Annotated in this window: 54 protein-coding genes, 2 tRNA genes and 2 pseudogenes (1 of these 58 cut by a window edge); 27 read left to right on the top strand and 31 right to left on the bottom strand. The window is 68.0% G+C overall.

What is annotated here, in order from left to right; genetic code table 11:
* The 3 genes in view from KMZ30_RS07030 to KMZ30_RS07020 are tightly spaced (at most 37 nt apart) and all read left to right on the top strand, a layout consistent with a single transcriptional unit that may run on beyond the window.
* A protein-coding gene (locus KMZ30_RS07030; protein WP_030526996.1) for a carbohydrate ABC transporter permease crosses the window boundary here: on the top strand, positions 1 to 70 show its 3' end. Its footprint begins 863 nt before the window's first position; 70 of the gene's 933 nt are visible here — the last part of the coding sequence; the start codon falls outside the window, past its left edge; the stop codon is at positions 68 to 70.
* The gene (locus KMZ30_RS07025; RefSeq protein WP_215511968.1) at positions 67 to 882 is read left to right on the top strand and encodes a carbohydrate ABC transporter permease; all 816 of its coding nucleotides are present in this window, start codon (positions 67 to 69) and stop codon (positions 880 to 882) included. Before KMZ30_RS07030 ends, KMZ30_RS07025 begins: the two co-directional genes overlap by 4 nt.
* A gap of 37 nt (positions 883 to 919) precedes the next feature.
* The gene (locus KMZ30_RS07020; RefSeq protein WP_215511969.1) at positions 920 to 1,663 is read left to right on the top strand and encodes an SDR family oxidoreductase; all 744 of its coding nucleotides are present in this window, start codon (positions 920 to 922) and stop codon (positions 1,661 to 1,663) included.
* 267 nt (positions 1,664 to 1,930) lie between these two features.
* Here KMZ30_RS07020 and KMZ30_RS07015 read toward each other — a convergent pair.
* From KMZ30_RS07015 to KMZ30_RS07005, 3 genes are all read right to left on the bottom strand, one after another.
* Positions 1,931 to 2,020, bottom strand: a tRNA-Ser gene (locus KMZ30_RS07015).
* Between the two features lie 71 nt (positions 2,021 to 2,091).
* Positions 2,092 to 2,583, bottom strand: coding sequence for a GtrA family protein (locus tag KMZ30_RS07010; protein ID WP_308279615.1), 492 nt, complete (start codon positions 2,581 to 2,583; stop codon positions 2,092 to 2,094).
* Positions 2,580 to 4,712 (bottom strand): ArnT family glycosyltransferase, encoded by a 2,133-nt coding sequence (locus tag KMZ30_RS07005; RefSeq protein WP_215511970.1) that lies wholly within the window; start codon positions 4,710 to 4,712, stop codon positions 2,580 to 2,582. Before KMZ30_RS07005 ends, KMZ30_RS07010 begins: the two co-directional genes overlap by 4 nt.
* Positions 4,713 to 4,793: 81 nt before the next feature.
* On the opposite strand from KMZ30_RS07005, the gene KMZ30_RS07000 reads away from it, so the two are divergent.
* The gene (locus tag KMZ30_RS07000) at positions 4,794 to 5,282 is read left to right on the top strand and encodes a GNAT family N-acetyltransferase (RefSeq protein WP_308279616.1); all 489 of its coding nucleotides are present in this window, start codon (positions 4,794 to 4,796) and stop codon (positions 5,280 to 5,282) included.
* A 108-nt stretch (positions 5,283 to 5,390) separates the two neighbouring features.
* Here the strand turns inward: KMZ30_RS07000 and KMZ30_RS06995 are convergent, their stop codons facing one another.
* Both KMZ30_RS06995 and KMZ30_RS06990 read right to left on the bottom strand, forming a co-directional pair.
* Complete coding sequence (locus KMZ30_RS06995; protein WP_215511972.1) at positions 5,391 to 6,893, bottom strand: sensor histidine kinase; 1,503 nt, start codon at positions 6,891 to 6,893, stop codon at positions 5,391 to 5,393.
* A gap of 4 nt (positions 6,894 to 6,897) precedes the next feature.
* Positions 6,898 to 7,638: a response regulator transcription factor gene (locus tag KMZ30_RS06990; RefSeq protein ID WP_308279617.1), complete on the bottom strand. Its 741-nt coding sequence runs from the start codon at positions 7,636 to 7,638 to the stop codon at positions 6,898 to 6,900.
* A 166-nt stretch (positions 7,639 to 7,804) separates the two neighbouring features.
* Here KMZ30_RS06990 and KMZ30_RS06985 point away from each other — a divergent pair, with 166 nt between their 5' ends.
* Positions 7,805 to 8,485: a hypothetical protein gene (locus KMZ30_RS06985; protein WP_215511973.1), complete on the top strand. Its 681-nt coding sequence runs from the start codon at positions 7,805 to 7,807 to the stop codon at positions 8,483 to 8,485.
* 58 nt (positions 8,486 to 8,543) lie between these two features.
* Here the strand turns inward: KMZ30_RS06985 and KMZ30_RS06980 are convergent, their stop codons facing one another.
* Both KMZ30_RS06980 and KMZ30_RS06975 read right to left on the bottom strand, forming a co-directional pair.
* A complete protein-coding gene (locus tag KMZ30_RS06980) occupies positions 8,544 to 10,370 on the bottom strand; it encodes a phosphoenolpyruvate carboxykinase (GTP) (protein WP_215511974.1) in 1,827 nt (608 codons plus the stop codon).
* Between the two features lie 191 nt (positions 10,371 to 10,561).
* Complete coding sequence (locus KMZ30_RS06975; protein ID WP_215511975.1) at positions 10,562 to 11,131, bottom strand: dihydrofolate reductase family protein; 570 nt, start codon at positions 11,129 to 11,131, stop codon at positions 10,562 to 10,564.
* Positions 11,132 to 11,297: 166 nt separating this feature from the next.
* Here KMZ30_RS06975 and KMZ30_RS06970 point away from each other — a divergent pair.
* From KMZ30_RS06970 to KMZ30_RS06945, 6 genes are all read left to right on the top strand, one after another.
* A tRNA-Arg gene (locus KMZ30_RS06970) sits at positions 11,298 to 11,370 on the top strand.
* Positions 11,371 to 11,608: 238 nt separating this feature from the next.
* Positions 11,609 to 11,833, top strand: coding sequence for a helix-turn-helix domain-containing protein (locus KMZ30_RS06965; protein ID WP_215519932.1), 225 nt, complete (start codon positions 11,609 to 11,611; stop codon positions 11,831 to 11,833).
* A 34-nt stretch (positions 11,834 to 11,867) separates the two neighbouring features.
* Positions 11,868 to 13,064, top strand: coding sequence for a tyrosine-type recombinase/integrase (locus tag KMZ30_RS06960; RefSeq protein ID WP_215519931.1), 1,197 nt, complete (start codon positions 11,868 to 11,870; stop codon positions 13,062 to 13,064).
* Positions 13,065 to 13,772: 708 nt separating this feature from the next.
* On the top strand, positions 13,773 to 14,912 hold the full coding sequence (locus tag KMZ30_RS06955) for a hypothetical protein (protein WP_215519930.1): 1,140 nt from the start codon (positions 13,773 to 13,775) through the stop codon (positions 14,910 to 14,912).
* A complete protein-coding gene (locus KMZ30_RS06950) occupies positions 14,909 to 15,436 on the top strand; it encodes a hypothetical protein (protein ID WP_215519929.1) in 528 nt (175 codons plus the stop codon). The genes KMZ30_RS06955 and KMZ30_RS06950 overlap by 4 nt, the downstream gene beginning before the upstream one ends.
* Entirely contained in the window at positions 15,433 to 17,301 is a 1,869-nt protein-coding gene (locus KMZ30_RS06945) for an AAA family ATPase (RefSeq protein ID WP_215519928.1), read from the top strand. Before KMZ30_RS06950 ends, KMZ30_RS06945 begins: the two co-directional genes overlap by 4 nt.
* Before the next feature lie 100 nt (positions 17,302 to 17,401).
* On the opposite strand, the gene KMZ30_RS06940 is transcribed toward KMZ30_RS06945, so the two are convergent.
* The 6 genes from KMZ30_RS06940 to KMZ30_RS06915 form a co-directional block, all read right to left on the bottom strand.
* On the bottom strand, positions 17,402 to 17,851 hold the full coding sequence (locus KMZ30_RS06940; RefSeq protein WP_215519927.1) for a hypothetical protein: 450 nt from the start codon (positions 17,849 to 17,851) through the stop codon (positions 17,402 to 17,404).
* Between the two features lie 215 nt (positions 17,852 to 18,066).
* A complete protein-coding gene (locus tag KMZ30_RS06935) occupies positions 18,067 to 19,722 on the bottom strand; it encodes an RNA-directed DNA polymerase (RefSeq protein ID WP_215519926.1) in 1,656 nt (551 codons plus the stop codon).
* Positions 19,723 to 20,032: 310 nt separating this feature from the next.
* Entirely contained in the window at positions 20,033 to 21,235 is a 1,203-nt protein-coding gene (locus KMZ30_RS06930) for an IS110 family RNA-guided transposase (RefSeq protein ID WP_226905174.1), read from the bottom strand.
* 391 nt (positions 21,236 to 21,626) lie between these two features.
* A complete protein-coding gene (locus tag KMZ30_RS06925) occupies positions 21,627 to 22,172 on the bottom strand; it encodes a hypothetical protein (RefSeq protein WP_215519925.1) in 546 nt (181 codons plus the stop codon).
* A gap of 569 nt (positions 22,173 to 22,741) precedes the next feature.
* Positions 22,742 to 23,338 carry an urease accessory protein UreH domain-containing protein gene (locus KMZ30_RS06920; RefSeq protein ID WP_443678499.1) on the bottom strand — a complete coding sequence of 199 codons (597 nt, stop codon included), beginning with the start codon at positions 23,336 to 23,338 and terminating at the stop codon, positions 22,742 to 22,744.
* A gap of 136 nt (positions 23,339 to 23,474) precedes the next feature.
* On the bottom strand, positions 23,475 to 23,930 hold the full coding sequence (locus KMZ30_RS06915; RefSeq protein ID WP_215519923.1) for a thioredoxin family protein: 456 nt from the start codon (positions 23,928 to 23,930) through the stop codon (positions 23,475 to 23,477).
* A gap of 385 nt (positions 23,931 to 24,315) precedes the next feature.
* Between KMZ30_RS06915 and KMZ30_RS06910 the strand changes: the two genes are divergently transcribed.
* Positions 24,316 to 24,957: a TPR end-of-group domain-containing protein gene (locus KMZ30_RS06910; RefSeq protein ID WP_215519922.1), complete on the top strand. Its 642-nt coding sequence runs from the start codon at positions 24,316 to 24,318 to the stop codon at positions 24,955 to 24,957.
* A gap of 201 nt (positions 24,958 to 25,158) precedes the next feature.
* Here the strand turns inward: KMZ30_RS06910 and KMZ30_RS06905 are convergent, their stop codons facing one another.
* From KMZ30_RS06905 to KMZ30_RS06880, 6 genes are all read right to left on the bottom strand, one after another.
* Complete coding sequence (locus KMZ30_RS06905; protein WP_215519921.1) at positions 25,159 to 26,163, bottom strand: MerR family transcriptional regulator; 1,005 nt, start codon at positions 26,161 to 26,163, stop codon at positions 25,159 to 25,161.
* Positions 26,164 to 26,167: 4 nt separating this feature from the next.
* The gene (locus KMZ30_RS06900; RefSeq protein WP_308284314.1) at positions 26,168 to 26,857 is read right to left on the bottom strand and encodes a HEAT repeat domain-containing protein; all 690 of its coding nucleotides are present in this window, start codon (positions 26,855 to 26,857) and stop codon (positions 26,168 to 26,170) included.
* A 206-nt stretch (positions 26,858 to 27,063) separates the two neighbouring features.
* Positions 27,064 to 27,513, bottom strand: a complete 450-nt coding sequence (locus KMZ30_RS06895) for a hypothetical protein (RefSeq protein ID WP_215519920.1) — start codon at positions 27,511 to 27,513, stop codon at positions 27,064 to 27,066.
* Positions 27,510 to 28,844 (bottom strand): ThiF family adenylyltransferase, encoded by a 1,335-nt coding sequence (locus KMZ30_RS06890; RefSeq protein ID WP_215519919.1) that lies wholly within the window; start codon positions 28,842 to 28,844, stop codon positions 27,510 to 27,512. Before KMZ30_RS06890 ends, KMZ30_RS06895 begins: the two co-directional genes overlap by 4 nt.
* Complete coding sequence (locus tag KMZ30_RS06885; protein WP_215519918.1) at positions 28,841 to 29,227, bottom strand: hypothetical protein; 387 nt, start codon at positions 29,225 to 29,227, stop codon at positions 28,841 to 28,843. The genes KMZ30_RS06890 and KMZ30_RS06885 overlap by 4 nt, the downstream gene beginning before the upstream one ends.
* Positions 29,224 to 29,490: a multiubiquitin domain-containing protein gene (locus tag KMZ30_RS06880; RefSeq protein WP_215519917.1), complete on the bottom strand. Its 267-nt coding sequence runs from the start codon at positions 29,488 to 29,490 to the stop codon at positions 29,224 to 29,226. The genes KMZ30_RS06885 and KMZ30_RS06880 overlap by 4 nt, the downstream gene beginning before the upstream one ends.
* Positions 29,491 to 29,643: 153 nt before the next feature.
* Between KMZ30_RS06880 and KMZ30_RS06875 the strand changes: the two genes are divergently transcribed.
* A complete protein-coding gene (locus tag KMZ30_RS06875; protein WP_215519916.1) occupies positions 29,644 to 30,768 on the top strand; it encodes a helix-turn-helix domain-containing protein in 1,125 nt (374 codons plus the stop codon).
* Positions 30,765 to 31,310, top strand: coding sequence for a PIN domain-containing protein (locus tag KMZ30_RS22745; RefSeq protein WP_504739292.1), 546 nt, complete (start codon positions 30,765 to 30,767; stop codon positions 31,308 to 31,310). Before KMZ30_RS06875 ends, KMZ30_RS22745 begins: the two co-directional genes overlap by 4 nt.
* A 166-nt stretch (positions 31,311 to 31,476) precedes the next feature.
* Here KMZ30_RS22745 and KMZ30_RS06865 read toward each other — a convergent pair whose 3' ends face one another.
* The 4 genes and pseudogenes from KMZ30_RS06865 to KMZ30_RS06855 form a co-directional block, all read right to left on the bottom strand.
* A complete protein-coding gene (locus KMZ30_RS06865; protein ID WP_215519914.1) occupies positions 31,477 to 31,713 on the bottom strand; it encodes a hypothetical protein in 237 nt (78 codons plus the stop codon).
* Positions 31,714 to 31,872: 159 nt separating this feature from the next.
* Entirely contained in the window at positions 31,873 to 32,397 is a 525-nt protein-coding gene (locus KMZ30_RS06860) for a GNAT family N-acetyltransferase (RefSeq protein WP_215519913.1), read from the bottom strand.
* Between the two features lie 86 nt (positions 32,398 to 32,483).
* Positions 32,484 to 32,657, bottom strand: a complete 174-nt coding sequence (locus KMZ30_RS22630; RefSeq protein WP_372449522.1) for a DUF7003 family protein — start codon at positions 32,655 to 32,657, stop codon at positions 32,484 to 32,486.
* Positions 32,658 to 32,737: 80 nt separating this feature from the next.
* Positions 32,738 to 33,136: pseudogene (locus KMZ30_RS06855) on the bottom strand (DUF7003 family protein); the annotation flags it as partial.
* 187 nt (positions 33,137 to 33,323) lie between these two features.
* On the opposite strand from KMZ30_RS06855, the gene KMZ30_RS06850 reads away from it, so the two are divergent.
* The 5 genes from KMZ30_RS06850 (at position 33,324) to KMZ30_RS06830 (ending at position 37,888) form a co-directional block, all read left to right on the top strand.
* Positions 33,324 to 33,698, top strand: a complete 375-nt coding sequence (locus tag KMZ30_RS06850; protein ID WP_215519911.1) for a PH domain-containing protein — start codon at positions 33,324 to 33,326, stop codon at positions 33,696 to 33,698.
* Positions 33,699 to 33,882: 184 nt separating this feature from the next.
* A complete protein-coding gene (locus KMZ30_RS06845; protein ID WP_215519910.1) occupies positions 33,883 to 35,013 on the top strand; it encodes a sensor histidine kinase in 1,131 nt (376 codons plus the stop codon).
* On the top strand, positions 35,010 to 35,654 hold the full coding sequence (locus KMZ30_RS06840; RefSeq protein ID WP_215519909.1) for a response regulator: 645 nt from the start codon (positions 35,010 to 35,012) through the stop codon (positions 35,652 to 35,654). The genes KMZ30_RS06845 and KMZ30_RS06840 overlap by 4 nt, the downstream gene beginning before the upstream one ends.
* 81 nt (positions 35,655 to 35,735) lie before the next feature.
* Complete coding sequence (locus tag KMZ30_RS06835) at positions 35,736 to 36,491, top strand: ABC transporter ATP-binding protein (protein WP_215519908.1); 756 nt, start codon at positions 35,736 to 35,738, stop codon at positions 36,489 to 36,491.
* A complete protein-coding gene (locus tag KMZ30_RS06830) occupies positions 36,488 to 37,888 on the top strand; it encodes an ABC transporter permease (protein ID WP_215519907.1) in 1,401 nt (466 codons plus the stop codon). Before KMZ30_RS06835 ends, KMZ30_RS06830 begins: the two co-directional genes overlap by 4 nt.
* Positions 37,889 to 37,956: 68 nt before the next feature.
* Here KMZ30_RS06830 and KMZ30_RS06825 read toward each other — a convergent pair whose 3' ends face one another.
* Together KMZ30_RS06825 and KMZ30_RS06820 are read right to left on the bottom strand one after the other, a co-directional pair.
* Positions 37,957 to 38,565: a methyltransferase family protein gene (locus tag KMZ30_RS06825; RefSeq protein ID WP_308284312.1), complete on the bottom strand. Its 609-nt coding sequence runs from the start codon at positions 38,563 to 38,565 to the stop codon at positions 37,957 to 37,959.
* Between the two features lie 186 nt (positions 38,566 to 38,751).
* Positions 38,752 to 39,780, bottom strand: coding sequence for an alpha/beta fold hydrolase (locus KMZ30_RS06820; protein WP_308284311.1), 1,029 nt, complete (start codon positions 39,778 to 39,780; stop codon positions 38,752 to 38,754).
* 82 nt (positions 39,781 to 39,862) lie between these two features.
* On the opposite strand from KMZ30_RS06820, the gene KMZ30_RS06815 reads away from it, so the two are divergent.
* Entirely contained in the window at positions 39,863 to 40,375 is a 513-nt protein-coding gene (locus KMZ30_RS06815; protein WP_226905172.1) for a hotdog fold thioesterase, read from the top strand.
* Positions 40,376 to 40,546: 171 nt separating this feature from the next.
* Positions 40,547 to 41,032 (top strand): GNAT family N-acetyltransferase, encoded by a 486-nt coding sequence (locus KMZ30_RS06810; protein ID WP_215519905.1) that lies wholly within the window; start codon positions 40,547 to 40,549, stop codon positions 41,030 to 41,032.
* A 535-nt stretch (positions 41,033 to 41,567) separates the two neighbouring features.
* Here the strand turns inward: KMZ30_RS06810 and KMZ30_RS22625 are convergent.
* Positions 41,568 to 41,915: pseudogene (locus KMZ30_RS22625) on the bottom strand (DUF4386 domain-containing protein); the annotation flags it as partial.
* Positions 41,916 to 42,063: 148 nt separating this feature from the next.
* Here KMZ30_RS22625 and KMZ30_RS06800 point away from each other — a divergent pair.
* Together KMZ30_RS06800 and KMZ30_RS22280 are read left to right on the top strand one after the other, a co-directional pair.
* Positions 42,064 to 43,428, top strand: coding sequence for an MFS transporter (locus KMZ30_RS06800; protein WP_215519903.1), 1,365 nt, complete (start codon positions 42,064 to 42,066; stop codon positions 43,426 to 43,428).
* Between the two features lie 155 nt (positions 43,429 to 43,583).
* Positions 43,584 to 44,147: a TetR/AcrR family transcriptional regulator gene (locus KMZ30_RS22280; RefSeq protein WP_215519902.1), complete on the top strand. Its 564-nt coding sequence runs from the start codon at positions 43,584 to 43,586 to the stop codon at positions 44,145 to 44,147.
* Positions 44,148 to 44,833: 686 nt separating this feature from the next.
* Here the strand turns inward: KMZ30_RS22280 and KMZ30_RS06790 are convergent.
* The gene (locus tag KMZ30_RS06790) at positions 44,834 to 45,448 is read right to left on the bottom strand and encodes a GNAT family N-acetyltransferase (protein ID WP_215519901.1); all 615 of its coding nucleotides are present in this window, start codon (positions 45,446 to 45,448) and stop codon (positions 44,834 to 44,836) included.
* Positions 45,449 to 46,004: 556 nt separating this feature from the next.
* Here KMZ30_RS06790 and KMZ30_RS06785 point away from each other — a divergent pair.
* Positions 46,005 to 47,177 (top strand): MFS transporter, encoded by a 1,173-nt coding sequence (locus tag KMZ30_RS06785; protein ID WP_215519900.1) that lies wholly within the window; start codon positions 46,005 to 46,007, stop codon positions 47,175 to 47,177.
* A gap of 255 nt (positions 47,178 to 47,432) precedes the next feature.
* Here KMZ30_RS06785 and pdxR read toward each other — a convergent pair whose 3' ends face one another.
* Positions 47,433 to 48,806 (bottom strand): MocR-like pyridoxine biosynthesis transcription factor PdxR, encoded by a 1,374-nt coding sequence (gene pdxR / locus KMZ30_RS06780; RefSeq protein ID WP_215519899.1) that lies wholly within the window; start codon positions 48,804 to 48,806, stop codon positions 47,433 to 47,435.
* Between the two features lie 91 nt (positions 48,807 to 48,897).
* Positions 48,898 to 49,743, bottom strand: a complete 846-nt coding sequence (locus KMZ30_RS06775; protein WP_215519898.1) for an NAD-dependent epimerase/dehydratase family protein — start codon at positions 49,741 to 49,743, stop codon at positions 48,898 to 48,900.
* A gap of 157 nt (positions 49,744 to 49,900) precedes the next feature.
* Here KMZ30_RS06775 and KMZ30_RS06770 point away from each other — a divergent pair, with 157 nt between their 5' ends.
* The 3 genes from KMZ30_RS06770 (at position 49,901) to KMZ30_RS06760 (ending at position 54,342) form a co-directional block, all read left to right on the top strand.
* A complete protein-coding gene (locus tag KMZ30_RS06770) occupies positions 49,901 to 51,043 on the top strand; it encodes an alpha/beta hydrolase (protein ID WP_215519897.1) in 1,143 nt (380 codons plus the stop codon).
* Positions 51,044 to 51,130: 87 nt separating this feature from the next.
* Entirely contained in the window at positions 51,131 to 51,607 is a 477-nt protein-coding gene (locus tag KMZ30_RS06765; protein ID WP_215519896.1) for a VOC family protein, read from the top strand.
* A gap of 1,784 nt (positions 51,608 to 53,391) precedes the next feature.
* Positions 53,392 to 54,342 carry an alpha/beta fold hydrolase gene (locus tag KMZ30_RS06760; RefSeq protein ID WP_215519895.1) on the top strand — a complete coding sequence of 317 codons (951 nt, stop codon included), beginning with the start codon at positions 53,392 to 53,394 and terminating at the stop codon, positions 54,340 to 54,342.
* 860 nt (positions 54,343 to 55,202) lie between these two features.
* Here the strand turns inward: KMZ30_RS06760 and KMZ30_RS06755 are convergent.
* A complete protein-coding gene (locus tag KMZ30_RS06755) occupies positions 55,203 to 55,796 on the bottom strand; it encodes a dihydrofolate reductase family protein (protein WP_215519894.1) in 594 nt (197 codons plus the stop codon).
* A 227-nt stretch (positions 55,797 to 56,023) separates the two neighbouring features.
* A partial coding sequence (locus tag KMZ30_RS06750) for an NAD-dependent epimerase/dehydratase family protein (RefSeq protein WP_215519893.1) occupies positions 56,024 to 56,803 on the bottom strand: 780 nt, incomplete at its 5' end.

Raw genomic sequence — 56,803 nt, 5'->3', positions numbered from 1 at the left:
CACGATCATCGTCGCGACCGTGGCGCTGCGCACCCTCTTCAAGGTCTTCATGGCAGGAGGCAGCCGATGAACCGCTCGCTCCGTGGCTCCCTGGTCACCGCGCTCACGTGGGTGCTCGTGCTCGCGTTCTTCTTCCCCGTCTTCTGGATGATCCTCAACGGCTTCAAGCCGGAGGCGGTCGCCTCGTCGGTCAACCCGAAGCTGTTCTTCTCGCCGTCGACCGAGGGCTACCAGCTCGCGATGGACCGCGGGATGAAGGGCTACCTGCTCAACTCGGTGACCGCGGCGGTGACGGCGACGATCATCGCGGTCGTCCTCGCCATCCCGGCGGCCTACGCCCTGTCGATCCGGCGGGTCAAGAACGTCGAGAACGCGCTGTCGTTCTTCATCTCGACGCGCTTCATGCCGCTGGCCGCGGTCGTGCTGCCGCTGTTCATGATCCTCAAGACGCTCGGGCTGCTTGACAACATCTACATGCTCGCCGTCGTCTACGGCGCGGTGAACCTGCCGGTGGCGGTGTGGATGATGCGCTCGTTCTTCCTCGAGGTGCCGTTCGAGATCATCGAGGCCTGCCGCGTCGACGGGGCCGGTCTCGGCCGCGAGATCTTCCGGGTCGCGCTGCCGCTCGTGCTGCCCGGCGTCGCGTCGGCCGCGCTCATCACGTTCATCTTCAGCTGGAACGAGTACTTCCTCGCGACGCTGCTCACCTCGTCGGCCGCCCGCACGACGCCGCCGTTCCTCGGCTCGTTCGTCGACGGCCGCGGGCAGTTCCTCGCGGTCCTCTCGGCGGCGGCGACCATCGCCGCGCTGCCGGTCATCGTCGCGGGCTGGGTCGCCCAGAAGCAGCTCGTCCGCGGCCTGTCGATGGGAGCCATCAAGTGACCCGTGCGTCGTCCCTCGCCCGTCGCGTGGTGGCCTGATGCCCGCGCCGAGCCGCGACCTCACCGGCACGGTCGTCGCCGTCACCGGAGCCGGCGGGGGCATCGGTGGCGCGACGGTCCGGCTGGCCGTCGAGGCCGGGGCCCGGGTCGTCGCCGGGGACCTGCGCCCCGAGGGGCTGGACCGGCTCGTCGAGGAGCTGGGGTCGGACCGCGTCGTCACCGTCGTCGGCGACGTCCGCCACGAGGAGACCGCCGACCGGCTGGTCGCCGCCGGGGTGGAGGCGTGGGGCCGGGTCGACTCCGTCGTCGCCAACGCCGCCGTCGGCTTCTACGGCGGGGTGCTCGACCAGAGCGCCGACGAGGTGGAGCTCATGGTCGACGTCACGCTCAAGGGCACCATCTGGACCACGCGGGCGGCGGTGCGGCAGTTCCGGGCCCAGGGCGACGGCGGCGACCTCGTCGTCCTCGCCTCGGTCGCGGGCCTGCTCATCGGCGGCGGCAAGGAAGCGGTGTACGCCGCGACGAAGGGCGCGCAGGTCAACCTCGGCTACGCCCTCGACCGCGAGCTGCGCGGCGAGGGCATCCGGACGACGGTCATCGCGCCGGCGGGGGTCAACACCCCGTTCGCGGCGGCCGACGGGCGCTTCGGCGACGGCGACCCGTCGCAGGGGCCGTTCATGGAGCCGGCCGACATCGGCGGCGCCGTCGTCCACGTGCTCCAGCAGCCGCGACGGATGCGCACCGAGCTGTGGACGATGTGGAGCCTCGCCGAGCAGCACTGAGGCATCCCCCCGAACGACCGCCGGCCGGCGACCCTGCCCGGCCGGCCGGCGGTGCCGTCACGGGGCCCCCGGGAGTGACTGGGCCTTCCCGGGGGCCTCGTCATGCCCCTGCCCGGCGCCGTCCCGCTGTCGGTACCCCGTCGAGTGAACACAACACGCCGTGCGCGCCGGGGTGCCGGCGGCGCGTCCTGTTCACTCGACGGGTGAGGCGTCGGGAGACATCGAAGTCCCCCGGGGGCGCAAGCTTCCCCGGGGGACTTCTTCGTGCGGAGGCGGAGGGATTTGAACCCTCGATGGGCGGTTAGCCCAAACCGCATTAGCAGTGCGGCGCCATAGACCGGACTAGGCGACGCCTCCAACGCTTGCACAGGGTATCCGGCACGGGTGCTGCGGGCAAAAGCGCCCCGCCCGGCCGGACGTGGCGGTGGTCAGCGGGCCGACCCGGCCGCCTCCGGCCCGGCTCCCGGGGAGCGACTGTCGCGCGGCGCGAAGACCCACCAACGCATCGCGGCGTACTTGACCGCCGTCGCGGCGACGGTCGTCACGGCGACCACGCCGGTCTCGACCCAGGTCGGCGCACCGGGCGCGACACGGGCCAGCAGCGCCAGCCCGCCGGAGGTCATCGCGAGCGTGAGGGCCAGCACGAGCAGCCCCTGCAGCTGGTGGCGCGCGACCCCCTCGCGGCCGCGGATGCCGAACGTCCAGCGCCGGTTGGCCCACGTGTTCGCGACGGCGGCGACGAGCAGGGCGACGGCGTTGGCCACCTGGGGCGTCGCGAGGAGGGTCCGCAGGACGACGAAGCCACCGAGGTGCAGGACGGTGCTCGCGATCCCGATGACGGCGAAGACGAGCAGCTCGCGGGGCACCGACCCCCGCGAGCGCACCGGGGTGGCGCTCGCGGGGGTCCGCACGACGGTCACTGCCCCGAGCCCGTCGTCGGCCGGGTCAGGTCGTAGAACGTCTGCCCGCCGATGGTCTGCGCGGTGAAGTGTTGCGAGACCCAGGTCGCGATCTCGCTCGAGGTGCTCGAGCCGCCCTGCTGCCCACCGAACCCACCGCCGGCGAGGAACCAGTGGATGCGCCCGTCCGCGACGTACTGCTGGAACTGCGCGAGGGTCGGGGAGGGGTCCGAGCCGTTGAACCCGCCGACGGCCATGACCGGCAGCTCGGTGGCCAGCTGCAGGCCGGCCGCGTTCTGCGACCCGACGGCCGCCGCGACCCACGTGTAGCTCGACGCGTCGGCGGTGAGGGCCTCGACGACCGCGCTGTCGGGGGTGGTGGCGTCGAGCAGGCCGCCCATGCCGCCGCCCCGGGACGTCCCGCCCTGCGCGGTGCCGCCCTGCGCGGTGCCGCCCTGTGCGGTGCCGCCCTGTGCGGTGCCGTTGCCGAAGGGCGCGGTGCCGCCGTTGGGGTTGGTGGTCGTGCCACCGGGTGCCTGGCCGGGCATCCCGCCCTGACCGCCCCCGGGGCCGCCCTGCGGCATGCCGCCCGGCATCCCGCCACCGCCGGGTCCGCCACGGCCGCCGGCCGGTCCGGCCGTGACGATCGACCCGCTGTGACCGGTCGCGAGCGTCGAGGCGGAGTACGCCGCGGGGCCGGCGAGCCCGGCGAGGACCGCGAGGGCGGCGACGGCGGCGAGGCCGCGGCGGTGGAGCCGTCCGGCGACGAGGAACAGCAGGGTCGCCGCGAGGCCCAGCGCGAGGACGGTGAAGCGCAGCCACCCGCCGTACGAGGTCGTGCGGGAGAGGAGGACGAAGCCCCAGACCGACGCGGCCGCGGTGCCGGCGGCGAGGGTCAGGGCGCCGAGGGCGTCGTGCCGTCGCTCCCACGCCTCGCCGGCACCCATCCCGACGAGCGCGGCGATCGCCGGCGCCAGGGCGACCGTGTAGTACTCGTGGAAGATGCCCTGCATGAGCGAGAACACGAGCGCCGACACGGCGAGCCACAGGCCCATCGCGAGGTAGGCGGCGCGCCGGCCGTCGGTGCGGGGCGCCCGGCCGCGCAGCGCGAGGCCAGCGACGAGGAGGACCAGCGCGGCCGGCAGGAGCCACGAGATCTGGCCGCCGACCGCGGAGCCGAACATCCGGAAGAGGCCGACGCCGTCGGAGAAGCCGCCGGCGCCCCCGCCGCCACCGCCGACCCGGCCGACCTCGGAGCCGTCGAGCCGGCCGAGGCCGTTGTAGCCGAAGGTCAGCTCGAGGAAGGAGTTGGTCTGGCTGCCACCGATGTACGGGCGCATCGAGGCCGGCGTGAGCTCGACGACCGCGACCCACCAGCCGGCGCTCACGAGGAACGCCGCCGCCGACAGCAGTCCACCGACGAGCCGCCGGCGGACCGGGGTGTCGGCGCAGACGAGCCAGACGATCGCCACGGCCGGCACGACGAGCAGCACCTGGAGGCTCTTGGTGAGGAAGCCGAGGCCGGTGAAGACGCCCGCAAGGGCGATCCAGCGGTAGGAGCCGGCCTCGACGGCCCGCAGCGTCGCCCAGATCGCGAGGGCCATGAGCAGGGTGAGGAGGGCGTCCGGGTTGTTGAACCGGAACATGAGGACGGCCACCGGGGTCAGGGCGAGCACGACGCCGGCCAGCAGGGCCGCGCCGTGGCCGAACCGCCGCCGCACGGTCGCGTGCGTGACCCAGACCGTGGCGACGCCCATGAGCACCTGCGGCAGGAGCATCGCGAAGGAGGAGAGGCCGAGCAGGCGCACCGAGAGGGCCATGACCCAGAGCGAGGCCGGGGGCTTGTCGACGGTGATCGAGTTCCCCGCGTCCGAGCTGCCGAAGAGGAAGGCCTTCCACGAGACGCTGCCGGCCTGGACCGCGGCGGAGTAGAAGCTGTTCGCCCAGCCGCTCGCCGTGAGGTTCCAGAGGTAGGCGGCGGCCGTGACGACGAGGAGGGCCACGAGCGCCGGCCGGGCCCACGCGGGGTCCTGGGCCGGCCCGCGGAGGGTGCGGGCCAGGCGGCCGGCCCTCGGCGTCGTCGTGGCGGGGTGCGTCGCGAGGTCGTGGGTCCCGGGGCCGGAGGCCGTGCGCAGGGTGGCGGTGTCCATGCGTCCACGGTCCGGTCCGGCGCTGTGTCGTTCCTGTGGTCGCCCTGTCGCCGGTGGATGACCCGGTGCGAGGATCGGGAGGTGACCGTCACCGTCCGCCCCGCCCGCCCCGACGAGCTCGCCGCGGTCGGCGAGCTGACCCTCGCCGCCTACGCCGCCGACAGCGGCATGACGCGCGAGCACCCGTACGCCGCATCGCTGCTCGATGCCGGGGCGCGCCTGCGCGACGCCGAGCTGCTCGTGGCCGATCAGGGCGGCGCCGTCGTCGGCACCGTCACCTACGTCCGCCCCGGCACGCCGTTCGCGGAGGTCGGGGGGAAGGGCGAGGCCGAGGTGCGGATGCTCGCCGTGTCGCCCTCGGCCCGGGGCGCCGGCGTCGGCCGCGTCCTCAGCGAGGCGTGCGTCGAGCGGGCGCGCGCCGAGGGCTGCCGGGCCGTCGTGCTGTCGAGCGCCTCGTGGATGCTCGCCGCCCACCGGCTCTACGGGCGGCTCGGCTTCCGGCGGTGGCCGGAGCGCGACTGGTCGCCGCGGCCCGACATCGACCTGCTCGCCTTCCGCCTCGACCTCTGACCGCCCCGCCGCTCCTCGACCCACTGATTGCCCATCCGCCACCTCCCGGACCGCGTGGAAGCGCTCCCGAGGTGGCGGATGGGCAAGAAGTCGGGTGGGGAGGGGGGGTCAGGAGGCGGGGAGGAGGACCGAGAAGGTCGTCGCGCCCGGCTCCGAGGTGACCTCGACCCGCCCGCCGTGGGCCTGCCCGACCGCCGCGACTATGGACAGCCCCAGCCCGGTCGACCCCTGGGCGCGGCTGCGCGAGTCGTCGCCACGGACGAAGCGCTCGAAGACGGTGGGCTGCAGGTCACGGGGGATGCCGGGACCGTTGTCGGACACCGAGATGCGCACCATGTCGGCCTCGGGCCTCAGTCGGGTGACCACCCGTGTCCCGGACGGGGTGTGGGTGCGGGCGTTGGCGAGGAGATTCGCGAGGATCTGGTGCAGCCGGGCGCCGTCGCCCGTGACCTCGACCGGCTCCTCGGGGAGGTCGAGCTCCCAGCTGTGGTCGGGCGAGGCGGCGTGCGCGTCGCTCACCGCGTTGACGGCGAGCAGCGACAGGTCGACGGGCTCCCGCTCGAGGGGGCGCCCGGAGTCGAGGCGGGCCAGCAGGAGGAGGTCCTCGACGAGCTCCTGCATCCGCAGGGCCTCGGACTCGACGCGGCCGAGGGCGTGGGTGACGGTCTCGGGCACCGGCTCCCGTTCGCGGCGGGTCAGCTCGGCGTAACCGCGGATGGACGCGAGCGGGGTGCGGAGCTCGTGCGAGGCGTCGGCGACGAACCGGCGCACCCGCATCTCGCTCTCCTGCCGCGACTGCAGCGCCTGCTCGACGTCGTCGAGCATCGTGTTGAGCGCGAGGCCGACCTGGCCGACCTCGGTGCGGGGGTCGGCGTCCCGCTCCGGGACGCGGACGGCCAGCGACACGTCGCCGGAGTCGAGCTGGAGGGTCGAGACCCGGCGGGCCGTCGCCGCGACCCGGTCCAGCGGGGCGAGGCTGCGGCGCACCACCACCGCGCCGCCCACGCCGACGAGGACGAGCCCGACGACGGTCCCGCCGACGACGAGGGCCAGCAGCTTGCCGAGCAGCTCGTCGACCGGGCGGGTCGAGACGCCGACGACGAAGATGCCCCCGTCGCCGAAGCTGCGCGAGGTGACGAGGTACTCGCCGAGGTCGTGGCCCAGCGAGACGCGCACCGGCTCGCCGCCCTCGACGGCGCTCGCGAGGCGGCGGATCTCGTCCGCGCTCAGCGTGCCGTCGGTGTTGGAGCGGGTGACCACCTGGTTGAGGGGGTAGCCGCGGGGGTCGGTGGCCACGGCACCGGAGGCGGTCAGCCCGAGGACGAGGGTGCGGTCGCTGCCGGGAGCCCCGGGCGGCTGGCCGTCGCCGAAGCCGCGCCCGTCGTTGTCGTCGTCGAACACGCCGCGCCGGTCGCCGGCGCGGAACAGGGCGCTCTGGAGGTCCTGGCTCAGCTGGCCGTCGAGATAGCGCCGGGTCTCGACGACGGTCAGCGCGCTCGTCGCGAGCATGACGAGGGTGAACAGGACGAGGACGCCCGCGAGCAGCTGCGTGCGCAGGGTCCAGCGCGAGGGCCGCGCGAGGGCCGCGGGCCGGCGCAGGGCAGGTGTCATCGGCTCACTCGGCCGGCTTGAGGACGTACCCGACGCCGCGCATCGTGTGGATCATCGGGGCGCGACCGACGTCGATCTTCTTGCGCAGGTAGGAGATGTAGAGCTCGACGACGTTGGCCTGGCCGCCGAAGTCGTAGTTCCACACCCGGTCGAGGATCTGCGCCTTGGAGAGGACGCGCTTGGGGTTGCGCATGAGGTAGCGCAGCAGCTCGAACTCGGTGGCGGTCAGCTGGACCTCGACCCCGCCGCGCGTCACCTCGTGGCTGTCCTCGTCGAGCGTGAGGTCGCCGACGACGAGGACCGAGTCGCTGTCGGCCGCGGCGATCGCGGTGCGCCGCATGAGGGCCCGCAGCCGCGCGACGACCTCCTCGAGGCTGAACGGCTTGGTCACGTAGTCGTCCCCGCCGGCGGTCAGGCCGGCGACGCGGTCCTCGACGGCGTCCTTCGCGGTGAGGAAGAGGACGGGGACGTTGGGGTCGTCGGCGCGCATCCGCCGCAGGACCTCCATCCCGTCGAAGTCGGGGAGCATCATGTCGAGGACCACGGCGTCGGGCCCGAACTCCTTCGCCGCCCGCACCGCCTGGATGCCGCTCGCGGCGCTGCGGACCTGCCAGCCCTCGTAGCGCAGGGCCATCGAGAGCAGCTCGGTGAGGTTCTGCTCGTCGTCGACGACGAGGACGCGCACCGGGCTGCCGTCGAGGCGGGTCAGGGCGGGCGCAGGGGCGGGCTGCTGGCGGGTCGGCATGCGCCCACTCTGCGGCGACCGGCTTGGCCCTCCCGATGCGTCACCTGTGCGCTTCCTGTGTGCCACTCCTCCAATCTGCCAGCCGGGTGCTGGATGCGCCACAGGTTCGTGACAGCAGGGGGTGTGAGGGTGCACGCAGCCATCCGCCCGACGAAGGAGACCCTCGATGAGCGAGCGCCGCGACGAGCACGACCCCGTGACGCCCGGTTCCCCTCCCGCACAGCCCACCCCGGCCGACGAGACCGCCGCGCTGCCGGTCACCGGCGACACGCACGAGATGGCCCCCGCGACGGGTGCCGGCGAGCCCGAGGCGCCGGCCTGGGCCGCGCCCGCCCCGGAGGCGGCACGACCCGTCCCGCCGAGCGGGGGACCGGGGACGACGTACGGCGTGCCCGCCGCGGCGGCTGCCGCTCCGTCGCCGGCGCCCGCTGCGGGCGACGGCTTCACGTGGCGTCGGCCGTGGTCCGGTTGGGGCACGCCGTCGCGGTGGTCCGGTCCGCGCACCGTCGCGGCGCTCGTCGTGGCCCTCGTGGTCGGCGCCCTCGGGGCGGCCGGGGCGACGGCGGCCATCACGCAGTCCGACGCCGGGCGCGGCGGGTTCGGGCAGGGGCGCTTCCCCGGCGGCGGCCCGGGCCAGCAGCAGGGCGGGCAGGGGTTCGGCGACCGGCACGGGTTCGGCGACCGCGACGGCGACCACGACAGTGGCCGTGGTTTCGGTGACCGGGACGGCGACGGCGACCGCGGCGGCCTGCCGGGCCTCCCCGGTCAGCAGCCCGGCGCGCCCGGCCAGCAGGGCGGGACCTCGACCGACCCGGGCGACGCGAACGGCACCTCGCCCTCCACCTGACGGCACGGCAGGGCCCCGCCGGTGCGCATGCCGGCGGGGCCCTGTCGTGTGCTGCGGCTCAGGCCTTCTCGAGGCGCTCCTCGAGGGCGGTGAGCTCGTCGGCGAGCGCGGTCGGCAACCGGTCGCCGATGGTGTCGAACCACTCGTGGACGAGGGGGACCTCGGCCCTCCAGTCCTCGGGGTCGACGCGCAGGGCCTTGGTCACCTTCGCGGCCGCGGCGGGGTCCATCCCCGTCGTGTCGATCGCCCCGGGGGCCGGCACGAGGCCGACCGGCGTCTGCACGGCGTCGGCGGTGCCGTCGAGGCGCTCGACGACCCACTTGAGGACGCGGGCGTTGTCGCCGTAGCCCGGCCAGAGGAACGAGCCGTCCTCGTCGTCGCGGCGGAACCAGTTGACCTGAAAGATCTTCGGCAGCTTCGCCGGGTCGGCCTTCGCGCCGATGTCGAGCCAGTGCTGCATGTAGTCGCCGGCGTGGTAGCCGATGAAGGGCAGCATCGCCATCGGGTCGCGCCGCACGACGCCGACGGCACCGGTGGCGGCGGCGGTCGTCTCGGACGAGAGGGTGGCGCCGACGAAGACGCCGTGGGCCCAGTCGCGGGACTCGTAGACGAGCGGGACGGTGGTCTTGCGGCGGCCGCCGAAGAGGATCGCGTCGATCGGCACGCCGTCCGGGTTGTCGTACTCGGCGGCCATCATCGGGGTCTGCTTCGCGGGAGTCGTGAAGCGGCTGTTCGGGTGGCTGCTCGGCACGCCGGACTCGGGCGTCCAGTCGTTGCCCTTCCAGTCGGTCAGGTGCGAGGGCGGCGCCTCGGTCAGGCCCTCCCACCAGACGTCGCCGTCGTCGGTGAGGGCGACGTTGGTGAAGATCGAGTTGCCCTTCTCGATGGTCCGGACGGCCTGCGGGTTGGTGTGCATGCCCGTCCCCGGCGCCACGCCGAAGAGACCGAACTCGGGGTTGACGGCGTAGAGCCGTCCGTCGGGGCCGAAGCGCATCCAGGCGATGTCGTCACCGACCATCTCGGCGGACCAGCCGGCGAGCGCCGGTTCGATCATCGCGAGGTTGGTCTTGCCGCACTGGCTGGGGAAGGCGCCGGCGACGTAGTGGACGCTGCCCGTGGGCGAGGTGAGCTTGAGGATGAGCATGTGCTCGGCCATCCAGCCCTCGTCGCGGGCCATCGCCGAGGCGATGCGCAGGGCGTAGCACTTCTTGCCGAGGAGGGCGTTGCCGCCGTACCCGCTGCCGTAGGACCAGATCTCGCGGGCCTCGGGGAAGTGGGCGATGTACTTCGTCGTGCTGCACGGCCACGGCACGTCCTGCTGCCCGGGCTCGAGCGGTGCGCCCACCGAGTGCAGGCCCTTGACGAAGGGCGCCCGCCGCTCCTCCATCGCGCGCAGCACGGGGGTGCCGATGCGCGCCATGATCCGCATGTTCGTCACGACGTACGCGGAGTCGGTGATCTCGACGCCGAACATCGGCACGGTCGCGTCGAGGTGGCCCATGACGAACGGGATGACGTACATCGTGCGGCCGCGCATCGACCCGCGGTACAGCTCGGTCATCGTCGCCCGGAGCTCGGCCGGGGCGACCCAGTTGTTCGTCGGGCCGGCGTCCTCCTCGCGCTCGGAGGCGATGAAGGTCCGGTCCTCGACGCGGGCGACGTCGGTCGGGTCCGACTGGCAGAGGAAGGAGTTGGGCTTCTTGCTCTCGTCGAGGCGGACGAACGTCCCGGCGTCGACGAGCTGGGTCGTGAGGCGGTCCCACTCCTCGCGCGAGCCGTCGCACCACACCACCTCGTCCGGCTGCGTGAGGGCGGCCACCTCGTCGACCCAGGACTGCAGGTCGGGATGGGTGGTCCGGGGGAGGGTGCTGGTCGTGGTCGTCATCGCGGGGTCCTTCCGCCGCTACCGGGTGGGGTCGGTCACCGGGCGACGGGCTCTCGACGCTGTCGGGAAGGAACCTCGGCGGCCCATCGCTCAGGGCCTCACCTCCACCGTAGGACCGTCGTCCGCGGGGGTCGAGAGGCCGCTGGGCACCGCGCTTGTGAAACTCTTCACAAGTTGGCGAGGGGCGGGTGTCAGTGTCGGACGTCGTAGACGGCAAGGGTCACGCCGTTGCCGTAGACGGCGTGCTCGACGAGGTCCAGGGTGCTCGGACCGGTGTCGGGGCCGACGGAGAAGAGCCGCTTGCCGGTGCCGAGGACGACCGGGAAGACGAGCAGGTGGTAGCGGTCGACGAGCCCGGCGGCGGCGAGACCCTGCGCCAGGAGGGCGCTGCCGGCGACGAGGATCGGGCCGCCGTCGCCCTCCTTGAGCCGGGCGACGTCGTCGAGACCGCGCAGAACGGTCGTCGGCTGCCAGCCGGGGTCGGTCTCGGCCAGCGTCGTCGAGACGACGTACTTCTGCATCCGGTTGAAGCGTGCGAACTCGTCGTCCATCGACGGCCACACCGGGGCGAACTCCTCGTAGGTGGAGCGACCCATGAGGAGGGCCTCGGACTCCTCCTGCTCACGGCCCTTGATCTCGTAGGCGGCCTCGTCGAACGGGACCTCCTTGAAGGTCCAGCCGGCGCGCGGGTGCGTACCGCCACCGGGGGAGTCCATGACCCCGTCGAGGCTGACGAAGGTGCTGACGACGAGCTGGCGCACGGGTTCTCCTGGCGTTCGGTGGATGGTGTCGACGGTACGACCGGCGGCCGGGTGGGAACTCATCGGTGCGGTCGGAAGGCGCCGGGTCGGCGGGCTCTGGGGGCCGATTTCTGATGCGCGCCGGAGGTCCGGTAGTCTGCTCTCTCGTTGCGCCTCGGCGTGACGGGCGCCCGTAGCTCAACGGATAGAGCATCTGACTACGGATCAGAAGGTTAGGGGTTCGAATCCCTTCGGGCGCGCAGAACGGATGGGTCCGTGACCTGCGGAAACACCAAACGAAGGCGCTCGCCGGCCACTGGCCACCGAGCGGCTGTGGCCCCAAAACTGGCCCCAAAACCCACACCGGCTGCGCTGTCGGGACGTGTCGTCGCCTGTCGGACAGGGACGGAGACCACGACGCTGGGAGTTCGTGAGCGCGTCTGTTCCGGGGGATGCGGCGGTGACTCTTGGGACGGCGCTGACCGCTTTCGGACTGACATGGAGACCATTAGCGCCACCGTCAGCCCCAACCCGTCCTCGACCGACACCCTGCTCCTCACCCTCGACGAGGTGGCTCGGCATCTGCGTTGCGCGCGGCGCAGCATCGAGCGCCATGTCGCGAGCCATCGCCTGCACGCGGTCCACCTCGGACGCTCGGTGCGTGTGGAGCGCAGGGAGCTCGAACGGTTCATCGCGCAGATGCGCGAGCCCGACGATGCCTAGGCCGCGGAAGCCCGCCGAGCAGAGCACCTCCACCGTGTACAAGGGCGCTGACGGTCACTGGCACGCTCGCGTCACGATGGACCGGAGGCCGGACGGGACCCGGGCCCGCAAGCACCTGCGACGACGCACGAAGGCCGAGCTGCGGGAGGCTGTTCGGGAGCTCGAGCGCTCGCGGGACACTGGGACGTTCGTGTGGACCGAGGATGACGTGACGCTGGCCACGTGGCTCGAGCACTGGCTGGAGACGATCCTGCCGATGACGGCTCGGTGGAAGACGCTGTCGACCTACCGCAGCCAGATGCGCGTGCACGTGGTCCCTGCGTTGGGTGGGCGCAAGCTCAGCGAGCTGCGGCCCGAGCATCTGGAGGAGCTTTACCGCGACATGGCCGCCCAAGGGCGGTCACCACACGTGATCCGCGCCGTTCACCGCGTACTGCGCTCCTCGCTGAACGAAGCCGTCCGCCGGCGACGTCTCGCGCACAACCCGGTCATCGTGGCCAGGCCTCCACGGGCGGCGCTTGTCGAGGTGGAACCCTTGTCCGTGGAGGAGACCCGTCGAGTTCTCACGGCTGCAGCTGGCACCAGGCATCCGGTGCGGTGGTCAGTCGCCTTGGCTCTCGGACTGCGGCAGGGAGAAGCCTTGGCGCTGACCTGGCCAGATGTCGACCTCGACAAGGGCGTGCTGCATGTTCGGCGTTCCGCTCAACGGCACACGTGGAGCCACGGCTGCGGGGGCATACATGGGCAGCCGGTATGCGGCCAACACCGCGGAGCGCACTGTCCGCGACGCAAGAGTGGCGGACTGCTCCTCGTCGAGACCAAGACGTCGGCCTCCCGACGCAGGATCGTGCTGCCCAAGCCGCTGGTGGAGGAGTTTCGCACCCAGCGCGTCGCAGTCAGGCAGGCCAGGCTGGCTGCAGGGCCGGACTGGGACGCCACACACGACTTGGTCTTCCCCAGTCCGACAGGAGGGCTCATCGACCCCGCGCGCGATAACCGGGACTGGAACAACCTGGTTGCCTCCGCAGGCGTGCGACACGTGAGACTGCACGATGCTCGCCACACAGCGGCGACCCTGCTGTTGCTGCAGGACGTCGACATTCGAACGGTGATGTCCATCATGGGCTGGACTGAGATGGCCACCGCGCAGCGGTACACCCACGCAGTGGACGAGCTGCGGCTGCGTGCCGCGCGTCGGATGGGTGACCTCCTCTGGGCTCACACGGACTAGCTCGTTGCGTGCGGCAACTCTCCTGATGTGGCTTCTAGCACGCTCACCCGCTTGCGGTCATCGTTGGACCGGCACATGAGGGGCAGCGCTACTAGCTCAACCTCGTGAACGCCGGAGGGCCCGCTGGGCCTGGTGGTACAAGCGCCCGAGGTACTGCGTCTCTTCGCCCACTATGGGGAAGGCCGCGCGTCGCCCGCTTAGTCCGGTTGGGCTCGACGCCCACCTATCCCCCGGCTCACCGCCCAATTGGCCCCGGACGCTGAGCCCCACTGTGGGCGAAGGATGGCGAAGGCCGGAACGGCTCCATCACCGACGTACCCAAGACCCGCTCGCACTGGATGGCGCCACTCCGCCGGACGTCGGCACCTACACCTCTGAACTTGACCGCAACGGACGTCGGAGGCGTTTCAAAAGTCGATCAGCCACCTGGGCAGCCTACTTCGGTTGAGCACCAATCCCCGCTGGGCCAGAAGGCGGGACCGTGCCCACCACCGCGACGTAACAGCAACTACGTCAGAGACCGAGCTGCGGCACACCTGCTCATCCGAGAGACACTTCACCACGCAAAGGCCGGTGAGTCGGCACTGTGGTCAATGCTGACGCGGGCGGTCGTTGCGCGCATTCGGGCCGCCAAGTCGGGTGAAAGGCCGCGTGATCGGTCTCTGCCGTGGTAGCAAGGTTCACGTCAGCGTGGGGGGCATGGGCGCGGTGAACGAGCACGAGGATGTGCTCGAGAGGTTGCGAGCCGTTGGACCGGGCGACCAGAGCGGTCGAGACACGTTCGGGCGCTACCGGTATCAAGTCCGTCTGGCCGTCCATTTCTGGCTTCAGACCCTGATCCCCGACGGCCCCAAGGTTGTGCTCCTTGAGCACCAAGAGGACTTAACCTTGGTCTACAACGGTCACGCTCGCATGTGCCAGGCAAAGTCCCGGGACCTGGGCCGCAGCGCTTGGTCGCTCAGCGTCGTTTCAAGACCTGGAGGCGGCCTGGATTCGCTTGGGAGAGCTTTCCAGCAAACCCAACAAGTTCCAGGGACATTTGAACTGCTCCTTGAGGGAAGGGCTGTCAGTAAGCAGCCGACTCAGGCCTTCTTCGCAAACCCTGCACAGTGCCCTGCAGAGACCAACGCTGCAGTAGCTAAATCTCTGGGCGTGCCGCCAGCAGACGTTGAACCGTTCCTCCAGCGCCTCAGAGTTCGATCGGGTCAGCCGAGTCGCACGTCCATCGATGACAAGAATCTGATGCTTCTGATGCATCTGATACCCAGTTGCACACTGCCCATCGCGCGGACCACATACGTGCGGCTACTTGCCATCGCGGAGGCAGAACAAGAGGGGACGTCTAGCACGACATCTGAGCAACTCCTCGAACTCGTGAACTTCGACCAAGCGCCGCACCAAATGGGGCTAGCGAGCGCACGTCTTCTCTCCGAACTACCCGGGGAAGTGGTCTTGCCCCAGGCATGGGGCGAGTTGATGGCTCGACCGTCAATGTCGGATCTTGAACGGAAGTTGCGGCTGGCAGGCGCCAGCTACAACACGATCCAAAAGGCTATAGAGCTCAGGGCGGTGGGCGACTTGCGCCTTCGGACCGTGAGAGCCGGGCCGCAATCTGACATGGAGTACGCGGACACCGTCGTGGACGCTGCCCTCTGGCTGGCCGAGGCAATTGCAACGCCCTATAAGAGCGACGCGATGGTTGGCGACAAGGTCTTTGCTGAGCTCCTCAAAGCTCACGGATCTCTTGGGTCCGCGGATCCAGATGATCGCTTCGGCGATGTCACTGAGTTGGTGGGGGTTGTCTGCCAGGTTTCGGACGAGTGCCGCTTCCCTTGGAGGATGCCATGAAGCGCACGGCCTACGTCAGCACGCCCGAGACGCAGACCCGCCTATTGCTCCTGATCGACACGTTCAGCCGGAAGCGCAACGGCGATCCCCGCCTCTTGGAAGGTCGGACCAAATTGGCCAAACTCGACTTCCTATTGCGCTATCCCAAGCACCTCAACCGCGCCTTAGACGCGCTCGGCGTGAAGGGCGGCGGTGCCCCGTCCGACTCCAGCCGCATCGCCGACAAGATGCTGCGCTACAGATACGGCCCGTGGGATCCCCAGTACTACTCCGCCCTTGGCGGTCTGCTTGGGCGAGGTCTGATCATCGCTCTCCCAACCCCCCGCGGCTACGGCTACCGGACGACGAACGAGGGAGAGAGACTCTGTGAGTGGCTCCTGGAGGACGACTCGTTCGAGGATCTAGCCCGAACGCTTCCAGTGCTGCGGCGTCATTTCGACTGGACGGGGAACAAGCTGAAAACGTTCATCTACGAGATCGTGCCCGAACTCAATGAACTTGAATGGACCAAGGAACTCTCGTGACACTGCTTCGCCTGGACTCCATCAATCTCGTGGGCGCCGACCGCAGAATCGACTTCTCATCTGGTCTCAACGTCGTAAGCGGTGACATCGCAAGCGGAAAGACGACGTTAGTCCGAGTGCTCCGCGCGGTGCTCGGAAGCAAACCACGACATCTGCCACCGGAAACGGCGAGAATTACCCAAATTCAAGCTTTGCTTAGGATTGGTACTGCCGATTACAGCATGAGCCGCCCATTCGTCACGACAGACACGGCTCCGGTCGACATTACAGGATCCGGTGAAGCTCTGAGGCTACCGGCTTCGCGGGCAACGATTCGATCGAGCGATACCTTCGGGACTTGGCTGTTGCGGAAGCTGGACATTCCCGCTGTCGAAGTTCCGACAGCCAGGACAAAAGCCACGTCGACCATGACGCCGGTGACTATCAATGATTGGCTCAACTATTGCTTCGTCCCGGGCGACGAGATCGACGTGATGGTATTCGGTCACAAAGACCCTTTTCGCGACATGAAGCGCCGTTACGTCTTCGAGATCAACTATGGACTTTACAATTTCGAGGCCGCCGAAGTAGAAGCAGGATTGCGTCAAATTGAACGTCGCCTCGAGTCCTTGGGACGACAGAGCCTCGCCGCCGCAGCGTTCCTTGCCCACACCCCCTTCGCTGATCTTGCAGAGGTGCAAGCTAGACGCGACCAGACTGCACGCGCTCTCGCAGACCTCGCCGACCGGCCTAACGAGATTGCAGCCGACGCGACAGTTGGCGAAGGTGCCGCAGCCATCCGACAGCAGTACTTGTTGGCGCAGAAGGAGGCCTCGGACGCGAAGGAGGCGGCGGCGGCCGCCGCGAGGCAGATCTCGGATCTTCAAGATCTCATCAGCGATCTAACCGCTCAGGCAGGAAGGCTGAACCGGGCCATCGTTTCGGCGGAGCTGCTGAGTGATATTGATTTCGTCGTATGCCCGAGATGTGGCCAAGGGGTGGAAGCCTCTGAGCGAGACCAGCAGGGGCACTGTCGACTATGCCTGCAGGAGGTGCACGAGTCAGACGCGCCGGCTGCGATGAGTCGCGAGCTGGATCGAATCTACGCTCAGATTTCAGAGACGCAAGGATTGCTCGACCGGCGGCTGGATGAATCGCACGCCGCCGCGGCGCGGGCGAACCAGTTGGAGGCTATCGAAAAGCGGCTGGACATCAGTCTACGAATCGCTACTAACTCTTTCGTGTCCTCGGCCGCGGATGAGATTTCGGCAACGGCCAAACGCCAAGCTCGGCTCGAAAGCGACCTCGAACGATTCGACGACTACTTGGAGCTGTATGAAAAGAACGCACTCATCGATCAAGAAGTCGCGCTTCTTGAGGATGAACGCAATGATCTGTTGTCCCAGTTGGAGTCAGCGAAGCTCGATTCCGCATATCAGAATGTACGCGAGCTCGAGCGCACATTCTCCTACTACCTTGAGCGGCTCCACTCGCCGCTCGTGGAAGGTGCGGGTTCTGCCACCCTCAATCGCACGACCTACCTGCCTGAGGTTGCCGGAAGAACATTCGACGCGCTCAGTAGCCAAGGGCTTGCGACTCTAGTCAATGTCGCCCACGCCTTGGCTCATCACACGACTTCCATTCGCTTAGGCCTACCACTGCCGGGTCTCCTGGTCCTTGACGGGCTCAGTAGCAACTTGGGCAGTAAGGATTTCGACGCCGCTCGAGTGGACGACATGTACACACTCATCCGTGAGGTCGCCGAGGAGTACGCCGAGCACCTTCAAGTGATCGTGTTCGATAACGATCCGCCGCCTTGGATTCTTTCTTTTGAACGGGCACGATTGACTCAAGACTCACGGTTGATCCTTACTGCGGACGAGTAGCACCGGGGCGTCAACATCGGACTTCGCCACAGTGCCGCGAGTATCGATCCGCCGCATCGGTAGTGAAGCGATTCGGGCCTCACCGCGCTCGGGCTGCAGGTCAGAGGGGGGCGTGGTCGCTCAGTTCGCGGTCGACCCACTCGAGGTAGGCCCGCAGAGCCATGACGGACTCCTCTAGAGCGGCGGGAGTGACGAGCACACCAAGCTCGTCCGGCGTGAGGCGGAACTTCAATGCCTTGAGGCGCTGCTTGGTCTGTTGCAGTCCCTTACCTCGAACCTGTCGAGCTGTGAAGCGTCCAAGCCCATGAACGAGCGCGTTCCTAGCCTCGATGATGGGGGCAACCTTGGCAAACGGCGAGGCGCCATTCCTGATCTTGACTTCCTTCGTCACGTACTTCGTGAAGTACTCCTCCATCGCGAGCCATGACCCCGTGCCCTTGTCCTCGAACTCGGCGTAAAGCTTCTCAACCAGCGCGGCACGAGGAGAAGGTGCTTGAGGTGCCAGCCGCATGACGAGCTGGCCGGCAACGAAGGACTCGACGATGGTCACGCACCGCACCAGGACGCCCTCTCGACGATGTTGCGCCTGCATTGACCCAGGTGGCAGGACCTTGAGTCTCCCGCCGATGGCCGTGCGGGACTCCAGTGCCGCCTCGGCGCGACGATGCTCGGCAAATGCGATCATGAGTTGGCGCCGAGACTGCTCGCACACCATTGAGAGATCGGGCACGCTGGCCGCGGGTGCGCCCGGCTGTGAAGACGTGGTCATGACGGCCTATCACCGGCTGGCCGCGCCTTCCGCACGACGCGGCGCCGAGTCCCCCAGGTCTGCTTCCGCGCCCATTCCGCCAGCCAGCGTTCGATCTGGTCAGTGGCGACCTCCTCGACCCCGTTCGCTCCCCGGGCCGCAGCTAGGGCCAGGGCGGCGGTCAGCCTGTGCGGCTCCGGAGCGCGGTCGTACGCGCGCGCGCTGAGCTCGACGGTCAACTGGCGCCTACGAGCAAGGGCGAGGGCCGCCTGCGCCGAAACCGCGTCATGAGCACCGACGACCTGCTCCTCCAACCACTCAATGTGGCGCTGGCGACGTCGCGTCCCGTCGGACACGGACCCCGCGAGGTGGGCAATCCACAGCGACTGCCAAATACTTACGATGTTGCGGTCGCGTCCACACAGCTCGTTGAGCACACGGTGGACCGGGGCTGCATCGTCCCTGCCGACCGCGATCAGGTAGTTGCACACCTGCGGAGTGAGGTGTGGTTCGTTGACGAGGAGCGCAATGGCAGCGCTAACCGCGCGGTCATCTCGGCCTGTCTCCAACGTGGCCAAGGACTTGCGCAACAAGGTCGACCAGATGGGCGAGCCCCACCCGAAGTCGCTCCTGGAGTCCTCATCACGCCAGACGCTGACTACCCGCGCCGCGACCGCGAGCTGGTCGGTGGTCGGCTCGAGCCTGGCTGCAGTCTCATCCGTCAGTTCCGTCTCGTCATGTTCGTTCCCGGGCAACCTGCGCCCCTCTTGTGTGACGTCGTCCATGATCACGTCCACGAGGTCTTCGTCATCGTTGTCGGAGTAAGCCGCAGTGGCCGATCCGAAGAACTCCTCGAGAGTGATGCCCTGTAGGTCTTGCTCGTCGAAGAAACGCTGCTCGGCGCGCTTAACCTCGGTCCGGGACTCTTTGTAGGTTTCCCTTCCCGGCGTACCGGTTTTCCCCTCGTTGAGGACGAGCCCGAGCTCGAACGCTGACCGCTCGATGTGTTCAAGAGCCTCCAGTGCCTCGCTGTAGTCCGCACAGGCGACACGGAAGTCGTCGGCGTAACGGCCGGTCACGTAGCCGAGACGCACGAGATTGCGCCGGATCGGGTCGACGTACAAGTCTCCGAGCACGTCGGAGGGTTCGGTCATCTGAGGCAGCCCAAACTGGCGGCCAGTACCACCCTGCAGTAACTCCACAACCGCGGTGATGGCCAGGTCGTCACCGGTCTGAGCGACAACCTCGTCGATGAGTCTCTCGTGGTCGATGTACTGGTAGTAGGCGGCGACATCCGCCTTGAGAACGTACTTGCAACCACTGACTTCCAGTGGGCTATCGGCGAACTCGTCGTAATCACCGCGGTCAGGTACCACCGGCAGTCGGCCCACGACCACGTTCACCAATGCCCGATAAATGATCCGGTCCTCGAGCGCGACGTACGGCAGCGGACGTGATCCCCTACCAGCCTTGCGGGCCAACACGCTGTCCTGCTGTGCCGGATGGAAGTCTCGACGCATGCGGGCCTGGACCCGACCGATCAGGTCCTCGACGTGGCCAAGGAGCGCACGATCGGCTAGCGGTGGGGGCAGGTAGCGATTACGTGCGTTCAGCTCACCGATCACCGCGGCGCGGTAGTCCACCTCGGCCAGGACAGCAGCCGGAATTCTCATCGCACCTCCTCCAAAGCACCTCGACGAAGCCCAGGCCCCATCAACTGGCCGGCGGCATGGCACGCTTACACATACCACGCTCAGCAGCGCTTCGCTCCGAACACAACTCCATGCCTGCGCCTTCCTCAGCATGGTGAGGATGACAGCTGACTACCGATTTGGCGCTCGTGCTTCTCGGCCGGGCATCGCGCTGAGCATGCACGGGCCGCAAATGAGGTGGGCTCAATCCGGCCAGGGCCTCCCCGGGCAAGCACCCCGGACCTGCCGGCCATTTCGAGACGAGGTGCGTCTCTTCGGCTCCCTTCTGTTGTCAACCCGCGGGTTCGAGCTGCCTTTCGGGTTCGGCCTTCCCCCGTGTGGCAGGCGGGCGTAGCGTTGTTGTTGCGGGTCCCGGGAGTGGCTGATCCGAAGTGCCGGTGTGCGGGATTGAGCCGGCCGCGCTGGATACATGAGACGCCCCGTAGTGCCCTCCCGGGCCCGCGTTCACGCGCTCGGGTGCGGCGTCGGTGACCAGCTGTCGATAGATGGCGTCGGAGATCCTGCGCTTCAGGCAGCGGATGGCCTCCATCGGCCGCTTGCCGTCGGCCCGCTTGCGGCGGTAGTAGGCCCGCCCGTCGGTGTCGAGGCGGATCTGGCTGATCGCGGCGATGTGGATCATGTGGTTCACGCGGCGGTTCCCGGCTCGGGAGAGCCGGTGCCGGCTGTGCTCACCGGAGGACGCGTCCAGGGGTGCGGTGCCGGTCCAGGACGCGAACCGGTTCCGGTCGGTGAACCTCGCGACGTCGCCGACGTCAGCCAGGACCCTGGCGGCGACCACCGGTCCGACATCGGGCAGGTCCATCAGGTGGGAGCCGCGGGCGATGACCAGTGCCTTGAGCTCGGCGGTGGACTTCTTGATCTTGGCGTCCACCGCCGTCAGCTCGGCCAGCTCCTCGGTGGCGAGCCGGCGGCGGGTTCGCCCGGCGACGTCGCGCGGTCGGACCGCAGCGAGTAGAGCCTTGGCCTGCAACGCGGTGATGTCCTTCTTTGTCTGTCCCGGAGTCAGTTCCGCGAGCAAAGTGTGGAGCCGGTTCGGGCTCTGCACCCGGCGCCGGCTCAAGGCGTCACGGTGGTCGACCAGCATCCGCAGCGCCTCGAGCTCACCGTCGACAGTCAGCACCCGCAGGGTCTTGGTGCGGACGGCCACGACCGCGATGGAGTGCGCGTCGTGAGCGTCGGTCTTGCGGTTGTGCCCGGTGTCGAACAGTCGCACCCGGGCGGCCAGCTTGGCCGGGACGTCGACCACGTCCTCACCGGCCTCCAGCAGCCGTTGCGCCAGGGAACGCGCGGCACCGTTGGCGCCCTCGACCGCCCAGGTCCGCTCCGGCCACGCTTTGACGTACGCCCGCATGGCCGCGTACCCGGCCTTGTCGGTGCTGAACCGCCCCTGTCCCAGCAGCCGTTCGTGGGCGTCGACGACCTCGATCGTCGCCGACAGCTTGTGGGGATCGACCCCGATGATGACCTGCGCCATGCGCTGCTCCCGCCTGTCTCGTGACCGTGATGGACGGCGAGGTGGGCAGTGCTACTACGAGCTGGGCAGTCCCTTCTTGAGCCACGCCTCGTCACGGTGCCCGACGGGATGCAGCCCGATAGTGAGCCACACCGAGTGGACGCGGTGGGCAGCCGCTTGAAGAGCGTCCCGCCGGGCACCTGGACCGAGTCTGGCCAGACACCGATCCTGCCGACAATCGTCTAGTAGCCGCCAGTCGAACACCGGTCTCGCGCGCCTGCCGGGCGCACCCAGCGCGGCCCCCTTACGGGCAGGCGGGCAGTTCTGTGTCGTGCGTCGAGCCCATCGTCTTGGTGTGGGGCGGTCTAGCGCGCCGGACCAGGGCATGCACCCGTAGGGGTTTCAGTGAGCGCTAATAGGACAACCCGTCACCCACTCCGCGATGGAAGAGAATGCCGACACCCGCACCCACAGCCAACGCCCGGAGGCTACTCAACGCAGCACTCTCTGTGGGGATGGGGCCAAACGTCAGCAGCGTGGCATGCGCGTAGCCTGCTTGAGCCTTGAACTCCTGCAACTTCTTGACATCACTGTGCAAAGGCGCCCATCGAGCCGCTGCCGACTTGACCTCAAGAACATGCCCGTTCTCAAGCGAGCCCGGCTTGTGCCATATGAAATCGGGGATCTGTCGTCCACTGATGTACGAAAGACCCTTCGCGACCTCGCCGTTCACACGCCAGCCATCCTCAACTGCGGCAGCTATGGCATCGTGCTTGGATTCCGCCATCACGAGACGCATCTGGTGGTAGAGCTCGTAGCAGTACACCCGCTCCTGATGCGCCGTCGTCGACGCCCGTTGCTTGTCGAGGTATGGAAGCGAGAAGTACTCGCTCGGGACCCCAACGACCGCCTCCCGAAGAAGTAGATCGAACGCCGCCCCATGAGCACGACCGTTCATCTCGCGTCCCCCTCTTAGCCAGTTCGGCACAGGATTAGAAACCCCCGTATGACTCACCGCATCCACCTGCGGCCAGACGAACCTTGCCATATGTTCGGCCCCTGCGCGGCAGGAATGCCTCGTCAGCGGCAGCGACCGCGGCGCCCCTCCAGGCAAGCGCCAGCTTTCTAGGCTCGGCGCGTCACATCGCCGCCAGGCGGGCATGTTGTTTTTCGTCCTTCGCGATCGGACAGGTCGAGAAGTTGTTCCTCACCGATGGTCAAGACGCATTGTCGAGAGGTCTTCCACCACGAGCTGCACGCTTCCCGCCACGCCGGCGACAAGTTCACCATCGGTGCAAAGTGGTTGGAATGCTCGCGTGACCTCTTGGATGCTGTCGCTCGGGCTGTCAAGGGGGCCCCGCTGGATGGCTCGGCCTGAGCGGCTCCGCATTCCGCCGACGAGTCCCGTTGTGCTGGCGATCAACCCGAGGCCAATGCCCAGACTGGCCGGATGAGGGGCGACGAGCTGGCCTTGGCGTGCTACGCGTTCTCTCCGACTGGGGTGGCGAGCTCCGCGGAGGTGGCGCTTCAACGGCCGATGTCGGAGCCGATCTCCCACGGGGCGACCGGTGAGTGCTCCAGGAGCCAGGTCTCCAGGTCCTGCATGAGGCCGGTGGCCACGAGCAGCCCGATCACCACGAAGAGCACGCCCAGACCGCGCCGCAGCCAGGAGTGAGGGTCGGCCGCCCAGCGCAACCGGCGCACCGCGCGCTGGCCGAGCAAGGCGATGGGCAGGAGCACGCCCACCAGCCCGCAAACGAAGGCGGTGAGAAGCGCGAGGCCGCGGGCCGGCTCGGCCGGCAGCACGGTGACCACGACGTACCCGAAGAGCGGGCTACAGGACGTGAAGACCGGCCCAAGCGCGACCCCGGTCAGCACCGCCCCGGCGTTTCCATCTCGACGGTAGGCCGCGGACAGTCCACGCGCGCTGCGCCGGCTGAAGCCGGTCGCCGCCGACATGCGGTCCCAAACCTCGGGGAACACGGCAGCCAGGCCAAGCAGGATGAGCAGGCCTCCGCTCAGCCACCGCCATACCGAGGGGGAGATGTCGATGAGCGCGGTGGTGGCCCGAAGCGCGAGCGTGAATCCGAACACCGACACACCGAGGGAGGTCGTCACGATCACGGCCCGACGTACCGCGTGTGCGTCGGCGGCCCCGGAGATCGACCCTCCGACCACGACCGGCAACAGCGAGAGAGCACACGGAGCTAGCGTGGTCAGGGCACCAGCAAGGAGGGCCACAAGGAGCGCAAGTGGCACCTCAGACCGTCTTGGCGAGGATTTCGGCGCCGTCCTTCGAACCGGTCCACTTCGCGACCTCGGCCCCTGACGCGTCGACCTGCACGAAGGTGTGCTGCGTGGTCACGCCGTACTTCTTGCGCAGGTCTCCTTCGCTGTCGAAGTCCACCTTGACCACGGTCAGGCCGTCGGGGATGCCGCCGCGGGCGATGGCCTTCTCCGTCGCCCAGCAGGTGGGACACCACGTGGCGTGGAAGAAGTAGACGACCTTGGTCCCTGCCCGGGACGCAGCCTGCTCGGTGTACTCCGCCTTAGACAGGTAAGCGCCTACTGGTGTCACAGCGCCCGACGGAGGCATTGGGGTGCTCCTGGAAGCCGGAGAACTCGGCGAGGCGGTCACCGCAGGAGGCGTCGCGCCACCCGGCGCCTGCGACGCCGTAGTCGTGCCGCAGGCCGTGAACATCAGCAGGCTCACCATCGCGACCAGCGCATGCCCCTAGGGGCTCCACGTCGAGAGGACCTGCTGCTCATTGGACGGGATCATGCGCCCAGTCCAGCCCGTCGCCATGCTGTCGCGCCAGCCCTCTGGAGATGCCGTCAGAACTCTGTAAGACCACCACCGCATCATGTGCACGTATGTGGCGCGACTTCCGCACCCTGGCGGGCACCGGTGGTTTGCATGACCAGCCGGACCAACGTGCGTCTCTGCGCCGCCATCGGGCGCAGCGTGTCCGTCCCAGGATGATCAGCGGTGCCAGCCAGGAGCGTGCGTCCCGAACATCGGCGGGCACTGCCAGCACGAACGTCCCGCATTGCCTATAGCGTCCGAGGCAGTTCACGTGAAGCGAAGGAGTGGACCAGTCATGGCTACGTACGCAGTCGCGCATCTGGATGAGATCGAGGAGTTCGAGGACGCCGGAAGCCACTATCGGCCGATCCGACACCACCTCGGCATCACCGCCTTCGGGGTCACCGCGTGGACCGCACACCAGACGGGCGACGTCGTCATCAACCGGCACGACCAGGACGATCCAACGGCGGACCAGGAACTGTTCCTCGTGCTCCGCGGCCACGCGGTGTTCCAGATCGATGGTGAACAACTGGACGCGCCGACCGGCACCTTGGTGTCCGCCCCGCCTGGCACGGACCGGATGGCTACCGCCACGAAGGACCGGACAACCATCCTCCTGGTTGAGGGCACTCCCGGAGCGGCGTACGAGGCCCGGGGTTGGGAGCTCTGGGCTCCCCTCGCCCCTCTGTATCAAGAGGGCGCGTACCGCGAGGTCGCCGACCAGCTGCGAACCGTGGTTGCGTCCCATCCGCAGTACCCCATGTTGTTCTTCAATCTGGCCTGCTGCGAGTCTCAGTGCGGTCGCGCGAGCGAGGCCGTCGAACACCTCCGCAAGGCCATCGAGATGTCGGAGGCGTTCCGGGATTCGGCGAGGAACGACTCCGACCTGGATCCGATCCGCGGTGAACCCGGCTTCCAGCAACTCATCAGCTGATGAGCCGGCCCGCAGCACGCAGGCGGCAGTGATCGCTCAGCACCGCGGTACCGGGAAATCGCGGCACCCGGATCTACTCCGATGCATGAGTGGTGGAAGTTGTGTCTATTCGCCGCGAGCTCACCTACCGCAGGGGCCTGAGTCCTTCTCCGGGCGGGGCCTGGCGAATGCCGCCGGTTGACCGATGAGCGGAGGGCGCGGTCAGCGGCCATGCCCGGAACGGACGTCGAGCGAATACTGCGCGGCGAGTGCAACCTGCCTGTCGCCGTGTGCCATGAGTCTTCGGAGGGTTTGTCGTGACCCCGGGGAGCCGACCTCGCTGATGGCGTCGATGAGGCGGATGAGGTGGACGGGCGGGCTCTCGGCGGTGGCAGCCGCCAAGGCGCGGTCCACTTCGTCCACCGCGGCGTGGTCGGTCGCGAGCCTGCGCAGGGCGTCGATGGCGTCCACGGCGTCGTCGTCCTTGGTGACGAGTGCGACCAGGTCCGCGGCGGCGGAGGCGTCCCCGCCCCTGCCGGCGGCGATCGTGGCGCGGCGCGCGACGTACGGGTCGAGATGACCTCCAGCGGAGGCGATCGCCGAGAGGGCCGGCGGGGTGTTGATCTTCTCCAGAGCCTCGACGGCACGGTGTCGACGGTCGGCGTCCGTTGATCTCAGGGCCTGCGCCAGGAGGGGTACCGGGGCGTCACCGGCTCTGGCGAGTGCCCAGTACAGGGTCCCCGCGACGGTCGGGTCGGGTTCGCGCAGGGCGGCCTCGACGAGCAGGCCAGCCTCGCGGGCCACGTCGCCCTCGAGGGAGAGGACCAGGCGCTGGCGGGCCGAGGGGCTCGGGTGGTCCAGTCCGCGCAGGAGGCTGACGGTGTGCAGCACATCGGTCCAGTCCTCGGGATCGCTGGCCCGGACCCGTTCGAGGGTGGCGAGCAGTTCGTGCTCGCGGGCGATCCGGTCCTGGCACTGCTCGATCAGGTCCGCGAGCAGCGGCGCCGGGGTGAAGTCGGGGCTGTCGAGTGCCTCGGCAACCGCCTTCAGGCTCAGCCCCAACGATCGAAGGCCCTCGACGTGGAAGAGGCGCCTCAGGTCGTCCTCGGTGTATTGGCGGTAGTCACCGGCGGTGCGCTCGCTCGGGGACACCACGCCCGTGCGGTCGTAGTGGCGAAGCATTCGGGTCGAGATTCCCGAACGCTCCGCCACCTCGCCGATCAGCATCGACTCACTCGCCCACCAACGGGGCGCCGTGCAACGCCCGTGCCCGCTTGGCGTCCTCCACGGAGTCCTCGAACCCGGCTTGGGGGTCCTTCCTCAACCGCTCGGTCAGGAGCGCATGGGTGCGGACTCTGTCATCGGACGAGCCGCACGCCTGCGCCACCACCGGCACAGCGGCGTCACCGAGGGTGAGCAGGGCCCGGCTCAGGCTGAGCATGACCTCGGGACCTCCCCGCCCTAGCTGGGTCGCCAGATCAGCTGCCAGCCGGGCCTCGTGGCCCGGCGGGACCAGCCCGGCCGCGGTACGCCATGCCGCACGGGCGACCTCGTCGTCGGTGTCGAACAGCAGGCTCGGGGTGATCGCCGGCCACGTCTGACGGTCCCCGATCTTGGACAGCGTGTGCAGAGCCTGGCTGCGAGCCTGCGGCACGTCCGAGGACAGCTCGGCGAGAACGCGAGGGAGGACGACCTCCCGGTCGTGCTGCAACAGAGCCCAGGTCAGCATGTCGCGAACGAAGAAGTCCGACTCCACGGCGCACCGCGCGATCAGGTGCTCGACGTACTCCGGCCGCGGGTGGGAGCCTGCCGCGAGCGCCGTCGAGAGCCGGACCGACGCAGCCGTCGAGGTGAGGGCAGCGGCGAGCCGCGCCTCGGGGTTCTGGGTGTTGTTCGGGACCATGGTGTCCACCTCCTTCACCCAACACTCCACCTTGACACTGTGACAAGGTCAAGCCGAGCGTGGCAACCCCTGCCTCGTGCACCGAGAGTGTCAAGACGTGACATCGTCGGACGCGGTTGCAGCCACCCCTGGGCTTTAGGTCCGAGCAAACCCGCGAGTGAACGCCCTAGGGTGCCCCACTTCGCCGCGAGCTGGCGCGTCTCGGAACGAGCATCACCGGAACTTCAGGCAGCAGGTTCGGTTGGCGGATCGGTCACCGGGTGTCGGTGCCCGCCACCCGCGATCGCAGGTGGCCCCCCGACTTCTCTAGCCCAACGAGACCTTCGCGGCGCGACAGAGGCAAAGACAGCCGCAATCGCGATCAGCACGCCGCCGAGGCTCAGGATCGATGACCCGGTGTTGTGCATGGCGGCACCTTCAGCCAACACCACGTCCAGGCTTGTCACCTCGACGCCCTCTGGCCAGTGGGGTTGGTGCTGCGCCAACGCGAGGCAGCCAGGCACCTGATTCGTGGTGTTGGCGCACTGGCTGAGGTAGGTCGCGCGGGAAAACCAACGACCTGCCTCGTCGAAGGCGGCGCTGGCTGACACGAGCGTGAAGCAACCCAGTCCGAAGGTGCCTATCGCGAGGCAGAGCACGATTGCGCGCCATGTGGCTCGCCCCATACGCATCACGACGCATCCTCACCGTCAGCGTAGTCACCGCAGAACGGACAGGCGGGGTCGCGCCTAGGGTTGAGGAGGTCCCGCTGACGCGTGCGCGGTCTGATGAGCACGCTGGCGGGGTCGACGTCGTCGCGGTGGAGATTGGTGACGGCCAGCATGAAGTGGTTGACGGCCTCCGCCACAGCGAGGGCGTTAAGAGTGATGACGCTCGGCGCCGGGACCTCGTTGAGGTATCTGGCTTGGCGGGCTTCCTCGCGGGGGAGGTGGTCCAGGGCTAGCTCCGTGGGGTCCACGAGTCCGTTGCACCACAGGCACCCGCTTCCGGGCACCATGGGCCGGGCCGCGGCGTGGATCTGACCGATGACACCATCGTCGCAGACCTGGATCTTGACCCCGACCTGCGTGCCGGGGATGAGGTTCTCCTCAACGACTTTATTGGCGTAGTGCCGCGCCCCGGCGGTGTCGGCGGCCAAAAAGATCCAGTCGCATGGTGTGAGCAGGGTGGCGGTGTTGGGCCCCAAGGTCGCCTCGTGCAGGTCCAGCGTGATGTTGGGGTTGGCTCGGCGGGCGTTGTCAGCCGCGGCCTGGGTCTTCGGGCGGCCCACGTCGCTCGGGGTTGCGCCGGTGAGCCTGTTGAGGTTGTCGTTCTCCACTTGGTCGTCATCAATAAGGACGAGGTGCCCGACGCCGAGTCGAGCCAGGTGCTCGACGAGGAGGGATCCGGCGCCGCCGAGCCCGACGACAGCGACCCTCATGGCCGTGAAGGCGGCCTGCCCGGCGTCGCCGAACAGGCGGACCTGCCGGTCCGCGGCGATGTCCGCGGAGGTGAGTCGTGCCGGTGTGGGACGCAGTCGGAGAAGGTTATTGCCAGGGACGACCACCTCGACGACGTTGGTGCGGCTGCCGTCCGGGAGCCACAGGTCGCCGGCGGCTGCTCCCTCGGCGAGGACGAGGGCGCCGACGATCTGACCGGTGATCTGCCGCAGTGCCGGGTAGCCGCGCTCGTGGCTGGCAAGGTCGATCCCGGAGAACTCCACGCTCCCGACTCCCGCGTGCGCGTGCACGGCGATGTAGGCCTGGCTGGTGGTGCGCGCCTGCAGTGCGGCGTCGCGGACGAAGGTCGCGGACAGGGCGTGGTGTCCGAACGTGCCCTCCACGTAGTCGGTGCCGGCGACTGCGGCGATGAGCTTGGTGACGAGAAGTCGGGGACCGCGCGGCCCGTCGACGCGGCGAGCCAGCAGGACCGCGCCCCCGCCGCCGCCGGTGAACAGGTGCCGGTGGAGGTCCTGCCACAGCGGCGCCGGGATGGTGACGCTCCAGCCCTTCGTCGGGGGGTTCACAGGGCGCTGAACCATTGCCTCACCTTCTCCGCCTTGAGGGTTGCGTTGTCCGTGGTCGGGTTCCACCGGTTCGATCTGCGGGACAGCTGAAGCGCGGGCCGGCCCTGCCACTCGACCGTCTGGACGGCCGAGCCGTGCGCCTGCTGGTCGCACCGCTCGACCCGCCCGACGTAGTGCGGGTACACATCCGAGTGGGGGTATGCCGCGTTGAGGTGGAAACCCATCCACGTGGCGCCAGGGTCGTAGGTCGACCCCACCCCCACCTCCTTGATGACGACGTGGGCGCCGCCGGCGCCGTCCGGGGTGACCTCAGGCTCCTGCCCGAAGTGCCCACGCAGGCTGTCGATGGCGCTCCGCACGGCGAGGGTCAGGTCGCCGTTCACGAGTTGTCGTCGGGGGCAACGCAGGTGAACTCCATGTGGGTGTGCACCTTGACGATGTCCTCGTCTCCGATCACGTCGTAGCGCTGCCCGTGGAGCACAGACAGCTGGAAGTTCAGCTCGATCGGGGCGTGCTGGGCGATTGCGGCCTGCTTGATCTGCAGGCCGGTCAGATCTCCCTTCGGCAGCTCGAGCTGGAGCTCGGTGTTGAACGTGACCTTGACGGTCTTGGCGTTGGGCCCCTTCGAGCCGGTCAGCTCGGGCATGTGCTGCTCCTTCGGGCGATAGAGTCGGGTTGCGATTTTCGCAACCATCGTCACTATACGCCTCCGGTTGCGGAAATCGCAACTCCTACTCAACCCTCACCCACTGGTCGGCGCGCCGTTGCGCTTATCGCAACCACGTGGTCATAATGGCGCGTGCCCGGACAAACACTGGTTGACCGCGTCCGCCGCCTGATCGAGGAGTCTGGCCAGACACAAGAGGCCTTCGGCGCCACGATCGGACTGGACGCACCCAAGCTCTCCAAGACGCTCCGCGGGAAGCGGCGTTTCAGCTCGCTGGACTTGGCGAGGATCGCCGACGCAACCGGCTCCACCGTGGACTGGCTACTCACTGGTCAAAGGGCAGGGATGGCTGCGCGCGCTGCAACAGGCAGCGTGAGTGTGACGTCCGCTGTGCGCGAGGCCACCAAACTGGCGGAATCTCGAGACAATCTGAACTTCCTTGGCGGTCATCAAGATTGGCCGAAGCCGCCGGGCTTCACTAGCTCCTTGTGGATTGAGCAGGGAGCCCAGTTGGCCGAGTTCGCCTTGCAGCACCTAGGTCCTCCCTCGGCCTTCGGTAGTTCAGAGACATTCGCTGGAGCCGTCGAACGTGCATTCGGAATCGATGTGCGTTCCATGGAACTTGCCACCGGCTGCGATGGCTTGGCGCTCTGGACCGAAGGCGGAGCCAAGATTCTGTTGGTCTCCACGAGCGAGAACCCCACGCGGCAACGTTTCACGGTCGCTCACGAGCTCGCTCACTTGCTGTGCCTGGACGATCAGGGCCTGCACGTCGACGAGAACGTCATGGCAGGAAGTCGTGGGGATGCGTCAGAGGTTAGAGCCAACTCCTTCGCGGCATGTTTGCTTATGCCCGCTTCTATCCTTAGGGACCGCTTCGCAAGCGGCGTCTCCGATGAGGGATTCGCTCGCCAGGTGATGGACTTGAAAGTCTCCCCAAGCTCCTTGGGGTGGCGGCTCCTCAACTTGAAACTCATCGACGCTGACCAACGGGCACGCCTCGGTCGTCTCCGCACCATCGACTGCGCTGCTCAAGTAGATCTTCTGGGAGACTATGCAGGTTGGGTTGAGGCAAGCACCCAGCCCCGCCTGCCGGTGAAGCTAATTCGAGACATGCTGGACTCGTACCTGCATGGAAAAGCCACCCTGCGCCCTCTAGCCAACCTCATGAGTCTGCCCGTCGAGGCCCTGCGGGACGCAATCGAGCCAGCGCTGACCGAGCCAAGTCCGGACGCTGCCCACGACTACGAGCCGTGACCACCAATCTATTTCCCGACAATACGGTTCTTTGCAACTTCGCTTGCGTACATCAACTAGACCTGCTTGAGCGCCTTCTAGATGGTCGGGGACGGTGGGTTGAGGCGGTCGCAGCGGAATGCAGAAGGTCTAGTGCGACCTACGGGGATTTGGCTTCGATCGACCCAACTGGTTGGCTAGGGCAACCAGTAGAGATCAGCGATGAGATTGAGATTCTCCAAGTCGAGGGAATTCGTAAAGCTGTTTTCGGTGGCGCCGCTTCCCGAGCGCTCGACCATTTGGGAGAAGCCCAGACCATACACATCATCCGCCAGCGAGCGGATTTTCGCGGATCTACTTGGATCAGCGACGATCGAGAAAGCTTGCGCGTCGCTCGACTTCAAGGAATTCCGGTACGCGAGACACAGCATTTGGTTGCAGAAGCGGTTCAGGTGGGTCTACTTGGCAGCGCTGAGGCTGGCTACTCGATGCTGCAACAGATGATTGCCGAGGACCAGCATCCCGCACTCCCCCCCTCGGCGGGCGCGCTACTAGCCCTATAGCCCCATGTCCCGCGTTGCTCGCTGCATCGGAAGCGCTGGTTCGCTGACACCGTCACATGCCCGGAGGGCGCAAATCATGCGGCCTCAGACCGATCCCACCATCGGGAGGGCAGGAGGGAGGGAGGCGCGCCATAGCGCCGCGAGACGACCTAGTGCACTCAGGCCCTCAGTCTTTGTCGAGGTTCTCCGCTAAGGGGTCGAGTCCAGCCCCAGGGCTCCGTGCCCTTGACACAGCCTGCTTCCAGTCCTCCCAGCGCGCGGGATCTGACTGCAGGTACTGATGGAAGAGCACCAACCCTTCATCGGGTCTGGCTTCTAGTTCGACGTACGCGTCGATCATGAAGAAGGCGGCTCGATACGCCTCGTCGAGGGTGACCATCTCGGGAAGTTGCTCATCGGCCACCTGCCGATGCTCCCATGCCTGCTTCCACCAGGGCACAGCCGGGACGGACCCGCGTCTCTTCGCCGCGAGTCGACCGAGCCGAGCAGCCAGGCAGGTTGGCTCCGGCCCCGGTGGCCGGGGGTCGGAGTTGCCATCCACCGACGTCAGCCGGTGGATGCCCTACGACAGGACTCTGTTGGTGAAGGCCCAGTCCAAGCCGTCTTCGCCGTGGTCGTCCAACGCGATGTCGCGACGGAGCCCGACCTTTACGGCGACGTTCTGGCTCGCCAGGTTCCCGGGCCGTACGCGCGCCAGGATCACCTCGGCCGGCATGCGTGCCGCGACTCTGGACACGACGCCCGCGACGGCCTCGGTGGCGAGCCCCCGCCCCCAAGCGTCGGGCGCCAGACGGTAGACGAGGTTCAGGACCGGTCGGGCACGCACGGTCATGCGCTTTACCCCGACGTAGCCGATGATGCGGTCCTCGCCAGGCAGCCGTGCGCACCAGTAGCCGAAGCCGTGCTCATCCCAATGGCGGATCCACCGGCTCACGAGCTCAGTAGCCCCACCCTCGTCATTCAGCAGCTCCGAGGGGTTGTGCTCAACGGTGCGCGCATCCCCGAGGATCGCGAACACCCCGGGCGCGTCGGTCGCGAGGGGCCGGTCCAGCCGCACACGCTCCGTCTGCGGCTCGGCGATACCCATGTGCTCATACTCGCAGCCGAGGACCTGCCCCACTCCGCCGCCTGTTGCTCGCGGGATGGCAGCTGTGTGGCCTACGGCGGCTGGCGTCAGAGACCTCCGGAGTCGGGCCAGTTGGTCCAGTGGGTGTTCGGTTCTTCGCTCGGGTGGTACTTGCTCAGGTCGGCGGTCGCGAGGACCTCGGCCAGCTGTCGGTAGACCTCGCTCTGGCTGGGTTTGGTCTCGAAGAGGTCCGGCTGGTGCCATTCCTCGAGCCGGAGGATCTCCGGGATGTCCAGGGCGGCCGGCGCCGCAGCTCGATCTCATCAGCGAGAAGTAGGTCACGATGGACCGGGACCAGCCGTCGGAATACCGCTGACAGGTCCTCGCCGGGTTCGGGGGACACGTCTAGCTGAGTTCCGCGGACGACGGGGTTCACCCCCGCAGCCGTCTCCGGCTCAGCTTCGTTCTCGACGTCGTTGAAGTTGTCGGTGCGACCGAGGAAGTCATCGTTCTCGAATCCGGGACGGCCGCTGGTTAGACAGTTCCCGAAGGTGTGGAGAACATCTAAGACGTCGCCTGCACGGGGGTTGTACCCGACCGTCTCCACGACCAAGGCCCACCTGTCGCGGTCGGCGTAGGCGTGCAGCCGCGCATCGATCGCGAAGTAGTACCCGTGGCCGAGATCCGGGAACGTGAAGCCCTCGGCGGCGGCGTCGAGCTGCGCCAAGATCGAGTCCACTGTCTTGTCCCCACGCGGCATACGTGGAGACTTCCACAAGTGGCGCCCTCGCCAAGGCGGGTGCGTCCTGTTGGCCACTGGACGCCGCCTTCTGCCCCGGCCGCAGCCGGGAGAGCCCGAGATGCGTGGCGTCTCCACAGTCGGCGTCCCTGGCGGACGCACAGACGCCGCGGACCGGGCGTCGCGAGGCCTCGAATAGGGTGAGGGAGTGATCGATTTCCAGAACGCCAGCTATGTCAAACTCGGGCGCATCGACTACTCGGACGTGGCGAGTCAGATCGATCCGCTTCTCATCGAGGGCGAGCAGGGGTTCTTGGCGTTCAAAGGGATGCGCGACTACATCGTGTTCACAAGCAAGCGGATCATCGCGGTGAACGTTCAAGGCATGACGGGTAAGAAAAAGGACTTCACCTCGCTCCCCTTCGCGAAGGTCCAAGCGTTCTCACTCGAGACAGCAGGGACTTTCGACTTAGACGCCGAACTTGAGCTGTGGTTCTCGGGGCTTGGTAAGGTCAAGTTCGAGTTCAAGGGCAATACCGACGTTGCCTACCTCAACAAGCTGATCGCGCACCACGTCCTCTGACACCCCCGGGAAACCGCACGGGGGCACCGAGCGCCGAGTTGCGTCTTTGCGCCGCCAGCTGACCGTGCCGATCGGCGTGTGTTGAGTGCTTGGTTTCGGGGCGGAGTCGACAACGGTGATATGGCGGGGACTGCGTCGGTGAGAACGCGACTACGTGGTCCATGGAGGCCGTAGCCTCGACATCGTGGTTGAGCCCGACCTGTGGGATGACAGCGTCCGGCGGCGGCCGTTCCGGCTGGGGGTCGATGCTGGGCTGGCAACGCTGTTCACCGCGGTGGCGCTGGTCCCGGCGATTGGCCAACACGATGGGCGAGTCGTCGTCGTGACGGTGTTGATGGGCGCTGCCGTCATGGTGCGGCGAGTCGCCTGGCCAGTCGTGGTGGTGTTGGCCGGGGTCGCCGGTCTGGTCCAGTTCGCCTCGGGCCAAGTGGCCCTGGTGGCTGATGCGGGCTTCGCTCTGGTGTTCTTCGTGCTGGGTTCGGATCCCAGCCGTGCGGTGCGCCGCTTCGGACTAGCCGGAGCGCTCATGTCGTCGGTGGTGATCGCGCTCGGCGTCGCCCTTGGGTACCTCGGCGCGGCGGGTACGGGTGGGGCGAACGCGTACTCGGTCATCTCCTCGGCCGCGTTGGCGCTGTTGGTGTCCGGGGGAGGGTGGGTGGCGGGCTTCGTCCGCTGGCAGCGCCGGTCTCGGATCACGGCTCAGGTGCAGGCCGGTCTCGCGGCGGAGCGCGCCCGCCTTGCCGCCGACATGCACGATCTGGTCGCGCATACCTGGGCAGTGGTGGCGGTCCAGGCGGACGGTGCCCGCTACGCCCTCGCAGGTCCTGATGGCGCGGACAGGGCCGAGGAGGCGCTCGAGGTGATCGCTGACACCGCCCGCGGCTCCATCTCGGACCTGCGGGACCTGCTGGCCGAGCTCCGCGACGAAAGGCCACACGTGCCGTCGGGTGGCGCCACGCGCCATGCCCTGGTCGCGCGGGCGCGTGCATCCGGCATGGACCTCCGCTTGGTCGAGCACGGAGCGCCGCCGACCACGGAAGCACTGGCTGCCTCGGCGCATCGCCTCCTCACGGAGTCGCTCACGAACGCGCTCAAGCACGGTGACCTGGCTCATCCCGTGGTGGTCGAGGAGGACTGGAGTGCGGGCTATCGTCTGGTCGTGCGCAACCGGATTCGCCGCCCCTCGACGCCGGGTGCCGGGCACGGGATCGCCGGCATGCGAGAGCGGGTCCTGCTGCTCGGCGGCATTTTGCGGGCAGGGGCGGAGGGCGACATGTGGACGCTTCTCGCGGTCCTGCCGGAGCCCCCGCCGTGACGGTGCGTGTCGCGCTCGTCGACGACCAGGTCATGTTCCGGGCCGGCATCGCGATGGTCCTCGACAGTCAGCCCGACCTGGAGGTGGTGGGCCAGGCCGGCGACGGCGACGAGGTCCTGGCGCTCGTCACCGACGTCGCTCCTGACGTGGTGGTCATGGATGTCCGGATGGCCCGGATCGATGGTGTGACCGCGACAGCTAGGCTTCAGGAGGCGCTCGGTGCGCGTGCACCCCGGGTTCTCGTGCTCACCACCTTCGATCTGGACGAGGCTGCCGTCGCGGCCATCGAGGCTGGTGCCAGCGGCTTCGTGCTCAAGGACTCGCGGCCGGAGCTCCTCCTGGCCGCGGTGCGAACAGTGGCGGACGGAAGCCAGGTGGTGACTGCTCGGGCTACTCGCTCACTGCTGGAGCGGTTTCGGACGTCACGGTCCTCTCCGGGGCGCGAGTACGACGACCTGACTCCACGTGAGCGCGATATTCTGCTCCGTGCCGCGGGTGGCCTCTCCAACGCGGAGATCGCCGCGGTCGAGCACCTCTCGGAGCTGACCGTGAAGACCCATGTCTCGCGGATCCTGGCCAAGCTCGGGCTGCGCAACCGGGTGCAGCTGGTCGTCTACGCCTACGAGCACGGAATTCTGTAGCCGTGCTACATCCTCCGGAGTAGCTGGAACACCCCTCGCGCCGGATGTGCCCAGGGCGGGATCACTCTTAGCGTCGTCGCCATGAGCACTGCACCTGAGGCTGTTGTCTCCTTCGACTCGGTCAGCAAGGTCTATGGCACCGGCGCCGGCACGGTGTGTGCCTTGGACGAGGTGAGCGTCGTGGTGCCACGCGGCGGGTTCACCGCGGTAATGGGCCCGTCTGGCTCGGGCAAGTCCACGTTCATGAACATCGCGGCCGGGCTCGACGACCCCAGCTCGGGGGAGGTCCTGGTGGCTGGGCAGGCGATGCACTTGTTGGACGACCGGGCTCGCACGCTCATACGGCGCGAGCGGGTGGGTTTCGTCTTCCAGTCCTTCAACCTTGTCCCGACCCTGGACGTGCGGGAGAACGTGCTGCTCCCCTTTGAGCTCGCCGGCCGTCGACTCGCCACCGAGGAGGCAGAACGGATCGACCACCTTCTGGACGTGCTCGGACTGGCCGAGCGGCTCGCCCACCGACCCGCGGAACTCTCCGGGGGCCAGCAGCAGCGGGTCGCGATCGCCCGCGCGCTCGCCCCTCGCCCGGCCGTGGTCCTTGCCGACGAGCCGACCGGGAATCTCGACACCCGAAGCTCCCGCGAGGTGCTCGGGCTTTTGCGCGCGGCGGCGCGGGAGTACGGCCAGACCATCGTGATGGTAAGCCACGACCCGGTCGCCGCGTCGTACGCCGATCGAGTGCTCGTCCTCGCCGACGGCCGACTGGCCGGTGACCACGAGGCGATGTCACCGCAGCAGATCGCCGATCTGCTCATCGGCTTCGAGGAGGGTGTGGCGTGAACAGCTCCCTGGTCCTCGGCGATCGGCGTGAGGTGGGCACCGTCGGCCTGGTTGCCGGCATGTGCGGCTTCTACGCGGGGGCGCTGGTCCTCGGCGCCGACCTGCTGGCCGCCGACGCGCGGGCGGGCGGCGGCCAGGGCGGGGCTGTTGGGGTGATCCTCGACACGGTCGCCGCGGTCTTCATCATCGTTGCGGTCTACGTCGCCGCGGTCGTCATCGTCAACGCCGTCGAAACGGTCCTTGCCGGCCGGCTCCGCGAGATCGCCGTGCTCCGGCTGCTCGGCGCCGAGGCCCGGTCGCTGCGGGCAGCGGTCGTCCGTGGTGCAACCCTCGTGGCGGCTCTCGGCGCGCTGGCCGGCGTGGTAACCGGCACCGCCGTCGGCGACCTGACGCGCACGCTACTCGTGGCCGGCGGCAGCCTTCGCGACGCCGATTACGCGTGGTTCCCGACACTCGCCGTGCCTGCGGCGGTCGTCACCACGACGGCCGCCGCGGCGGCGTCGTGGGTCGGCTCCCGAGCGGTCCTGCGGGCGACGCCCGCCCAGGCCCTCCTGGGAGCATCAATCCCTCCGGCCGAGTCGCGCCGCGCCGGCTCGCTCCGGCGACTGACGACCTTCGGGCTGATCGGCTTCGGCGCGCTCACGCTGGTTGCCGCCGCGGTCCTCGGGGAGCAGGGGGGGCCCGGCGGTCTGCTGCTCGCGACCCTAGGGGCGACCACGTCCGCGAGCGGCTTCCTGCTCGGTGCCAGGATGATCGTCCCGGCACTGGTGACGATGGTCGCCCGACTGCTCGGCGGCGACCCACCGAGCGTGGTGGCGGCGCGCAACGCCGTGCGCGAGCCCTCCCGCACCACCCGGTCCGTTCTCGGACTGGTCATCGGAGTGACTTTGATGACGACCTTCACGGCGGGCTCCTCGGCACTGCGCGCCGCGGCCCGCTCCTGGGAGCTGACGCCGACCCAGGCGGTGCAGACCGATGAGATCCTGCGCAACGTGTCGGTGGTCATGACGTGCGTCGTCGTGGTCTCCTCCGCCATCGCCGCAGTGGGCTTCGCGAGCACGATGTCGCTGTCCGTGATCCAGCGAACGCGCGAGATCGGGCTGCTGCGAGCGCTCGGCTTCACCGCGGACCAGGTCCGGACGATGATCACCAAGGAGTCCATCGCCCTGTCGGCGACGGCGATCACCTTCGGGATGGCGCTGGGCCTCGTCTACGGCGCCCTCGGCGCGCAATCGATCGTGGGCTTCCAGACCGACGGGTTCGTCTGGGGTGTGCCCGGCGCGGTCCTGGCGTCCATCGCGTGCTGCGGCGTCCTGCTGGTCCTGGTAGCCTCCTGGGTGCCGTCGTCCCGTGCCGTGGCCGTCGCGCCCGTCGAGGCCCTCAGCGCTGACCGATGACGCCGAGCCGAGTCGGGGTGTCGGGCATCGTGGCCCGCGCAGGCACGGCTTGTCGTCGTGACGACCGGTCAGCCCCTCCAGGTGGAGGGGCGGGGCAGCACCGCCCCGACGCGGGCGGCGTAGTCGTCGTACGCCGCCCCGAACGTGCGCCGCAGGTCGCGCTCCTCGAACCGGATCCCGACCGCGATGTAGGCCGATGCACCTGCGGCGTAGAGCAAGTGCGACACGCCCATCGAAGGTGTGACCCAGACGCAGAGGATGAGCCCGGTCATCAGCGGGTGACGGACGAACGCGTGCAGGCCCGCGACCTGCAACCCTCTGGGGGCCCGGTTGCGCGAGCCGACGGCCCACCCCGCCTGCCGCAGCCCGACGAGCTCGAGGTGGTCCACCGCGAAGGTGGCACCGATGGACAGGGCCCAGCCGCCGGCGTAGAGCGCCCACAGCACCTCCGAGAACGGGCCGTCGACATGCCACACCCGACCACCGAAGGGTTGCCAGAAGACCAGGAGCATGGTGAGGGCGACGTCGGTGGCCAGCACGTACGTCGCACGCTCGAACGACGCCGGGACCCGCCGCCGCAGCCAGGTCTTGAACCGTTGACGCGCCATGACGGTGTGCTGGACCGCGAAGAGGAGCAGCAGGCTGAGATCGGTGGCGACCGCGGCGGCAGCACCCACCCGAGGGGTACCGTCCACCGTTCGCGGCACCACCACGTCGGCCAGGAAAGCCATCGTCCACGCCGTGACGACGATGAAGCCCGCCCACCCGAGCGCGGACACGGACAACCTTGGGAACTGTCGCATGGTGCGAGGCTGCCCGGCCCGGTCCTTCGGGCACAGCGTGGAACCACGGCACTTCGCCGGTCAGGACCGTTGCTGGGCGACGTACCAGGCGGCGAGCTGAGTGCGGGACCGGAACCCGAGGCGCAGGCGGATCCGCTCCACGTGCGACTCGACAGAACGCTCACTGAGGTGCAGCCGCTGGGCGACCTCGCGGTTGGTCAGACCCTGCGCTACCAAGGCCGCGACCTCGGACTGGCGTGGGGTGAGCCCTACCGGGGCCGCCTCCTGCAGTCGCCGCAGACCCAGGAAACGTCGAACCTGGTCGATCACGGCCCGCGAGTCGCCCATGGTCGGGAAGTGGGAGCGCCCGGACAGCTCGACCAGGCGAGCGCCGGGGATCCGGTCGGCGAGGAGCCGGCCCTGCGCCGGCGGGGCCGCCCGGTCCTGGTCGCGATGAAGCACCAGCGTCGGGGCGCAGATGCGAGCCAGAGCCTGGGTCACGTCGAGGCCGTACGCGAGGTCGAGCAGACCCACCGCTGTCTCGGCCGAGGATGCGGCTCGCTGGTATCGCGCGAGCACCCGCCGAGTGCCCGGGTCGGCCTCGGGCGCGAACAGCTCCGTCAGCACGTCCGAGCCGAGCCCCCAGTGGCCGGCAAGCAGCCCCCGGACGTGGGTGCGGCTCACCTCGTCGCCGATCTCCGACCCACGAGCCCATCCGCCGTAGAGCACCAGACGCGAGACGGTGTCCGGGTGGTCGGCCGCCCACCGCGCGGCTACCGGTGCCCCAAGGGACCACCCGAACAGGTCGAACCGATCCAGATGCAGTGCATCGACCACCGTGGACAGCGTCGCCAGCTCGTGCTCGAGGCTCCTCGGGCCCGTGTACGGGTCGGACAGGCCACAGCCGGGACGGTCGTAGCGCACAAGGGTCCGCCCCGACGACAACGCGTCGTAGAAGAGGCGCTGCGCCGGGATCGACCAGTCCAGCTCGAGGTGGCTGAGCCACCCGGGGGACACCACCAGCGCGGGGCCGGTGCCCGTGACCGCGTGGGTCACCCGGGTGCCGTCCGCCATCGGCGCCCGTCCGATGCGTTGTTCCCGTGCGACCACGGCCCCAGTCAACAGGTCTCCGGGCAAAGTGCGGTAGTTCCCCGGACGCGAGCGACCGCGTGGCCCCGGCAGTATCTGCGCCATGACCGACACCGACGCATCCAGGTACACCCCTTTGGCGGGTCCGAGTGCATCACACCGGGGCCGCGCCCGGCGAGACACCATCTGGCACAGCCCTCCCAACCTGGCCCTGGCACGCACCATGACAACCGACTGCGCGATCGGCCATCTGGGCATCGAGATCACCGAGCTCGGCGAGGACCGCCTGAGCGCCCGGATGCCGGTAGACCACCGCACCCGGCAGCCGTTCGGGCTGCTCCACGGCGGCGCCTCGGTCCTGCTCGCCGAGACCTTGGTCAGCTTCGCGGCAACCTTCGTCGCCGGCGACGGCAAGACCTGTGTGGGAATGGAAATCAACGCCAATCACCTACGACCCGTTGCGTCGGGCTGGGTCCACGGAACCGCCCGGCCCATCTCACTGGGGCGCCGCACCCAGGTGTGGGAGACACACATCTGCGACGACAACGGCACGTTGGCGTGCGTATCGCGCTGCACGGTGGCGGTGCTAGACACCCCGGGGAAGTCGAACGGATGAGTAGGGGCCGCCACGTTGGACCGGGCCGGCCCCGTCCGCGCCTGACAGCGACCCCACGAGATGAGGGACGGGCCGTTCGCGCCCCCAGATCAGCCCGTGGCCGCCTGGCGTCGACCGTCTCGGACGAGGTGCATCCGGTGGGATCCACGGTATGCCCGAGTGGCGGCTCCGATGAGTGAGATCACCGGTGGTGTCCGGGTTCGTACGGCAGTGTGGCCCGACCTGCACGACCTTCGGCGAATCTACCGGGCGGCCGCGTTGTCGAACTCCGGCGACGTTGATGCCTTGTTGACCCGTCCCGAGTTCCTCGAGTACGAGGGGACGGCGGTCGGTGCCGGCACCACCCGTGTCGCCCAGCGACAGCACGCAGGTGTCCTACTGATCGTGGGGTTCGCGACGGTGAGCCTCGGCGAGCACGGCGAGCCCGAGCTGGACGACCTCTTCGTCGACCCACCATGGCAGCGGCACGGGGTGGCACTGCGACTAGTGGAGGACGCCGCCGACCGGCTTCGCGGTTCGGGACACACGCGTCTGTGGGTCACCGGCAACCCCCATGCGTCTGCGTTCTACCGGGCAGCCGGCTTCGTCGGGACAGGGCGCGTCGAAACCGAGCTCGGTCCCGGGCTACGCCTCCACCGCGTCATCCCTGCGCGATGACCACCAGGCGCACGACCAGGGGCCGGATCGGTTTCGACCAGACTCAGCAGGCCGAGGTTGCCGACGAGTACACGTGCGGACCACTCGTGGGTCAATAGGAAGCGGTCGCTGCTCGTCGAGCAGGCGACGGCGTTTGGCCTCGACCTGCGGGTGTCGGCTTGGCAGGGATCGACCCGATCGCGATCTGCTCTGATCGCCGGCTTGTTGTCACGCCGGCGAAGGAGGGCCCGGCCTCAGTCAAGCTGCGTCTCATCGCCGCGAGATGGGCACCCCCTCAGGCGGTGCTACTCGTCGTCCAAGGCCCAGAAGAGACCGAGTAGGCACCCTGCGCAGAACAGGCCAGCAAGGAGTCCCTTCGCGTTCTCGCCGTGTCCGACGTACTCGATGGCCAGGCCGCCGCCGGCAACGGTCCCCAGGCCCAGAAAGAGCCATACGCGGAAGTTGATCGACTCGGGCCTGTTCTTGTCGTGCGGCAACCTCGACACCCTCTCCCTCGGCGGGCTGACGCGAGAAGAATGCCACTTCTCGCCAAGGGCTACCCGCGTTCCGCGGGCCTGCGTCCGGAGGCCAACGCGAGGGCCAGACCTGTGTCTAATCGCTGCCTGGCGGGCATGTCTTCGGGCCGTGCCGCCGGTGGGCGCGTCGGTGTCATGCTCAGGCGTTGCGGAGTCAAGGCGGTCTGGGAGTGGGTGCCTTTGATGAGGAGCCAGAGGGCGAGGCCGACCTCGGCGACGAACCCGATGACCCACGTCGGGTAGCTGATCGCGCGGTGGTCCGGGGCGACCAAGGCCTGGAGGAACCAGATGAGGACCGCGACGCCGTCGAGGAGAAGGAGCCAACCGAGCACTCGGGGGAGGAACCCGCTGCGCGGCACGAGCCACCCGAGGGGGAAGAGTCAGGCCGAGAAGAACACCTGAGCGGTGACGAAGCCCACCTGGTAGGTGGTCAGCGACAGCGCCGCGAGTCGTGGAGCTGGGCGCCGGTGAGGCCATGCGACAGCCAATCGGGTGTAGTACTACTATAGTAGTGTCATGCCCGACGAGCGTACGGCCACCGAGAAGCCCGAGAACACGGACATGCGCGCAGAGAGAATGCGAACATTGAAGAGGTGGCCTGGTCAGCAACGCCTTGGGCCGAAGTACTGGCGGCTCTGGAGTGCGACCTCCATTTCTGGCGTCGGCTCTGGAATGACGATGGCCGCGATACCGCTGCTATCGGTCGTCTACAGCTCCGATCCCCGGGTCGTCTCGCTCGTCACAGCTGCAGCCTTCCTCCCAGCTCTCTTGTTCGGTCTGCACAGCGGGGCCATCGTCGATCGGGAAGACAGGCGGCGACTCATGTTGGCGGCGGATGGAGTTCGTCTGCTCGTGGTGGCCCTCTTCGCCGTGCTTGTGGTGGGGGGGCGAGGGAGCATCCAGTGGCTCTTGGTGGTGGCGTTCATCCTGGGGAGCGCCGAGATCCTCTTCGAGAACGCCGCCTCGGCCTTCGTTCCGATGCTCGTCAGTCGCTCGAGCCTCGGCTCTGCCAACTCCAAGCTGCTCGCGACCCAGACCGTCTCGATGCAGTTCATCGGCATACCGCTGGGCGGGACGCTCTTCGTCCTCGCGGCATCGGCCCCTTTCGTCGTCGATGCGATGACATATGCGATCGCCCTGGCCCTCATCCTCGCTATCAAGGGCTCATACGCCACGAGTGGGCGGAACGCTGGCGACCGTCGTACCGTCACGGCCGGTCCACAGGGCACGGTCTGGCAAGACGTCCGCGAAGGCGCAGCCTGGCTGTGGAGGCACAAGCCCCTTCGCGGGCTCGCCATCCTCACCGCCGCCCTCAACCTCGCCGGCGCCACCGGAGAGTCCACCCTCGTCCTCTACGCCTCCCGGGTGCTGGGCCTGGATGAGCGTGGCTATGCGTTTCTCTTGTCGCTGCTGGCGGTCGGGGCAATTGCGGGCTCGCTCGTGGCGGCTCGTGCGCGTGGACGGTTCGGGACGGTCCGGACACTGGGAGCGGCGGGGGCAGCGATGGGGGCCGGATTCGTCGTTCCCGCTACCACCTCCAGCTTGCCGGCCACCATCGCCGCGCTGATCGCCGTCGGGGCAGCGAGCATGGTGTGGAACGTCGTCACGGTCACCGCACGCCAAGAGCTGGTCCCGGATGTCCTGCTCGGCCGAGTCACATCCGCGTACCGCGTGGTTGCGCTCGGGGTGCTGCCACTCGGCGCCGTCCTCGGTGGGGTGGTCGCTAGTAAGTACGGACTTCACGCACCGTGGGTGGCGGCTAGCGCGCTGATGGTCGGGGCAAGCATTGTTGCGGTCATGCCCGACGGCCTCCGGGAGATCGACCGGCGTCTCGCTGTCGCACGTCAGCCTGCTGGCCCGGCGCACAAGGATGGTCAGTGATCTCGCGCGGAACACCGGGGCGCCCGCGACCTCGCGACGAAGGTGGATACACTTTCACCAGCAGCGAATCCCACTGACGCCAGACGGGCTGTCGGGTCGGCGGCCCGTCCCCGGGGTGGCGACCGAAGACCCGCCCCAGCCGAGGAGCTCGCACCGTGGACCGGAGACAGGCGATCGCCGTGGCCGCGATGGAGTTGGCTGCGTCGGGTGGTGGCCACGCCGTCACTCATCGCAAGGTCGACCGCCACTTGGGATGGCCGGACGGGACGACGTCGAACTATGCAAGGACTCGGCGTGAGCTGATTCGGCTGGTGATCGAGCACGTGGCGTCGATCGCGAACTATCGCCCCGTCGGCGCGACCCCACCGACCACCGTGAGCATGGCAGTCCCCCAACTCGTCGCAGCCTTCGAGGCCACCGTCACCCGAGGAATCGACACCCGGGCTCGCTTGGCCTTGACTGTCGACTCCCTGTCTGACCCGGAGCTTCACGAGCTCTTGACCACGCAGTCCCCGGTACGTGCCAAGCTCGTCGAGGAGGGCATCACCCTGCTTGATCACCTCGGCGTCACCCGACCGGCCAGCCGAGCAGTCGACTTCATCACTCTGATGAACGGACTTCTCTACGACCGTCTGGTCGGCAACGGTTCTCGCGGACGCCCCGCGGACGCCGAGGACGTCATTCGCGCCTGGCTGATCGGCGTCGGCGCGCGCCAATAGCACTCGGTGCGATGCACGGGGTCGAAGCCCCTTACGGGTGAGAAGCGCCGAAGTGTGAAGTCGCTCTCACCACCGCTTTGGTATCGCATATGGGCGTCGGGCGCTCTCCATCGGAGGCGTGTGCCCCGTGGCCCGCCCGCGTAGGTTTGTCACCCAGGCCCGTCCCACGATGCGCCTTGGACATCCAGGGGGTGCTCCCGGGAGTACTGGCGCAAGAAGTCGTCGACCTCTGGCTGCTGCTCGGGCAGCAGACCTGCTAGCACCTTACGGGCGAACGAGACGGGCGCGGTCCCTGGGGCCGCGACCAGCCGTCCCTCGCGGACGGTGGATGGGGAGTCGACGTACCAAGCAAGGCCGACGTAGCCGGTGGCAGCGAGATCGGCTTGCGCGGTGGCCGTGTGTCGCACGTGTCAAGAGCGCCCGCGTCCGCCACCGTAAAGAAACCTGCGCAGATGCCGGACGCCATGGCGCCGGCCTCAAGCACCGAGCGGAACTGCTCGCACCGGTCGGGAGCGCTTGGCATCGACCAACCCTCGCTGCCGCAGTTGATGAGGGCGTCAACCTGCAAGATCGCCGGGCCTCGAGCGAGGCGTCCGGGTGCACCGCGAGGCCGGCCATCGACTGGACCGGTAGCCCCGGGTCACCCCCCTCCTCCACCGCGCAACCGCCGTTTCATGCCGCTTGGCTCACGGGCCGAGCGAGGCTCCCAGCACGTCCGTAGCGAGGATGCCAAAGAGCACTGTGTCCACCCACTCGCCCTTGATCAAGGAGTGGCTTCGCAGTTGTCCCTCCATCGTCATGCCGACCCGCTGGCAGAGTCTCAGGCTCGCTTGATTGCGGGGGTCGACGTGGGCCACTACCCGGTGCAGGCCCAGGACATCGAAGGCCGTGCCGATGAAGGCGCTCACCGCCTCGCTCGCGAAGCCTCGGCCCTGGTGTTCCGGATCGAAGGCCCACCCCATCTCACCCACGCGCATCGTGTAGTCGGTGGGCCACATGCAGATATCCCCGACCAGGACATCGAGATGACTGACCACGAGGGAAAGGGTCGAGTCGGGGCCCTCCCAGGTTGTCCGGTCGCATCGACGCCTGACCCGCTCCTCGGTCTCGTCGAGCGTCCAGGGCTCCCACGGGACCCACCTCACGACCTCCGGATCGCCGTAGTAGCCATGGGTGGCACGGACATCTGCTGGGTGGTACCGCCGCAAGAGCAGCCGGTCGGTGGTGATCGGCAGCAACATGGACGGCGGCTCGCGATCCGCACCACTCTTTATCGTCTCCGGTTCGCGCCGGTTGAGCATTCCGCTCCCTTCCAGTTGCGCCCTCTACACCACAAAGGCTTTGCCGGTACTACGCTCGTAGTTTCTTACTCTGAACACAGTACAGGCGCCGGACCGGCGTTTTGTACGCGGTCCTGGGCCGCGTCGACACCATGTTCTACGCCGAACCCGCTGCGCCGCCTCTTGAGACCCTCTCGTTGGAGCGCACCAGCGAGGGGATCCGAAACAGCCTGGCCACGACACTCCACGACGCGCAAGCGCCCTGCGGCGCGCCGGTCAACCTCAAGCGACCTGGCGCACGTGGTGCGCGACGTCACCCGCGACCCGCATGTCGCCTCCTGCCCGCGCCGTAAACGCGGCCGCCCTCGCCGCACGCACCACCACAGCCGGAGGGAGTGTCCCGGGCGGCCGGGAGGCCACGACGTGGATCTGCCCCAACACTCGTGACCGATAAGACCTGCCGTACGGGAGGCCACCGCCCGGCTCGAGCGACCAAACGGCACCCTCGCATGTGGATCACTCCCACGACCGAGGAATGGACCATGAGCGAAGTTGAACTCGAAAGTAGCGTCAATGGGTGTCGACATTGCGCGCCTTCGCCCTCCAGCGCCTCACTCCGCCAGCGCAGGGACGATACCTCGTCGCCTGGTGGGCAGTCGGTGTCACCAGCCTCATCACGTTCTACATCATGTTCACCGCCGTGCCCCACGTGATGTCGCGCGCCGGGGAACCTCCTGCCCTGGCCGGCGCGGCCACGGCCGTCCTCGTCGGTGGCGCGATCCTCGGCGAGCTCGCCGCCCCTGCGCTCGTCGCACGGCAGGGCATTCTGAAGGCTTCTGCCTGGGCTCTGGTGACCATGGCCGCGTCGTGCACTCCTCAACTGTCTGCCACCTCGCAGTTGGCCCTCGGATCGGCGACCCTGCGAGGAGTCGGTTTCGGTATTGTCATGGTTACCCTCTATGTCGGTGTGGCCCGCCACACCACACGCGACCAGCTCGGGACCGCGCTCGGAATCACGGGACTTCTCGCTGCCATCGCACCCACGGCGGCGCTTCCGCTCGGCAGCCTCGGCACCTCGCTCGTGATGTGGGTGGCCGCGACAACGGCCGCCCTGGGGCTCGTGGCCATCTGGACCCTCCGAGCCATGACCGACACTTTGGGCGAACGTCGCGAGCGCCCCCGCGTGTCACTCACCCTGCATGCACCCCGTCGACTGAGGATCCTCCTGGCCTTCGGCGTCGCCGCGGGAAGCGCCGGAATCCTGATGACGTACCTGCCCACCAGCGGTCTTCTACCCGACGGCGTCGTGGCTGTCGCGCTCGTTGTCTACTCCGGCTCCGCTGCAGCTGGTCGGCTCCTCGCCGGGATTGCCGGTAACCACCGCCGCCTTGAACGTCTGATGCCCGCCGCCTTGGCCGCCACTGCCGGCGGGCTTGCCGTGGTCGCCATTCACCCGTCGGCCGCAGCCGGGGTGGTCGCTGTCGCAATCGTGGGCGGTGGATTCGGATCCATGCAGAGCCTTAGTCTCCAAGCTCTGCTCAGTGAGAGCAGCGCCGACGTGACGGCTGTCTCGGCCGCGTGGAACCTGACCTACGACGTCGGTCTGGGCGCGGGCCCCTTGCTGCTCGGCTTCCTACTGATGAGGGCCTCGACCGCCGCAGGCTTTCTCGGCTTAGCAGCCTTCTGCCTCCTGGTGGCCGTCATCTACGTCGTGACCGACAAGATGCCGAGGCGGGAGGAAGCAGTATGAACCACTCTCGCGCGTCCACCTCGGTCTTGGTCGACAGCCATTGCGTCCTGTACTGACCTGCACCGCCTCCATCTCGGGAAGTATGACCCCGACACAAACCAGAGGAACGGCCGCGACGACCACCTCGTCTCCGAGTTCCCTTGGTCCCCGGGGTGAGGTGGCTGGGACGGGCGGACCCCGTCGTGGAGGATCAATGGCGGTTTCGCGAACGGTGATGGCTCGAAGCCAACCGAACGAATGGTGCTGCCTGTGGCTTCAACACTCTTCAACAAGGCGCCCCAACGCGGCAACCCCGGCATTGATGCGGGTAGTCGGCTCCGCCGCGAACCCCAGGACCAAGGCCGGGGTCGGTGCATGACCTGACGCGAAATGGTCCTTCCAGCCCTGGAGAAGAAGGCCGCGGCGCAGACCTTCGCGAATCAGTGCACCTTCATCGATCGTCCTCGGCAAGTGGGCGAGGAGGGAGAGACCGGCCGGGACTCCCATGGGGGCGGCATCCGGAACGTGTCGACGTAACGCGGTGAGAAGGGCAGCTCGACTCTGGGAGTTCAACCGCCGCATGGCGCGCAGGTGGGTGTCGAATGACCCAGAGCGGATGAAGGTGGACAAGGTGGCCTGCTCGAGGCTTGACAGCCCACGGTTGCGGCGCCGTCGTGCCTGGGCAATCGCCCCAACCCAGGCGTCGGGGACGACGATCCAGCCCAGCCGCAGGCCGGGCGCGAGAGCCTTGCTCGCGGTCCCCAACAGGAAGGTGCGGTGCGGATCCATCCCTTGGATGCTGCGCACAGGTTGACGGTCGTACCGAAATTCGGAATCGTAGTCGTCCTCGAGGATCAGACCGTCGGTAGCCCGGACCCACTCGAGGAGCTCACGCCGCCTGCAACCGGACAAGGGTGCCCCGGTGGGGGACTGGTGTGCGGGCGTCACCAGCACTGCATCGGCGGCCGAAGCGGCAAGCAAGTCGGTGCGGATACCTTCGGCGTCGACGGGCACGCTGGTAATGGACACGCCCGTGGCGGCGATGCGTAAGCGCTCCTCACGATCGGGTCCGGGGTCCTCGACGGCCAGGCGGAGGCGACCGTCGAGGACGAGAGCGTCCAGCACGAGCTGGAGCCCCTCTGCGTAGCCGCTGCAGATGACGATATTGCCTGGGTCGACGACGGCGCCGCGAACTCGGCCTAGGTACTGGGCCAAAGTGGTGCGTAACGCGAGCAGCCCAGTGGGAGCGCCGTACCCAAGGTCGTGGACAGGCAACTGGTTCACAGCTTCACGGCTGGCCCTCAGCCAAGCCGCCCGAGGGAAGTGGGACAGGTTGGGCCGATTCGGACGCAGGTCCGCTATTAGTGCGCGCGATATCCGTGGCCCCGGGTCCACGGCTTCGGCCGGTGCGCTCACCGGGCTCCACGCGACGATGGTCCCCGATCCGATGCGACCCAGCAGGTAGCCCTCGGCGATGAGCTGCTCGTAGGCCGCCTGGACGACGCCGCGGGAAACCCCGAGGTCGCGTGCCAGGGTGCGCGTCGCGGGCAGACTGTCCCCCGAGGTCAGCCGCCGCGTCCTTATGGCGGCCCGGATGCCGGTCTCTAGCTGCGTGCGGAGTGGCTCGAAGGCCTCGCGGTCCAGCTCCACGTGAAGGGGGGTACGCGGGCCAAGCTGTGCGGCGTTCACGGTTTGCCGGCCGCACTGACCACCCCGGCCAGAGGGATGGCCCGCTCAGCGGTCACGCCCGCTCCAGGGTGTACTGCGCGGTGGCCATGGGTCCGGCTTGGGGTTGGTCTTGGGGGGGTCGTATGTGGGGTCCGAGGTGGTCTGCGGCGTCGTCGACGGGGTGGTAGCCGATCCGGTGTCCTGGTTCCAGGGACCAGAATCGGTGGGTGTTGGCGGAGACTGCGTAGAAGGTGGCGAAGGTCGCGCTGGTGGTCATGGCTGCGTCGAAGGCGCGCCAGGCGTCTTGGGGGCTGAGCCAGGTCGCGGCGTCGCGGGGGGTGGTGGGGGCAGCTTCGAACGTGCCGATGCGCATGTTGACGACGTTGATGGCGAACTTGTCGCAGTAGAGGCGGGTCAGGGCCTCGGCGGAGGCCTTGCTGACTCCGTACAGGCCGTCCGGTCGGGCGGGGCTGAGGTCGTCGAGGATCGTGTCGGGAGGGTGCATGCCGGTGGCGCGGTTGCTGGAGGCGTAGACCAGTCGTGGGGTGTTGTGTGTCCGCATTGCCTCCAGGAGCCGGCAGGTGCCCAAGACGTTGGTCTCCAGCAGGTCTGCGAGAGGGGCTTCATCGGCGATGCCTGCCAGGTGGACCACGCCGTGCACGCCAGCGACGGCCTCGGCCACGGTGGCGGGGTCGTTGAGGTCCAGGTGGACGCTGCGTTCGTTGGTCGATTGTGGCGTCAGCCTGAGCAGGTCCGCGACCACGAGGTGCTCCACGCGTGGCTGGAGGTGGGCGCGCAGACCTTGACCAATCCGTCCCGCGGCACCGGTGATCAGCCAAGTCTGCTCACGCAGGTTCCTGGATCGGGATCCTGCCACGCTGTTGGCCGGCACGCGCCGCACACCGTGTATCCGCTCCATGCGCACTCCTTGCATCTCTTGAACGTATGTGCTGTAGTCACTACTATAGTAGTGACTAATCGGTCATCCTTCGTCCTTGCTGGCAATGAGGTCTCAGCGTGCTCGGTCATCCGCAATTTCAGGTCCAGGGCCACGGTGCGCCGTCGGGTGTGCACTGGTGAACGCCGGCTACGCCGTCACCATCGGCATCATCGCTCTCGGTCTCCTGCTCGGAGCTCATCCCGTCCGGCGTCCGCACTCTGCGGGCATCCTCAGTTGGTTCCTGTCGGCCGTACCCAACGAGTCTCCCTTCCTCGCCTTCGCCTATCTCCTGGTCAGCTCGGCGCCACTCGTGTCAGAGCGGCCGTCTCTGCCCAACCTGGTGTGTCTCGGGGTCGGCGTCGCGAGCTTCGTTACTACGCCGGCGCTCATCCGTCGAGCCCTCGCGGCCCGCGACGCACTGACCACCGCTCTCGAGCCGGTTGCCCACACGGGGCGGCCCATTCCCTGGCGCAGGCGCCTGCCCTGGTTCCGCATCATCGCCGCTCCGCTCCCGTTCTTCGCCCGGGGTGTCCGGGTCGAGCGCGCCTTCCGCTACGGGCCTCACCGGCGTCACCGCCTGGACGTCTACTCACCTCGAAAGAGAACCGACGACCGCCCCCTGTTGATCCACCTCCATGGTGGGGGTTTCCGCTCCGGTCGGCGCAGCCTGTACTCGCGCCCCCTGTTGCACGCGTTCGCTCGGAACGGATGGGTCTGCATCAGCCCCAGCTATCGTCTGCGCCCGGCGACCTACACCGACATGCTGGAGGATGTCCACGCGGTCATCCGGTGGGCGCGGGCGGAGGCCTCGCGGCTCGGCGTGGACTCCACGCGGATCGTCCTGGCAGGCAGCTCGGCCGGCGCACACCTGGCCGTCACCGCTGCACTCGCGACCCGTGCCGGCACGGGGGTGTCAGCCGCCATTGGGCTCTACGGGTACTACGGACGCGCCGATTCCAGCTCCGATTCCAGTCCGATCTCTCATGTCCACGCCGACGCGCCGCCCGTGATGATCGTCCACGGTGACCAGGACACCCTGGTCCCTCCCGGACTGCACACGGCGCTCGTGGAGTCACTGAGAGCGCGGTCGGTCAGCCCTGTCGTCTACGCCGAGCTCCCGGGTGCGCAGCATACGTTCGATCTCGTTCATTCGGTCAGGTTCGAGTTGGTGGTCGACGCCGTCGCCGCCTTCGCCACCGCCGTCACCGATGGTCCCGGTCCCACGACGTCAGCCCGGGATGGTGACCACGTCGAGGAGCCCACGGTCGGATCGGGCTGACTCGACCACGGCACGGGTGCCGCCCGTATGAGCCCCGCGTACCCTTCACCTTTCGATCTCCAGAGCACGATTGCGAGAAGCGCCCTTATGACCAGCACTGCCAAACCTCCCGCGAGCGGGACGTTCGTTGTCATCACGGCCGCCCGGCCTGAACAGCTCATTGACTTCCTCAGGGCAGCTTTCGATTTCGTTCCCAACGCTGTCCACCGCGACGCCGCGGGAGCCGTGGCTCACGCTCAGCTCGACTGGCCGGGTGGCGGAAGCGTCCTCATCAGCCCCGTGAACAGCGAAGGTCCGTGGATTAGGCCGGCTGGCAGTGCCGGCGTCCACCTGTTCGCGACTGACGTGGATGCCGCGTTCGAACGCGCCCGGGTCGCCGGCGCGGAACTGCTGGCTGGCCTGACCACCACCAGCTACGGCGCACGCGAGTTCGTGGCTCGTGACCCTGAGGGCAACTTGTGGTCGGTCGGCACTTACGCGGGCGAGCCGCACTCCGGACCGTTCGGCTCCGGAGGACTTCGGCCCGATGAGGTGGGCACCCGGCGAGGACCGCAGCGTTCATGACGGAGTGGGCGAACGCCCTCGTCTCCAACAAAGTTGAGCGGATCGCCGCGTTTACGACACACGACTGGGTTCTCGTCGACACTCCCGGTGTAATCAGCCGTCAGAGGTTCCACGATGTCGCCGCCAGCGGCGAGCTGAGCCACCAGCACATGAGCCATGAGGTCGTGTCCGTGCGTCGCGCCAGCGAAATCGTCCTCGCCCTCACGCGTGGGCGGAACAGCGCGATGTTCCGCGGCCAGCGGCTCGAGGCGGACGAGTGGACGGCCAACGTCCTGGTCGGGGGTGAGCGCGGCTGGGGTTGTGCCTTCACTCAGCTCATGCTCCGCGAGACCACCGCCCGACCTCCGCAGGAGCCTTTCCCCACCCAACTACCCCCCGATTGGAGAACCATGGCGATCTGGCACCTAGGGAGCATCCTGACCTCGGCTCGTCGCCGCACGAGCGCTCGCCCACGTCCTCGAGCTCCCGGAACGGAAGAGGCTGACGCCGGCCGCCCCCCGGACGGTCCAGTGTCTCAGCCATCCCGGCTTCACCTACGTGGGTTTCCTGAACATTCCGTCCGTCGGGATGGCGGTCACGTCGACCGCGGCCACGGTTTCCCACGGGAACCTTCCCTGGTGGTTCCGTTGCCCCGCAGCGGCACTGCTGGTCGTCGTGGTCAGGGCGCACTGGCTGGCCATGCCCCCCGCGAACCAGTACTGGCTGCTCAGGGTAGGGGCCATCACGAGAACGGCGGACCGGTTCTTCCGATCCGGCGAAGAGGCGGCGGACCGCACTGCCGTGGCGGATCTTGGGACGTTGCGGCGGGCGCGCTGGGAGTCCGGACACATGGTGGGAGCAACTGCCTGCGCGGATTCCCTTGCCGCGCAGGCGACTGCCCTGGCGTTTCGTTGACCCACGGCACGGGGTGCAACTTGCCCGGCACTCGCCGCGAGGTGCGCCGGACCGCCCGGCGGCCAGTGCAGTCGCACCCGAAACACATGCTCGTCACCGCTGACCAGAAGCTCATCGGCACGCGCGAGGCGGCGAGCGATCCTCATCCGACGGGTTTGTGGCCATGGTGCACATGACGGCCGGAGCGCCTCTCGTGGTGCCGGTCTCGGGACCCGCGCGATCACGACCGACCACGATCGACTCGATCGAGGCTCTGTTGGCCAAGGGAGGGGCCCGCGACGTGGTGGCTGACACACGTGGCGCAAGCCCGAGGGCGGTCGACCTGGACCTTCTCCTCCGCCTCAGTGTCGTGGCGAAACGCCACGGTGCGGCATTCACGGTACGAGGAGCCACGCCTGCCGTGCGCGCCATGCTCGATCTCCTCGGACTGGCTGAGGCTTTTGCCCTCGTGCACGAAAAGCCGAACCCTCCGGAGGAGGATGACTCGTCGAGCCCACCAGGCTGTCACCGGTGCCCTCGTTGAGGTGCGCCCATCAACTGGATGATCCGATACTGCCGTTCCACTACTATAGTAGTTGGACTGCTGACAGCCGAAAGGGGACGGAAGGCTGGTCCGTTCAAGAGCGGACGGCGAGAGGTGAGCGCACCCGAACTGAATCGGCGTGGCCGGGGCCGCTGGGGATGGGTATCGGCAGTCGATGGACCATCAGGAGGAGCTCGTTGAAGTTGTCGATGAACACCCCAAAGTTCGTCGGTCGGGCAGCAGCGCCCTCCGGCCGCCACTGCATGCGACGAGAAGCCGTGGGTGTCGTGTCGAACGCGTGCCGCTTTACGGCCCCGAATTCATCCGTCCGCGGCTACGCGTACGACACCAACGGCCGCGTGTCCTCATGACGACATTCGACGCGGCGTGGGCTGCGAGGCGCGAAGGCCATCTGGACGTTGGCGACGGGCAACGCATCTGGTGGTGCGAGTTTGGCGCGGCGGACGGAATTCCGCTACTCGTCGTGCACGGTGGCCCCGGGGGAGGCAGTGTGCCAGCCATGGCGGCACCGTACGACCCGGACGTCTTTCGGATCGTCATGTTCGACCAACGCGGCTGCGGCCGCAGCGTGCCACACGCGAGTGATCCTGGGGTATCCCTCGCCACGAACACCACTCCGGCGTTGGTCAGTGATATGGAGCACTTGAGAGAAGATCGGGGAATCTTCGACTGGATCGTTTCCGGCGGCTCGTGGGGGGCGACGCTTGCGTTGGCGTACACCTGCAGGCATCCTCATCGAGTCCGGGCGATCTTGCTGCGGAGTATCACCACGTACAGTTCGGCCGAATTGCGCTGGGTCTATGTCGCTGGTGCCAATCATCTATTGCCGGAAGCGTGGGACAGCTTCGCGGGGATGCGAGATCGTGCGAACCTGATCGAGAGGTATCGGCACGACCTCGAAGGCACTGACGACAGGCGACGCGCAGAAGCCGCCCTTGAGTGGTGCCGGTGGGAACTCGCGGGCATGCGGGCCGCACAGGGATCAGAGGTGTACTCCCTCTTTATGCAGCCACGATTCTCGGTCGCCTTCTCCCGAATCAGCGCCCACTACGCTGCCCATCAAGGGTTCATCGATCACGACGACCTCTGGGCGCAGGTCCCCACCTTGAGCGACATCCCTGCGACCTTCATCCAGGGCCGCTTCGATTTGTGCACGCCCCCGGTGACGGCGTGGCGCCTACATCGTGCATGGTCGGGCTCGACACTCCATCTCCTCGAGGACGAGGGCCACAGGCTGAGCGACGTCGCAAACCTACTTCGCGCCACGCTGCAACGCTATGCCTCGATGACCGAATGAGTGCTTGACCGGGACGCTCGTCGGGCGACGGAGGGGATGACCAGCAACTTGGACCGGCACGCGTGAGCTCTGCGATGGGGCTGATCGTCTGACTCGTCGACCGTCCGAAGAGCCTCACCCCGAGGACCAAGCCCTCGGTGTCTGACCTGAGATTCGCATACGCAGAAGGGCTTACGCGGTGGCAACATCCCGCCGCCTTGACTTCAAGTCATGGCCCCTTTGCCAAGCTGGTGATCCCAACACTTGGGCATCTGCCATTCGCAGGTCGAAGACCCTCCTTGGGTCCACGCCGACCCCTCGCCATGCGATGGGCGGCGTGCGGATGGACCTGGGCGAGGTGTCAGGGTATCCGGAGAAGGCGCGGGCTCCCTCTCCGTCGGAGCCTCTCTCTCGGACAAATGAGACCTCCGCTGCGTCTCACAATGGGGACGGCTGGACCGCAACGATGACGTCGTTATGCGGCGCGCCCTTACATCGGGGCCCGAGATCCGCTTGAAGAATGTCGAGCGACGGCGAAAAGTGCCCGAGTAGATTTCCGGCGGGCACCGGTCGCACGAGGAGTAGCTGTTCTGGTCGCGGAGGGTATGCGGATTGGCATGTCTCCAGTCGCCAGCGCGCGAATGTCAGAAATGCTACGGGTGGACGGATATCGTCCGTCTGTTGAGCACTCAATGCTGCTCGCGACGGCCGGCCGGGTCCGTCCCCGGATTGGCCGCCACGGCGCCACTTGGGCACGGCCCGCGTCTCGCCGGCGTTCTTGCCTTGCCCCGGCTGCCCTGCACCCCGACGACACAGTTCGGCCGCGTCGAGGAGTGGCGACACGAGGCTGGTGTGCCCGAGGCCGAGTAGCCAGGTCGCGGTCAAGTGGCGGCAGACGGCGTTGAGCCTTCGGTGGATCGGCGAAGTGCGTACTTCAGCTGCGTCACGTGGGGGCCGGGTTCGAACAGTTCCAAGTCGAGCTCGGCGGGGACGCCGTCGTCGGAGAACAGGCGGGTCCCTCGACCCAGCAGTACCGGGACCTGGTGCAGCATGAGGACGTCGATGAGGTTGGCCTTGAGGAACTGCTGAATGATGCTGGCGCTGCCCATGATCACCACGGTCCCGCCGTCGGCCCGCTGGCGGGCATGGTCGAGGATCTTTTGGGCACTCCCGCTGGTGAAGGTGAAGAGGGCCCCATTGCGCTGAACTGGCTCGAGCGCTTCGCGGGTAACGACGACAACTGGGGAGGAGAAGACGTCATCGTCCCCCCACGGCTCTTGGCCGGCGTCGAAGGTCGTACGGCCGAAGACCACGACGCCAGCAGTGCGGAACTCGGCGATGAGGTGGTCGTTGTATCCGTTCTCCTGGTTGGTGTCGAAGTTGTACATCCATTGATGGAGGCGGCGCAGGTCGTTGTCGGGCCCGGAGGAGAACCCGTCCACCGAGACCGAGGCAAATGCAATGACGTCGTTCATTGTGTCCCTTTCGGTGTAACAGCTGGGATGGTGCCTGTAGGTAGAACGCATAATTTGCACCCCGGACGTTGCGTCGGCTACCTCCGGGCGTCGTTGTCCACACGATGTGCGGCCTCGGACGTGTCACGGGGCAACGAAATCCCGAGTGACGGAGCTCGGTGCCTTTAGGGTGCGTTGGACCCCGCGCTAGCTCGCTCTTCGGCGCCGACAGCCCGTTGATGGGAGCGTCAGGCTCGCTCCAGGGTGTACTGCGCGGTGGCCATGGGTCCGGCTTGGGGTTGGTCTTGGGGGGGTCGTATGTGGGGTCCGAGGTGGTCTGCGGCGTCGTCGACGGGGTGGTAGCCGATCCGGTGTCCTGGTTCCAGGGACCAGAATCGGTGGGTGTTGGCGGAGACTGCGTAGAAGGTGGCGAAGGTCGCGCTGGTGGTCATGGCTGCGTCGAAGGCGCGCCAGGCGTCTTGGGGGCTGAGCCAGGTCGCGGCGTCGCGGGGGGTGGTGGGGGCAGCTTCGAACGTGCCGATGCGCATGTTGACGACGTTGATGGCGAACTTGTCGCAGTAGAGGCGGGTCAGGGCCTCGGCGGAGGCCTTGCTGACTCCGTACAGGCCGTCCGGTCGGGCGGGGCTGAGGTCGTCGAGGATCGTGTCGGGAGGGTGCATGCCGGTGGCGCGGTTGCTGGAGGCGTAGACCAGTCGTGGGGTGTTGTGTGTCCGCATTGCCTCCAGGAGCCGGCAGGTGCCCAAGACGTTGGTCTCCAGCAGGTCTGCGAGAGGGGCTTCATCGGCGATGCCTGCCAGGTGGACCACGCCGTGCACGCCAGCGACGGCCTCGGCCACGGTGGCGGGGTCGTTGAGGTCCAGGTGGACGCTGCGTTCGTTGGTCGATTGTGGCGTCAGCCTGAGCAGGTCCGCGACCACGAGGTGCTCCACGCGTGGCTGGAGGTGGGCGCGCAGACCTTGACCAATCCGTCCCGCGGCACCGGTGATCAGCCAAGTCTGCTCACGCAG

This window comes from Phycicoccus mangrovi, assembly GCF_018729305.1.
Lineage (GTDB): Bacteria > Actinomycetota > Actinomycetes > Actinomycetales > Dermatophilaceae > Phycicoccus > Phycicoccus jejuensis.
The sequence above is the reverse complement of the archived record's forward strand: the minus strand, read 5'-3'. Positions and strand labels throughout refer to the sequence as shown.

Excerpts from the sequence above, each read along its gene's own strand:
- KMZ30_RS06965 (WP_215519932.1), top strand. The coding sequence starts at position 11,609 with ATGGAGACCATTAGCGCCACCGTCAGCCCCAACCCGTCCTCGACCGAC.
- KMZ30_RS06765 (WP_215519896.1), top strand. The coding sequence starts at position 51,131 with ATGACCAGCACTGCCAAACCTCCCGCGAGCGGGACGTTCGTTGTCATC.
- KMZ30_RS06790 (WP_215519901.1), bottom strand. The coding sequence starts at position 45,448 with ATGCTCAACCGGCGCGAACCGGAGACGATAAAGAGTGGTGCGGATCGC.
- KMZ30_RS07020 (WP_215511969.1), top strand. The coding sequence starts at position 920 with ATGCCCGCGCCGAGCCGCGACCTCACCGGCACGGTCGTCGCCGTCACC.
- KMZ30_RS06925 (WP_215519925.1), bottom strand. The coding sequence starts at position 22,172 with ATGAACGGTCGTGCTCATGGGGCGGCGTTCGATCTACTTCTTCGGGAG.
- KMZ30_RS06800 (WP_215519903.1), top strand. The coding sequence starts at position 42,064 with ATGCCCGACGAGCGTACGGCCACCGAGAAGCCCGAGAACACGGACATG.
- KMZ30_RS06910 (WP_215519922.1), top strand. The coding sequence starts at position 24,316 with ATGGCTACGTACGCAGTCGCGCATCTGGATGAGATCGAGGAGTTCGAG.
- KMZ30_RS06905 (WP_215519921.1), bottom strand. The coding sequence starts at position 26,163 with ATGCTGATCGGCGAGGTGGCGGAGCGTTCGGGAATCTCGACCCGAATG.
- KMZ30_RS06985 (WP_215511973.1), top strand. The coding sequence starts at position 7,805 with ATGAGCGAGCGCCGCGACGAGCACGACCCCGTGACGCCCGGTTCCCCT.
- KMZ30_RS07005 (WP_215511970.1), bottom strand. The coding sequence starts at position 4,712 with ATGGACACCGCCACCCTGCGCACGGCCTCCGGCCCCGGGACCCACGAC.
- KMZ30_RS06935 (WP_215519926.1), bottom strand. The coding sequence starts at position 19,722 with ATGAGAATTCCGGCTGCTGTCCTGGCCGAGGTGGACTACCGCGCCGCG.
- KMZ30_RS06775 (WP_215519898.1), bottom strand. The coding sequence starts at position 49,743 with ATGGAGCGGATACACGGTGTGCGGCGCGTGCCGGCCAACAGCGTGGCA.
- KMZ30_RS07025 (WP_215511968.1), top strand. The coding sequence starts at position 67 with ATGAACCGCTCGCTCCGTGGCTCCCTGGTCACCGCGCTCACGTGGGTG.
- KMZ30_RS06880 (WP_215519917.1), bottom strand. The coding sequence starts at position 29,490 with ATGCCCGAGCTGACCGGCTCGAAGGGGCCCAACGCCAAGACCGTCAAG.
- KMZ30_RS06810 (WP_215519905.1), top strand. The coding sequence starts at position 40,547 with ATGAGTGAGATCACCGGTGGTGTCCGGGTTCGTACGGCAGTGTGGCCC.
- KMZ30_RS06815 (WP_226905172.1), top strand. The coding sequence starts at position 39,863 with ATGACCGACACCGACGCATCCAGGTACACCCCTTTGGCGGGTCCGAGT.
- KMZ30_RS06915 (WP_215519923.1), bottom strand. The coding sequence starts at position 23,930 with ATGGTGAGCCTGCTGATGTTCACGGCCTGCGGCACGACTACGGCGTCG.
- KMZ30_RS06995 (WP_215511972.1), bottom strand. The coding sequence starts at position 6,893 with ATGACACCTGCCCTGCGCCGGCCCGCGGCCCTCGCGCGGCCCTCGCGC.
- KMZ30_RS06835 (WP_215519908.1), top strand. The coding sequence starts at position 35,736 with ATGAGCACTGCACCTGAGGCTGTTGTCTCCTTCGACTCGGTCAGCAAG.
- KMZ30_RS06755 (WP_215519894.1), bottom strand. The coding sequence starts at position 55,796 with ATGAACGACGTCATTGCATTTGCCTCGGTCTCGGTGGACGGGTTCTCC.
- KMZ30_RS06980 (WP_215511974.1), bottom strand. The coding sequence starts at position 10,370 with ATGACGACCACGACCAGCACCCTCCCCCGGACCACCCATCCCGACCTG.
- KMZ30_RS06860 (WP_215519913.1), bottom strand. The coding sequence starts at position 32,397 with ATGGGTATCGCCGAGCCGCAGACGGAGCGTGTGCGGCTGGACCGGCCC.
- KMZ30_RS06990 (WP_308279617.1), bottom strand. The coding sequence starts at position 7,638 with ATGCCGACCCGCCAGCAGCCCGCCCCTGCGCCCGCCCTGACCCGCCTC.
- KMZ30_RS06760 (WP_215519895.1), top strand. The coding sequence starts at position 53,392 with ATGACGACATTCGACGCGGCGTGGGCTGCGAGGCGCGAAGGCCATCTG.
- KMZ30_RS06930 (WP_226905174.1), bottom strand. The coding sequence starts at position 21,235 with ATGGCGCAGGTCATCATCGGGGTCGATCCCCACAAGCTGTCGGCGACG.
- KMZ30_RS06950 (WP_215519929.1), top strand. The coding sequence starts at position 14,909 with ATGAAGCGCACGGCCTACGTCAGCACGCCCGAGACGCAGACCCGCCTA.